Below are 57,671 nucleotides of genomic sequence, written 5' to 3'. Positions count from 1 at the left end.
TCTATTTATTTCTTCCGCTTTTGCGGAAACTAAAACTAATGTTGCGACCAGTAATATAGTGCCAATTAGATAAAAATAGTTGGACCTATATCGTCAGTATTTTTAATATTCCATTCGCTTTTTGTGTTTTCTATTTTTATTTTTGTACTGATGATAAGACCTTTCCCTCAATTAGATCTTTAAATAACGTAGACCTATTTGGTGCTTGAATTTCTTCCAACGTGAATTTTCCGAAGCATAGTGGTTCAGAAATAGCTTTATCATTTTCATCTGCTGTTAAATTTTCGACTTCTTTATTATCTTTGTCAAAAATTTGGAATACAGCAGTTTATCAGTTTTATATTCGAATTTGCAGCATCCACTTTTTTAATCTCAGTTTGTCCAAGTGATTGAATTTTTGGCTGTTAGTTCTTACGGTGATACAGTATCTCCTTGGACTTTCACTGTATTTTTAATCTTTTTTCCAGCTTGTCCCTCGCATGGAGTACCATTGTATGCCACTCTGTATGTGTCACATCCCAAAATTCTTCGTTTTCTTTTCCTACATTAAATTTACTTTTGTCTGTATCGAATGTATCTGTCACTGTTTAGCCTACTATTTGTAATGTACCTGGGGCATATTCTAGTTCGTCTGGCAATGTATCCGCAAAGGCTAGATTTTTCGCAGGATTAGCAAGAAGCTATTACTTACTAGAGTTGTATACTCCAATCATCCCTTGTTTCTGTATTTTGTAGGTTCTTCACTGTTTTCTCAAGTTCTATGATTAGATCTTGGAGAATTAAGAAACGACCCCCGCTCATTTCATTGTCGTTTAAAAACTTATAAGAAAAGAATCTATTTCTTTCACACTTTTCCTAACTTCTCCGATATGTAGATGCTAATTACAAATAAATAATATATGATTTTCATAAAAAAAATATAGTAATATTTTGTCGTGAATTGTACTATTTTGATATTTTATAGTAATATTTTGTCGTAAGTTATACCTGACGGAAAATAATTTATGAATTTATACAGTAACGATGTAAAAATTTATCATTTAATCTAATTAAGAGGAGAAGGTAATGAATAATTCTATCGATATACAACACTTGTGTGATCTCGCACATAAAGCCTTTAATGTACCTGTTCACATTTTATCCACAGACAAAAAAATCTTATATCAGTCTATTTCTGATGATATTTGTAGTCCTTTTTATTCTTCTAAAGAAGAACATCTTAGTGACATTTATCAAGAAAATGATCCCAATAACTTGCCACTTTTCAGATGTAACAGTTATCTTGAAAATTTCGTCCTAATTCATATAGCAAATCATGATTACATAAAAGGGACTATTATAATCGGTCCCACTATACATCCAAAGGGCTCAGATGATATAACCTTTAAACTTCGGAAAGAATTTAACTTAAATAATAATATTCAAGAAAGACTAGCCTATTATCAGTGCCTACCTGAGATTAAAAAAACTACTTTAATTGATATGGGAGTTTTATTACATTACATGATTTTCAATGAAAAGTTAGATGTAGATATTGTTTTAGAAAAAAATAAAGTGCTAGAGGAAGTTCCCTATAAAATTGTGAAACCTGATCTATATATTTTAAAACGCCAACAAAATAAACCTAAAACTCACAACATGGCATTAGTACATAATTATTTTTCAGCAATCAAAGAAGGAGATAAAAAGAAGTTATTGCAATATATGTATGCAGTTTCGCAGGAAGATACTGAATTAATTTTAACAGCGGATCCACTCAGAAACCAAAAAAACCATGGGATTATTGCGATTACTTTAGCTACTCGATATGCGATAGAAGGTAATCTCCCACCAGACATTGCTTTTGCTCTTAGTATTTTGTATATCCAAACCATGGAACAACTAGATAACGTGGACTCTGTAAGGCGATTGTCGGGAGATGCTTTACGTACTTTTGCAGATCGGGTGAAAGAATTCAATGCGCAAAAATTTTCAAATGCGGTTACTACATGTATGAACCATATTAGTAAAAATGTTTACGATGGAATATCTCTCAATGAACTCGCTAATCATTTGGATATTACGCCTACTTATTTATCTAAATTATTTAAAAAAGAAGTGGGAATTCCTTTAAGTGAATTTATTCAAAGGGAACGAGTGGAAGAAGCAAAAAAATTATTAACACTCACTACATATCCATTATCAGATATTTGTGCTTGGCTTAATTTTAACGACCAAAGTTATTTTACAAGGGTTTTCAAAAAATCAACTAACATGACCCCTAGACAGTATCGTGAAAAATATACCGTAATATAAGCTTAGTATCAGTTTCTTGTGCAAAAACTTTAATATATGCCCAAGTAACTCTAAAACTTGAGCATACTGTTTCTTTTACTCTAGAAAGGGTATGTGATTGATCTAGAAAAGGAATATGTATTCAAATAGATCTTGAAAAGTCCATGAAACATATAGCCAAGCTAAAGGACAATGGAAAGATTTATACCATGTTGTTAATTTTAAAGAGTACACTAACCATCATTTTTCTAAGGAAACAAAAAACAGAAGGCTGCAAAGGTTCTTTTCGAGAAAGCTTTGCGGCTTTTTTAAATTTTAAAACCTATAGTAATAACGATGGATAAGTTTATAGATTAATATCTTCATGTTAAGTATTTATTAATGGTGATATTAGGGGCTATTACATAAAATTTAACAAAATAACATATATCACTTGATATATCTATATTATATGCAATTATACATAACCAAATAAAGGAAAGAAAGTATAAAAAAACCTATTAAATTATTCTATAAGTATTTTTTTAAAAATAAAACTGCACGGTTAAGCTAAAATAGTTATTAATTAACCGTATACACTTTAATTTGTAATCATTACAATTACAGAGATAAAACTCCTAATTGATTATATTGGTATAATATTTTCAGCTCGATTTTTTACTTGACAGTTAAATTATCGGGCGCAATCGACAAAATTTTGCTATTTACGCATCGAAAATTTAATGTTTTAATGAACAACATAACTGGTATGACCAGACAGAAAGGAGAAGATTACGCTAATAGGAGTATAGTGAAGTTGCAAGTAACATCATGTTAAGTTTAATTTTCTTAATAATCAGTTAATTTATCGGAAGGTCTAGAGTCTCAAAAGGATCAAGTTTGTAATAAAAGTGTTTTAAGTTACTGCATAACAAAAGTGAATTTATTCCGCAATAAAAGTATAAGCAATGTACAGTATAATTTCATCTTTTGTAGTCTTGTAAGGCTATTGCTGACAAAACTAAAAACCATATTATGAAATTGATATTAAAAAAAGGTCATGACAGGATTAACTCTAGAAGCAATAGTTTATCTATCTTCACGGCTCTGTAAGTTAGCAGCTCTAGGGGAGAAATAATATTTTACTACTCATTGGGCAGCTAATTCAAATATAGCTGATGAATTTTTATCGTTTCCTATTTGAAAAATAGAGTATCTAAATGAGAGGGAAGTAAAATCTTTAGATCCTATTAGAAGTAAATAATAACGATAACACCCTATCCGAAAGACTTCCCCTTCCTCATGCGTGTGCAAGGAGAGAGCCTAGAGCTAGGGCGTACAAGTTATATGAATCGAGTTATAAAAAACAATGGTAAAGGAGTGTACGGAATGAAAAATAAAATAATGACAGGATTTTTAATAACATCCATTGTAACTGGAGCAACTATTCCTATCAATACTCTCGCAACACCAATCGTTCAAGCAGAAACTCAACAGGAAAGCATGGATATTTCTTCATCATTACGAAAATTAGGTGCGCAATCTAAATTAATCCAAACGTATATTGATCAATCTTTAATGAGTCCTAATGTACAGCTAGAGGAAGTCCCAGCTTTAAATACCAATCAATTCCTAATCAAACAAGATATGAAGGAATGGTCATCAGAACTCTATCCACAGTTAATTCTATTAAATTCAAAAAGTAAAGGATTTGTAACGAAATTTAATAGCTATTACCCGACATTAAAATCGTATGTAGACAATAAAGAAGATAGTGAAGGGTTTTCGGATAGACTTGAAGTTCTTCAAGAAATGGCTATGACGAATCAAGAAAATGCGCAACGACAAATTAATGAATTAACAGAACTTAAATTACAGCTTGATAAAAAATTGAAAGATTTCGATACTGATGTGGCAACAGCACAAGGCATACTAAGTACAGATGGAACAGGGAAAATAGATCAGTTAAAAAATGAATTATTAAATACCAAGAAAGCAATTCAAAATGATTTACAACAAATTGCATTAATACCAGGAGCTTTAAATGAGCAGGGATTTGCTATATTCAAAGAAGTTTATAGTCTTTCAAAAGAAATTATTGAACCGGCTGCTCAAGCAGGGATGGCAGCGTATAACAAAGGAAAAGAAATTAACAACTCTATTCTAGAAGCAGAGAAAAAAGCAGCGCAAGAAGCGAAAGAGCAAGGTAAAACTGCTCTAGAAATTGAATCAGCCAAAAAAGCAGCTCGTGAAGCAATTGAGCGAAGCAAACAAGGTGAAATAGCTGCAGCTGCAGCCACAAAAACGCAAGAATATGACCTGATGAAAGCCATTGATACTGAAAAGATTAAGAAAACACTTGGTGTCTTCGCTGAAGTAAATAAACTAACAGCAGAACAGCGAGCATATTTAGATGATTTAGAGAAACAAAATCAAAAAATATATGATTTAACAACGAAACTATCAATAGCAGATTTACAAAAATCAATGCTTCTTCTTTCACAAAATGATTTGCATACGTTTGCAAACCAAGTAGATGTAGAACTTGACCTACTAAAGCGCTATAAAGAAGATTTGGATCTAATAAAAAATAACATTACAAAATTATCTACTAATGTTGATGCAACTAACGAGCAGTCTCAAAAAGATACATTAAGACAATTAAAAAATGTAATAAGTTACCTTGAAGAACAGGTATATAAATTTTGATATTACGTTTTTGAAAAAACTATAAAGATTATAAGAATCTAGCGAAAGAAGGAGAATAGTTATGAAAAAATTCCCATTCAAAGTGCTAACTTTAGCCACTCTGGCAACGGTTATAACTGCTACTACTGGTAACACTATTCATGCATTTGCACAAGAAACGACCGCTCAAGAACAAAAAGTAGGCAATTATGCTTTAGGTCCCGAGGGACTGAAGAAAGCATTGGCTGAAACAGGGTCTCATATTCTTGTAATGGATTTGTACGCAAAAACAATGATTAAGCAACCGAATGTAAATTTATCTAATATCGATTTAGGATCAGAAGGAGGGGAGTTGCTCAAAAATATTCACCTTAATCAAGAACTGTCACGAATCAATGCGAATTATTGGTTAGATAAAGCGAAGCCACAGATTCAAAAAACAGCTCGTAATATTGTAAATTACGATGAACAATTTCAAAATTATTACGACACTTTAGTAGATACTGTACAAAAGAAAGATAAGGCAGGTCTAAAAGAGGGCATAAGTGATTTAATTACTACAATTAATACAAATTCAAAAGAGGTTACAGATGTAATTAAGATGCTACAAGACTTCAAAGGGAAACTATATCAAAATTCTACAGATTTTAAAAATAATGTTGGTGGTCCAGATGGGAAAGGTGGATTAACTGCAATATTAGCAGGTCAACAGGCAACGATTCCGCAACTTCAAGCTGAAATTGAGCAACTTCGTTCTACTCAGAAAAAACATTTTGATGATGTATTAGCATGGTCAATTGGTGGTGGATTGGGAGCAGCTATTTTAGTTATTGCAGCTATTGGAGGAGCAGTTGTAATTGTTGTAACTGGTGGTACAGCAACACCAGCTGTTGTTGGTGGACTTTCAGCTCTTGGAGCAGCTGGTATCGGTCTAGGAACTGCGGCGGGTGTCACGGCATCTAAGCATATGGACTCCTATAACGAAATTTCTAACAAAATCGGAGAATTAAGTATGAAAGCAGATCGTGCTAATCAAGCAGTTCTTTCGCTTACTAACGCGAAAGAAACATTGGCATATCTATATCAGACTGTAGATCAAGCGATATTATCTCTAACAAATATTCAAAAGCAATGGAATACAATGGGCGCAAATTATACAGATTTACTGGATAATATCGATTCTATGCAAGACCACAAATTCTCTTTAATACCGGATGATTTAAAAGCTGCTAAAGAAAGTTGGAATGATATTCATAAAGATGCAGAATTCATTTCAAAAGATATTGCTTTTAAACAGGAATAGAACTGAAAATTAAAACCTAAATTGGAGGAAAATGAAATGATAAAAAAAATCCCTTACAAATTACTCGCTGTATCGACGTTATTAACTATTACAACCGCTAATGTAGTTTCACCAGTAACAACTTTTGCAAGTGAAATTGAACAAACGAACAATGGAGATACGGCTCTTTCTGCAAATGAAGCGAGAATGAAAGAGACCTTGCAAAAAGCCGGGTTATTTGCAAAATCTATGAATGCCTATTCTTATATGTTAATTAAAAATCCAGATGTGAACTTTGAAGGAATTACTATTAATGGATATGTGGATTTACCTGGTAGAATTGTACAAGATCAAAAGAATGCAAGAGCACATGCTGTTACATGGGATACGAAAGTAAAGAAACAGCTTTTAGATACATTGACGGGCATTGTTGAATACGACACAACATTTGACAATTATTATGAAACAATGGTAGAGGCGATTAATACAGGGGATGGAGAAACTTTAAAAGAAGGGATTACAGATTTACGAGGTGAAATTCAACAAAATCAAAAGGTTGCACAACAACTAATAGAAGAATTAACTAAATTAAGAGACTCTATTGGACAAGATGTTAGAGCATTTGGAAGCAATAAAGATCTCTTGCAGTCGATTTTAAAAAACCAAGGTGCAGATGTTGAAGCCGATCAAAAGCGTCTAGAAGAAGTATTAGGATCAGTAAACTATTATAAACAATTAGAATCTGATGGGTTTAATGTAATGAAGGGTGCTATTTTGGGTCTACCGATAATTGGCGGTATTATAGTGGGAGTAGCAAGAGATAATTTAGGTAAGTTAGAGCCTTTATTAGCAGAATTACGTCAGACCGTGGATTATAAAGTAACATTAAATCGCGTAGTTGGAGTTGCTTATAGTAATATTAATGAAATGCACAAGGCACTTGATGATGCTATTAACGCTCTTACTTATATGTCCACGCAGTGGCATGATTTAGATTCTCAATATTCGGGCGTTCTAGGGCATATTGAGAATGCAGCTCAAAAAGCGGATCAAAATAAATTTAAATTCTTAAAACCTAATTTAAATGCAGCGAAAGACAGTTGGAAAACATTAAGAACAGATGCTGTTACATTAAAAGAAGGGATAAAGGAATTAAAAGTGGAAACTGTTACTCCACAAAAATAGGGAAATATTAATTCTGTTGCAAAGTGAACCATAACATAGAGAGTCTATGATTACACTGTTAAACAGTAAAGCGATAATTAATAAATCCTTATATATTAAAAAGGCGGAGTCTCATTAAAGACTTCGCCTTTCACTTATATATAAGTTTTATCCAAATAAAAAGATAGCCATGTAGTTTACTTGTTTTTAAAAATTTGTAACAGAATCGATTAATAGGGGACAGTTTATATAGATTCGCTTAATAATATCGAATCTATGCAACTACATCGTCTTTTAATAAGAATAGGACTTGAAATCATACTCTATACAGGAGGAATAAGAAAAGATGAAAAAAAAACCTTATAAAATACTGGCTGTATCAGCATTTTTAATTATGACAACTACCTATGCAGTCACACCAGTAGCAACCTTTGCAATTGAAACTGAACAAACGAACACTGGAGATATGTCTCTTTCAGCAAATGAAGAAAAGATGAAAAAAACTGTACAAGATGCTGGGTTATTTGCAAAAGCTATGAATGAATATTCTTATTTGCTAATTAATAATCCGGATGTGAGTTTTGAAGGAATTTCTATTAATGGGTATGCAGATTTACCTAGTAAAATTGTACAGGATCAAAAGAATGCAAGAGCACATGCTGTTACATGGAATACAAAAGTAAAAAAACAGCTTTTAGATACATTGACCGGCATTATTGAATACGATACAAAGTTTGAAAATTATTATGAAACATTAGTAGAGGCGATCAACAATGGAAATGGGGATACTTTAAAAAAGGGGATTACTGATTTAAGGGGGGGAATTCAACGAAACCAAAAGTCTGCAAAAGCATTAATAGAAGAATTAACTAAATTTAAAAACGCTATTGGAGAAGATGTTAGAGTATTTGGAAGCCATAAAGAGACCTTGCAATCGATTTTAAAAAACCAAGGAGCTGATGTGGAGACTGATCAAAAGCGTTTAGATGAAGTTTTAGGACAAGTAAACTATTATAAGAAATTAGAATCTGATGGATTAATAATGGTGAAAATACCTTTTATCCCCACGCTTATTTCTGGTGGCATAATGATAGGTACTGCTAGAGATAATTTAGGTCGATTAGAGCCTGCTTTAGCAGAATTACGTAAAAATGTAGATTATAAAATTACATTAAATCGTGTAGTCGGAGTTGCATTTCATAATATTAGTGATATGCATAGTACGATTGATAGTGCTATTACTGCTCTTACTTATATGTCCACACAATGGGATGATTTAGACTCTCAATATTCGGGCGTACTGGGGCATATTGATAAAGCTGATGAAAAAGCTGATCAAAATAGATATAAATTTTTAAAGCCTAACTTGAATTCAGCTAAAGATAGTTGGAAAACATTAAGAACAGATGTTGTCACATTACTAGAAGGCATAAAAATTGCAGAGAAGAAAGAACAGGATTTTATGAATCTACTTCGTCCATCAAACGTTTTTTACTTTTATAAAAAAATCCATAACGCATACACTTTTGAAATAAAGACTGGAACAAATGCACCAAATGCGTCTTATAAAGTTATGAATTTAACTAAAAACACTGTTCATCATATGTGGAGTGGAGGTGCTAATACAAGCATGTGGGCTGACTGGCTTTCATTCAATCCAAATGATGAATTTGCGGTGGTAGCAGTAGTGGATGGGAAAGAATATGTTGTGTATAAAGACAAAGTAGAAAATATAATGAACTGAACCCAAAAAAATGCATTAATTGGGGATGGTACACATCGCTATCAAGCTAAGAAAAACAAATACCCCCAGAACGAAATTTTGTGCTAACTTTTAACAGAAAAGCTCATTTTTTCGTTTTGGGGTGAATCTATTTTCTTAAGTTGATGAGCATGGGGATGGTACACTAAACTAGACACCAAGTTAAGTGAAAAATTGAACGGCATAAGGCTCCTTATTTCCTAGAACACCTAGCTAAAGCAAAAGAATTTGTACAGTAAAAAAGTGAATATTGAATCAAGGTGCTGGTTGCTTTATGTGTATGGCTTAACCAAAAGATTGCGAATACATTAAAAGAGCAACTTGTAATAAAGATATTGCAATATTTTTAAAGCGAAAAGCCGAAATTGAGGAATTTGAAGAATTGTAATAGTGAAGGAATTGATTAATTTATAAAAAACATAGGAATTAAATATTCCTACGTTTTTTTGTACATAACATTTAAATAAAAAGAGAGAATAAACACCTTATTTTTGGGGTGTTTGAAGGTTCAAATGGAAGATTCCCTGGTTTTCGATTTGAATCAATATGATACTATTTACATGTACTGTCATGTAGGGAATTATATTTTTTACACCTGAACTGTTTGTACTATTTGTAGGATTTTCTGTTTTTTTGTCGAATATATCTTTAATGCAAGGAGGGACATTACATGATTATTAAAGACTATTTCATCAATCTTTCTATTTTTTCTTTATTAGTTAGCGCAGCGATATTTATTCAAGTGTTTTTGATTCATTCCAGGCGATATTTCGAAAAATTCTATGGAGGGATTATTGCAGTTACTTTGATGCTCTTTTCTTTTCCATACATGGGATTTTCCTACGATCTTCGAGTTGTTCCTCTTATTTTATCTTTTATTTACTTTGGTCGCATTGCTGGTTGGATTACATTAATTAGCATTATTATCATGCGTATCTTTTACATTGGAGGTTACTGGGAACCTCCTGTGATTGCTTATTTAGGTTTGGGTATCCTATTTGTTACTTTTAAAACATATTTTAAAAACCTTCATCCTTTTAAAAGTGCATCTTTATATTTTTCTGTTTTTGTTGGAATAAAGTGGTTAGTTGGTGTATTCTTTAATACTAAGTTACTTTACACTGGAGGCTTATTATATATAGCTTTAGGGCTTTTAATTGGGCTATTTCTTATGGAAGCCTACCAGAGATTATATTATTTAACACAGGACTTATCTAAAATGAATCGGGAATTAAAAAAATCCAAGCAAGAACTCACAGATACCGTACATGAGCTTCAAGGAGGGATTTTTAAATTTAAAAAAGTGGGTAAGCACTTTATACACACTTTATGTGATGGACAGTTTTATTATCAAAAAGGATTTTATTCTGAACAGGTGGTAGGGAAAAGCTTACGGACTATTGATGCTTCTATTGTTCCACCACATTTAGTTCCACAATTGATGAAGTATTATCTTCAGGCATGGGAAGGGAAAGAAATTATATTCGAATTACCCTGGCCAGATGATAAAACGATTATTCTTATTGCACTTAGGCCGATTAAACGAAATGGACAAGTTATGGAAGTTGTTGGTTCTATAGTCGATATAACCGAAAGGAAAAAGGTAGAATCAGAATTAAGAGCTACCAAAGAATTACTAGAATCATTTATAAAGCATAATGTAGATGCTATTACCATTTCTGATCGAGAAGGGCATATTTTACAAGCAAATAAAGCTTATGAAAAGATATTTGGATGGTCATTACAAGAAATCATAGGTAAGAGATTACCCTGTGTACCAGATTTCTTAATGGAAGAATCACTTGAAAATATTCAGAAAATTCTAACTAGAGAATCCGTAGTTACTAGATTAGAAACTGTTAGACGACGTAACGATGGAAGTCTTCTTGATGTCAGTCTGACAGTTTCTCCTATACTAGACGTAAGAGGAAATGTGATAGCTTTATCTGCAATATGTAGAGACATCTCTGAAAGAAAACAAGCAGAAAGAGAACGACATCGATTACACCAACAATTAAAAGATAGTGAAATGAAGTACCGTGCACTAATCGAACAAGCAACTGATGCAGTATATGTAGTAGAGCTGAATGAAAATCATGTTCCAAGTCGATTCATTGAGGTAAACCCTGTTGGTTGTAAAAGATTTGGATATAGTAGAGAAGAACTGCTCTCGTTACCATTTCCAAATGTAGTACCACAAGATTCTAAAATGATTGTAAGGTTGTTAAAAAGAATTAGAGAGGGACAAACTTCCTTCACTTTGCAAGATGAATATGTTTTTCCAACAGGAAAAATAATAACAACTGAGTTTAGTGTCCGTGTTTTTAACTTAAATGGTAAAAAAGTTTTCCTAAGTATTTCTCGTGATATCACTGAACGGCTAAAAACAGAAGAATTACTACGGAAATCTGAAAAACTTGCTGTCGTAGGACAATTAGCGACTGCAATGGCTCATGAAATTAATAATCCATTAACCGCAATGAAAGGGTTTATGCAATTACTAAAATCAACGGAAACTGAGAATAATCGGGGTTATATAAATATAGTATCATCAGAGATTGAGCGTATAGAAAGTATTACTAATGAATTTATGGCGGTAGCCAAACCACAGGTGGTAAAGATACAACCTAATGATATTAGTGTGCTAATGGATCAAGTTTTAATGCTACTGCAACCTCAAGCAATGATGAATAATATAAAAATTAGAATTGATTTTACACCTGGTATTCCACTGATTCCATGTGAAGGAAATCAATTAAAACAAGTATTTGTTAATATTATAAAAAATGCAATTGAATCCATGCCAACAGGAGGAGAAATTTTGATTCAATTTGATAAACTTGATAATAATCAAATAAGGATTCGCTTTATCGATCAAGGATGTGGGATTCCAAAAGAACGTATACCATATTTAGGAGAACCTTTTTACAGTATTAAGGAAGAGGGAATCGGCTTAGGATTAATGGTCTGTTATAAAATTATTGAAACACACCAGGGGAAGGTATTTATTGAGAGTGAAGTGAATAAGGGGACTATAGTTGAAGTCACTCTCCCAATTTGCACACTTCAAAATTAATACATTCTTTTACTGAAATTTTATAAGTTAGTGAGCAGTTAGCTTTGGCTAGCTGCTTTTTTGTATATATTGTAATCGATTCTTCATATTACGGCTTTTTGATGTTTCATATATAGATTTTATGGCTTTTAAAAACTCTGTAAGTGTTTTGTAATATTTACGAGAGACTTTTTTAACAGTTATGAGAGAGAAAAGAAAGATTTGTTATATATGATGAAATTAATCTTACTAGTAGGTGTTCTAATGGACCTAGAAACCAAGGAGGAAAAATAACAATGAAACAATTGAAGCCAGCAATTAGTGTATTAGGTAGTGTATCGATGGCACTGACTTTAGCATCTCCTGCTTTAGCAGATGTAAAACAACCGAATCCAGGAGGTACAGTTGAAATATTCAAAGAGAATGCAAATGTAAAAAAAGAAGATAAGAATTTCACGCTCGGATCTGATGGGGAAATAGGTTCACTCATTACACAAAACATTGAAATGGCAAACAACGATTGGGATAAAGATGGTATTTCCAACGACTTAGAGATTAATGGATATAAAATTGAATTCAATTCACAAACTGGAAAAAATGAAGCGAAAGCATGGGATCCCGAGAAGGATAAAGGGAAACCAAAATTTATATCGAATCCTATGAATGCAAATACGGATGGTGATCCTTTTACTGATATGTATGAGGTTGAGAATTATAACAACGATTCTGATACTAATTTCAATCCGATAGTTGCCAACATGCCGAATTTGCAAATTGGTGTCAAACGAATTGAAGTAATTCCTATTGCAACCATTACGGATAATAATGGCGGATCAGTTAGTAGAGGATGGGAAAAAAGTGTATCTACACAACATTCATTTAATGTAGGTTTAAGTGGTTCAGGTGGTGTAGAAGGCTCAGCAGCCGGTCCTGTTCCTTCCGGAAGTGTTTCAGCAAATGTGGGATACGGATATTCAAAAACAACTACGGAAACGGAGAGTTATACAAATAATTTTGATTGGTCTACTGCAACAACTGTGGACACAGCGAACGCAGCAAAATTACGGGTACATTTGGAATATAAGAATGTAGGAACAGCATCCGCTGAAAATGTTTCGCCTCATTTTAATATTCGTTTAGGAAACAAAATTATTAATACTGTAAAGGCAACACAAGATCGTTATAAAGCAAACTATTTAAGTACAGAAAAAGGTGGACGGAATAAAACAGAAGTAGTAATTGACAGTTTAGAAGGACAAGCAGATGCGAATATTGTCTTATCTTTGGATGAATTGAAAGCTGTTGAACAAGGGGAACTTCTTTCGATTGAAGTTTTACCTACAAGTACAATGGATTTATCTATTGAAAAAGGTGAAGAAATTATGCATTTGGGGGATTCAGGGAGATATGAGTCTAGAGTAAATGCAGTTACTGAACAATTAGAAACAGATATAGGAAATATACCAAAGTTTAGGGTATATACTCCTAAAGACAAATCTCTTGCTGATAAGCCAGTTTTATCCTATAACGAAGTTTTTCAACAGGTAAATATAGATACGAAAAAAGTAAATCATATTGTAAACAAGGCTAAAAGTACTAATAACGTATCAGTGGTTTCAGCTAATAATGGAACTGATGCATTGAACGATTTAAAAGCGGGACAGGGAGATCGCGGTTATTTACATAAAGACTCTGTACACGGAGCTTTTGCAAAGCTACAGCAACCAACATTAGTAGAAGGTAGTTATGATTCTGTGACGCAAAAGATTAGGGCAACAATTTTACCTGGTTTATTTGGAGTGAGTAAAGATATTCCTACTACTTATAGTAAGAAATGGAATGCTCCGTCACAAACAGTAACACTGGTTAAACGTGAAAATGGATTTACATATGAGTCTAGAGAAAATATACACCCTATTAAATCTGAAATTGCTGCGCACAGAAAAGTTACATTTGAAATCAATGACGCACACAATCTAACGCCTACACAAAAGATTGATACTGAAATTAAAGCTAATAAAGAATTTGAAGATTATGTAGTAGATAATTCAGGTGAATTTGTTACAGAAGGAGTTCCTTATACCGTGGCTTCATATGGAAATACAGCTTATTTAGGAAGTCATCATGCAGGGAATAAATGGGAGTATCTTTGGGCTGAAAAATCTAGCGATGAAAAAGTGAATGTAATTATTGAAAGAGTAGGTCAACCTAAACCTGGAAAACCAATTAAAAAGGATGAAGAGGTATTAATTAAATTTCAAAATCCTATTTATTCAGATTATGCATATTTAAAACTTCAAGATAGTTATATCCATTTAGATCAAAAACAGAACGCAAGTACTTTTAAATTTAATCATGCATATCCAAAGAATTTCACTGGACACCATAAGCAATGGAACATACTATCTAATGGTAATAAGTTAAAGGTAGGATATTTAATCGATTATATGAAATATGGTAATGGAGAGAATGGGACTGATACTATAGCATGGAATCTATCAAGAGTTCAGTAATAGGTAACAGTTCTGTTGCTAAGTTTGGAAAGAGAACTGGAAATGAATTGAATCCGAAAAGTTAGATACAATAATTTAGGTTACTAATAAGGAATGAGTTCGATGGTGAATCGGACTCATTCCTTTTAATTTATATAATTTAGAAACTACTATTTTAAATACTTATCTAGTCATATAAGTAATCAAATGTTAAGATTACTATCTGTATTACATGATTTATTTTCCGAATTTTCATTCGTTTCGAGGGTGAAATGTGGAATTCTGATTTATTTATGTGATTAGTTTTTATATCTTTACCTATAAAGATATTTTTATTGGGTAATAGAAAAAATAAATTTTTTGTTATTGGTGAAAAAGAAGTGAGGATAGTATATGAAGAAAAGAATTTTAATCGTAGAAGATGAAGAAAATATTCGAGAAGTATGCAAACGGTATTTAGAAAGAGAAGAATATGAAGTTTATACCGCTGTAAATGGTAAAGAAGGTTGGGATTTATTTCTTACACATCAACCAGATTTAATTATATTAGATTTGATGATGCCAAAAAAAGATGGATGGGAATTATGCGAGGAAATTCGTCAACAATCAAATGTCCCTATTATTATGTTAACTGCTAAGGGAGAGGAAAGGGATCGAATTTTAGGCTTAACAATGGGGGCAGATGATTATTTAACAAAGCCATTTTCCCCTCGTGAATTAGTATTAAGGGTTCAAATTATACTAAGAAGAGGAAGCCATGTACAAATACAAGCGAAAGAATCCTTATTGGAAGTGATAGAGTTTCCAGATTTAAAAATATATCCAAAGACAAGATATGTACTTGTTTGTAATAAGGAAGTGGAGTTAACGGTGAAAGAGTTTGAGGTACTTTATCTCATGGCAAAGCATCCAAAACAAGTATTTTCTCGCTCGCAGCTTCTTGAATTAATTTGGGATTTTGGACATGAAGGAGCATCAAACACAGTTACCGTGTTAGTGAGTCGTTTACGTGAAAAACTCGAGAAGCATACGATAAAGAATCGTTGGATTCATACGGTTTGGGGTATAGGATATCGCTTTGAGCCAAATGGAGGAAATGAAACATGAGATTACGTATTCAATTGTTACTCATGAATCTATTAAGTACTAGTATTATGGTAATTGCTATATGGTATAGTGATACGAAAATGTTACTTGAACCGGAACAAACGCGGTTATTAACAGTAATTGCATTTGTGGCATTCATTATTTCAACGTTTATTTATTGGTTAATGACACGTCCTATCATGAGATCTATACAAAATTTAATAAAATTGACGAAACAATTTAGTGATAGACACTTTGAAACGATGTATATAATTGGGCAAGAACCACGTGAGTTTAAAGAATTGGCAACAGCCTTTCAACAGATGGCAAAAAAATTAGAAGAAGGGTTTACTAAGTTAGAGGAACAGGAAAACTCTCGTAAGGAGCTAATTACCAATATCTCACACGACTTACGAACACCTATGACTAGCATGCAAATGATGATAGAAGCATTACAAGATAACCTGATTGAAGATCCTGAAATGAAAAAGCAATACTTAGCAACGGTTTTAAAAGAAATAGAAAGATTAAATGGATTAATTAACGACTTATTTGATCTTTCAAAGTTAGAGTTTGAGCAAGTAGATTTTCACCCAAGTTTCACACATTTAGATAAAGTTCTATTAGATGTATTAGAGTCACATTCTGTCTTATTAGGAGACAAACAAATCCATGTGCAATTGGATGTCCCTGATACATTACCTCGACTTTTGATTATGCCTTGTAAAATAGAAAGGGTCATAGGTAATTTATTACATAATGCAATTCGATATTCTCCTATCTCTGGAACAATTGAATTGACTGTAGTGGAAAATAAACCAACTCAACAGGTCCAATTCACTTTGCGGGATGAAGGAATGGGAATTTCTCCAAATGATCAATTACGCGTATTTGAACGTTTTTTTAGAACAGATCGATCAAGAAGTTCACAATCTGGAGGTTCCGGACTTGGATTAGCTATTGCAAAATCATTGATTGAAATGCACAAAGGGGAAATTGGTGTAAGGAATCGCGCAGATGGTAAGCAGGGAAGTGAATTTTGGTTCACTCTTCCCATCACATCAGTAAAAAAATAAGACGGCTGAAAGACTTTTGTAACATTTACGTTAGAAAAATGAAAGACCTTCTTGTTAACATACTACTACACAGTATGTTACAGGAGGTTTTTTACTTTATGAAAAGAAAATATGTATGGCTTATAGGTGGTTTGATAATTGTATTGGGGATTTTATGGTCATTGTTCCGACCAGAGAAATTATTTATTGATAAGCACGTAAATGAATCATTGCCACAAGCAGAGATACAATCAACTGAAGTAAGGCAACAAAGTGATCGAGTAATAAGGGAAGGTCAGTTTCAAAACGGTGTCCATGAAACAACTGGAACGGCAAAAATTTACCAATTAGCGGATGGAAAACGTGTTTTACGAATTTCTGATTTTGCAACATCTAATGGGCCAGATGTACGAGTTGTATTAGTTCCTACAAATCGTTTGAAAAATAATGAAGACGTGAAAAACTATCAGTATATTGAATTAGGAAAATTAAAGGGAAATAAAGGAGACCAAAACTACGAAATTCCTGAAGGGATAGATGTAAGTGAATATGGTTCGGTTTCTGTTTGGTGTAAAAGATTTAATGAAAACTTTGGTGCGGTTTATTTTAATAATTAAATATGAACTTAAAATTTCCTCTTACAGGCAAAATTCATCGGGGGAATGATAATAGTTGCAGCGGACTTAGTTGCTAAGAAGGGCACTCATAAGAGTGTTTTTTTCATATTCTTCAATATTTGTATATTTTAGAGCTATTGGACGTTTACGGAGAGATTTTATTTAGTGTGGAAGCGTACTGTCTGTGAATAGAAGGATGAATAATATGTTACAGGAAAACATAACTCTTTTATAACTTAATTTTGAAGGAACATATACTTTTTTCATTTATCGGCTTGTAAAGAAGTATGGAAATTAAAGTTTATAATTTAAAAGTCAGCTTAAAGATGCAATAAGCAATTTGAATAGTAATCTTAAGTAAATAAAAAAGAGAGAGGAGCATCGATGAGCTCTTCTCTCTTTTTAAATCTAATTAGGGTTTCCATAACTGTAAAGGGGATGGTGTAAATTGTTGGATATTACCAAAATATTACTTTAAATTAAGATTATAAAAAAAGAAGTTCCTTTTTTCTGAAAAATGAATGTTAATGCAAAATCAATGATTAATATTCAAAAATGATTTTATAGTTCATTAATTTATTACTTGCTATCTATATTAATCATTTATTGCAACAGCTTTCATGTCCAAAATTAAATGTTTCAACAAAGGATAATATAAGTATCATTATAATGATTTTCCAATATAATCAATGTGTTAATGAAAGGAATTCTGTGTTATTTTTGCTTTTCTACTAACTAATACAGCTTCAAACAAAGGACACAATTGCTACATGCTAAGTGTAATCTATTACCCATTCAAGATTCTGTTTATTCAATCTTTCTAAAAATAAAAAAATATTGTACTCATAAATATACAAGCTATAATGAGGGCGTCGAGAAAGAATTTATTACCTCTAGAGAAAGTATCAAACCTAGTTTTTTTGCAAAAATCCTAATGACATTGTAAATAACCTTTTAAATTTGGACATACTGACATGATTACTCTAAGAAAGGTATGTGATCAAAAGGAAAAGTGTATTTGACACGAGAATGAAAGCGCCTTCAATAAGGTCTTGTTTTGAATCAGTCATTTTAGTAACTTAGATTCAACTGCAATTAAAAATAATAAATTATGGGGGTGCTTATATGAAAATGAATGTAGCATCTATTAAAGAAAAAAAGGTTGTTAAATACAAAAGTTGTTTTGATGTGATTGGGCCCATAATGATAGGTCCTTCAAGTTCACATACTGCAGGTGCTTTGGCTATTGGAACAGTAGCCAATAAATTATTTCAAGGTCTTCCAAAAAAAGTCGTGGTAAGGTATTATGAATCATTTGCTGAAACCCATAAAGGACATGGAACTGATTTTGCGATTATTGCTGGGATACTAGGATTTGCAGCCGATGACAGCGAAGTGCCAGATGCTATTAAAATAGCAGAATCTAAAGGAATCGACATTACCTTTATTGAAAAAGCGGGTGATAGTCCTGCTGATCATCCAAATACGGCAGATGTATATTTAGAGGATGAAAGTCGAAGTATTAGAACGATGGGTATTTCTGTCGGCGGTGGATTAATTGAAATCAAACATGTTGAAATTGACGGATTTAGTTTAGATCTGCAGGGGCCATTGCCAGTCATTATTGCAATTTCCGAAAGAGCTGACTTTGAATTTGTTTTACGCAGGATCTTTAAACAATATGATGTAGAAATTAATAACTTTCATAGTTTAGAAGGAAATAGGAAATATTTATATGCATTCGCATTGGATTCGCTATTGCCTGGTAATCTCCAGGAGGAATTAGGAAATTTAAGCAATATAGCTAAGCTCATTATTCTTTAGTTACATTAGGGAGTGAAAAAATATGTATATGGCCATAAAAGAAATTGTGGATGCAGCTAATAAAAGCCAAAAGACAATTTATGAATTAGCAATTGAACAGGAAATTGAACAAACTAAATCTACTTATGAAGAAGTTTGGAGTAAAATGGAACGAAATTTAGCGACTATGCAAAATGCTATAAATAAAAGTATCGAGGGCGACGGTGTATTTTCTCCAACTGGTTTAACCGGAGGTGATGCTGTTAAAATTAAAAACTATCGAGAAAATAGGAAAACCCTTTCTGGAGATTTGATGGTGTTAGGGATCCAAAGTGCTATCGGTGTTAATGAAGTAAATGCTGCATTAGGAGCTATTTGTGCAACTCCAACAGCAGGTGCGAGTGGGACGATTCCGGGAGTCCTATTTAGTATTAAAGATACGTTGCAGTTAAGTCATGAAGATATGATTCATTTTCTATTTACTTCAGCGTTATTTGGAACGATAGTCGCAAACAACGCTTGTATTTCAGGAGCGTACGGAGGATGTCAAGCTGAAGTAGGCAGTGCCTCAGCGATGGCGGCTGCAGCTGCGGTAGAAGCTGCAGGTGGAACGCCACAGCAATCTTCTGTAGCTTTTTCGATTGCATTACAAAATTTACTCGGTTTAGTTTGTGATCCGGTCGCTGGTTTGGTAGAAATTCCTTGTGTAAAGAGAAACGCCATTGGAACGGCAAATGCTTTAGCAGCAGCGGACATCGCATTAGCCGGCGTAAACAATATCATCAATGCTGACGAAGTTATTGAAGCGATGTATAGAGTTGGAAGACAGATGCCTCGCGAATTAAGAGAGACAGGTTTAGGTGGAATTGCAGCAACACCTACAGGGATTGCCATTAAAAATAAAATCTTTGGAGAGAAACAATCAAATCAATGAACAATCATCGGGTATATTGTGAAATAGTTAACAATCTATTCTCTATTGTTCGCCTAAGGATGTCTGTATATTGGGGGAATTACTAATAAAATATACTACTATACAATTGGAATATTTTGCAAGTTGTAACAACCCCGTCAGATTGATGCTTCGCTAATTTTTTGATTTTGATTAACTTAGAAGAAGGATATACGATGTGGCGCACTTTATAAGCAATTCATTTTTCAAGAACGGTCTATATTCCGATGCCTTAAATAGAGAAGTAAGAATAGGAAACTAGGAGGAATTATTATATGAATGGGAATACTGCAAAAAACATAGAATTTCAAGCTGATAATACTGCAGTAAAAAATGAGAAATATCCAGACCCTAAAAAGTGGCATAAACAGGATACTACCTGGGCATTGAGTCTTTTTGGAACAGCAATTGGAGCAGGAGTACTCTTCTTACCTATTAATGCAGGTTCAGGTGGTTTATTATCATTACTGTTAATTACCATACTTGCATATCCAGTTATGTATTACTCACATAGGGCGCTTGCTAAAATGATATACGCTTCTAATTCTGCTGATGAGGGGATTACGGGTACTATAAGAGAGTATTTCGGAAATAAGGCAAGTATCATTTTTAACATAGTATATTTCGTCTCAATTTATACGATCGTGCTGATGTATTCGGTTGCACTTACAAATACTGCAAGTAGTTTTATCGTGCATCAATTGCACATGCAGGAGCCTCCAAGGGCCATTTTATCGCTTGTATTAGTACTCGGTCTTATCGCTATACTAAATTTTGGTCAAGATATTACTGTAAAGATAATGAGCATGCTAGTATATCCTTTCATTGTTTCTCTACTTTTTATCGCAATATCTTTAATTCCACAGTGGAATACGTCAATGCTAAGTTTTTCAAGTGTTTCTACTGCTTCAACTGGAACGGGATATTTTGGAACAATATGGATGATACTACCAATCATCGTATTCTCGTTTAATCATTCTCCTATGATTTCGTCATTCGTTATGAAACAGAGAGCTACGTATGGAATAGATGCTACTGATGCCAAGTGTGCTCAAATACAAAAAGTTTGTTATATCATGACATTCGCTGTTGTTATGTTCTTTGTTTGGAGCAGTACTTTAAGTTTGACTCCAGATGATCTTAAGGTGGCAAAAGAACAGAACTTGTCAATCCTATCATATCTTGCTAATGAGCTTAATTCACCAGTAATCACTATTGCGGCGCCTATCATTGCATTTGTGGCTATTACAAAGTCTTTCCTTGGCCATTATATAGGGGCGTATGAGGTAATGCGTGACATGATTATCAAGTCCGGTAAAAAACGTGGGAAAGATATAGGAGAAAAAACAGTTAAGACAATGATTCTTACTTTTGTCGTATTAACATGCTGGTATGTTGCTTATACAAATCCAAGTATTCTTGGAATCATTGATGCCCTTAGCGGTCCGTTAGTTGCGGCTATCTTATGTCTATTACCAATGTATGCAATTCGTAAAGTGCCTGTACTAGCTAAATATAGAGGGAAGATGAGCAATGTATTTGTTATTGTTATAGGTATCCTTACTGTCCTAGCGAGTATTAAGTCGTTATTCTAATTTACTATTGTTAGTTCTGATGCAAAAATAGTGGGATATGAAAAAAGAATGAAAAATTCCTAGCGGAACTGAATTAAATATTATTAAACCAGAGCGATTATGGTATTGGACAAACTTTTCCCCTTGGGGAGTTTGTCCTTTTTTGATTATAAGCATAACTTCTATTCCAGCAATCACTTTCTTAGCTGTTTGTAATGAGTTTAATTCAATCATATTATGGTGCCAATTAATGTACATCAAGCTAGTATTTTGAAAGAATCCTTCTTATTTTTCGTTCTGGAGAATATCCGTTTCTTAAGTTAATGGTTTTGAAGTCACCCTTAAATGAAAATTTTCTGTCTCTACATTTAGTTATTTTGAGAAGTCAGCTCATTTTTTGTTTTGAGGCGTTTCTTTTTCTTAAACTGTTGGATATGAGTACCCTCTAGTATAAATTTTACTATTGAAACAAGTGATTTTAACAACGTTAGGAGTGTTCCAGACAGCACAATGTAATTTGTGTTACATAGCAAGAAAAATAATCAAAATTTAAAGCGTGAAAAAGAAGCACCAAAGCAAATAACATTGGTGTTTCTTTTTTTTGCGCTTTCAGGCACAGAGGTTCATACAGCACTATTATAAAAGCGATTTCGAATGTAAGGGATTTGTAAGGAATAGGTAAGGAAAAAGAGATTTTCATTGTATATGATAAAAATATAAAGTAGCACGAAGGGGGAAACAGGTACGACTTATATATGAAAAATAAACCAGTAAAAAGAGTGTTTTAAAGAAAAGAAGTAATTTCTAGAGTTAACATACATGTGGAAAAAGAGGGAGAAGGCATTTTATATTAAAGTTTGTTTATAATAGCTTTTTAACCCGTTAGAGGGGATTGTAAAATAGATTATTAATCGCCTGTAAAATTTCTATTTCCTTATAGTACTAGGCATGCTGTATTAAAAATTTTAATTGTGAAGGGAGAATTAATAAATATGAGCACGAAAAAAAGAATAGGGAGTAAGTTATTACTTGTCGGTGCAATGTGTGCAATAACCATTCCTTCGGTTTCATATGCGGAGGAAGTAATTTCACCTAAAAATTTCGAGGATTATTCAAACTTGTATGAGGGACGGAATAAGGACGTATTGAAAACAAGTTTATATCAAAATACATATAATAATCCGTTCAACCACCAAATTAAATCGAAATTAAAGGAAACAAACACAAATATAAAAAAAATAGACAATATTGACGATGAAAATCCTGTTATATCTACTGCTCTTTCATTTATCCGTTCTATGCATACTGAAGATTATAAATCTGCATTTGATTTAACTTCTCGATCATTACAGAAAATAATATCTGAAAAATGGCTGAAGAACTATTGGGAGGAACTTCCTACGAAATTACCAGCAGGTTCTTTTATGGGAATTGGAGAGGTGACACAAAAAGAGACGAATTCTGTTCATACAAATGTTGAGATTAAATTAGTTTTTGAACAATTTACAGTACCTTTATTAATTAAACTAGATCCATCTGGAAAAATAGATGATTTTCAACTCAGTATGTCGTTTAGTCCTGTTGCAGATCGGCCATCATATAGTAAACCTGAATCATTTATTGATAAAGAAGTAGTAGTTGGAAGTGGTGCATTTCCATTACCAGGAACATTATCTGTTCCAAAGGGAAAGGGCCCTTTTCCAGCGGTTATTCTTGTTCATGGAGCTGGAGCAGTCGATCAGGATTCAGCAACGTATGCTTTAAAACCATTTCGCGATCTAGCTGAAGGTCTTGCTTCGAAAGGAATTGCTGTCCTTCGCTATAATAAACGAACCTATGAACATGGATTGAAAACAGAACTTAGTCCTTTTTATACAGTTGATAAAGAGACAACAGATGATGCTCTTTTGGTGACTCATTTTCTTCAAAATGAACCTATGATAGATAAGAATCAAATTTATATTCTTGGTCATAGTCAAGGTGGAATGATGATTCCGAGGATAATTGAAAAAAATCAAAATCAAAATATTGCTGGGGCAATTGTGATGGGAGGGGCGGCCAAGGCATTCATAGACAATGTTTTAGATCAATTTGAGTATCGTCTTTCTATTGGAGAAATGAAACCAGAAGAATATAAATTTTACAAATCGCAATTTGAATTATTAAAGGATCCTAATTTCTCTAGTCAGAATCCTCCAAAGGATTTTTCTTTAGGACCACCAGTATATTGGGATTCAATCCGTAAAATTAAAGCAGCAGAAATGTCAAAAGAACAAAAAACACCGCTTCTTATTCTTCAAGGAGAAAGAGACTATCGAGTTCCTTCAAAAATTGAAATTCCCTTTTGGAAAGAACAATTAAAAGAGCGAGATAACGTTGATTATCGACTATATCCAAAGTTAAATCACTTCTTTACAGAAGAAGATGGAGAATTAAGTAAATCGGATGAATATTATAGTCCTGCTAATATCCCTGAGTATGTTATAAATGATATTGCTACTTGGGTGCAAGGAAGATTGAAATAAAATTAGCAACTATATTTTTAAATAGCTATTTTCAGTCCTTAAGATAGAAATATATATAATTATATTATGATGTAAATAACTATAACGAACGGAGTAAAGTTTCTTATTCAAATACTTTAGATTCTCATACCTGGGGGCATCATCCATGCTAGCGTCTTAATATTTGGAAGTATATACAAATACTCTAAACGAAAAAACGGTATTCTTTCTATCTAAGATGTAGAAGGATTATCGTTTATTTTTTTGAAATGTAAAAAAAATTAACATTAATAACAGAATTATATAAACTAATAATGTAAAAGTTTTTGGCAAAATTAGGGGTGATGTTCATAAAAATGGAGAACATACTTCGTATTTTACGTAAAGAGAAAAAGCTTTCACAAGAGATTTAGCTAAATCCCTTGGTGTAACAGTTGATTAAAGTTTCAGTTTATTACTTGTAAAGGGTTATTCAATGTATCGTACTATTGAAAAACCCGAATTTAATTAATTAAATGCGATAAAATCTTTTTAAAAATAATGAAATTTTAGGAAAAATAAGGTACACTAGTCAATGGTTTTAGTTTAAAATCGATTGACGTTAATGTATACGGGGGAAAGATTGATGAACAATAATCCAATAAATGAATCAGTTGAAGAAGTTGAGAGAAAACGAGTAAGATCAAGCAAACGTTTTACAAATTGGAAGCTTATTGCAGCGGGTGTTGGTGTAATTGTACTTCTCATTGGAGGAATGAGTTATTATCAGACAACTCACTTCAATTCAAATGTTACGATTAATGACACAAAAGTCGGTGGTCTGAACGCTGATCAGGCAATACAGAAATTAAAAACATCTGGACTAGAAAACAAAGTCTATGTTGATCAACAACAAATTTTAGATGAAAAAGATACAAAAACGGAACTTACGGAAAAAGATTTGCCTCAAGTTAAGAAACTATTAAAAAGCCAGTGGACATTTTTCCCTTCCTCAAAGGAAAAAAAATATTCAGTGCTACCGGAAAAGGCGGATCAGTATCGTAGTGAAACGATGAAAAAACTTGTAGAAGAAAAGCTCATCTCTATGAATGAAAAATTAAAAGCGCCTCAAGATGCTATGGCGAAGCTTGAACAAGGAAAAGTTGTTATTTCGAAGAGCGTTGATGGAAAACAGTATGACGTTACTAGTCTACTGAAAGATTACGACAAGCAGAAGTATAAAAGTGAAATTCATCTGAAGTCTACATACATACAGCCTATTAAAGAAGACGATCCGATTGTCAAAAAAGAGGAGAAAGCACTACAGAATCTTCTTGGGCAGTCTGTTGAGTATAAAGTGCAGAATGAAGTGTATCCTTTAAAAGCGAAAGATTTAATTCAGAATGCCTCTATGTCAAAGGATATGAAAGTTACAATCGATGCGAGCGACATTAAAAATAAGATTGCTGAAATTAATAATGCTAAATCAACATTAAATAAAAATTTCAGCTTTAAAACCCATTCCGGTTCGGTCATATCAGTAAAAGGACAAGGCTACGGCTGGGCACTAGATGTTGAAAAAGAAACAAAACAAGTTCAACAAGCTTTTGAAAAGGGTGAAAAATCGCTATCTGCTTCTAATATCCATGGAAATGGTTGGGAGAAGGAAGGTATCGGTTATGAAACAACATCGAATAATGGCATCGGAGACACGTATGCGGAAGTTTCAATTGCAGATCAACAAATTTGGATTTATAAAGATGGGAAATTAGTCGTCACAACAAATGTAGTAACTGGTAAACATAGCACGAGTGAAGATACATCACCAGGTGTGTGGTACGTCTTATATAAACGAACACCATACACGCTCAAAGGCAGCGCAGTAGGTAAAGCTGATTATGCAGTTAAGGTAGATTACTGGGTTCCATTCACAAATAGCGGCCAAGGATTCCATGATGCAGGCTGGCGAAAAGACTGGGCAAATAATGCTTATTTAACAGGGGGATCAGGCGGGTGTGTAAACCTTCTTCCTAATGTTGCAAAAACTGTATATGATAGTTTGAACACTAATGATCCAGTTATTGTGTACTAGAAAATAGCTACGTATCAAGAAATAAATAAAGCAGGAAATCTTATCTGATGGTACATGAAAAACACCTCTTGAATTCGCATATTTAGTGTGCAAATTCAATGGAGGTGTTTTTGTTTGAAAACAAGAGTTCATTGCCTATAAGAAACGAAGTAGAAAGAGATTGAGATGATAAATAGATATTCAAATAGTCAATAAAATTGACACTGAATATCATTTTCATTTATTATGAAATCGTCGCATGTAATTGGACATGATTTTTGTGAAAAAGTTTACTTTTTTATTAATATAATAGATTTCTATTAAGGTGTCCCATTTAAGAATTTAAGCGTAGGAAAGGGTAAAATAAAAATGAACTGGAAAAAAGGCGGATTATGGATTATTATTTTTTTCATTGTAAAAGGTACGATTTCTACACTTTTAATAGTTACAGGTGCCAAATATTTTGATTTATCATTTATGCAACTTTTCGTACTAATACTGATCTTATTACTGATTTCTCTCATAAGTCGAAAATTGCTGCATAGACACAAACAAAACAAAAAGCAAAAAGAGCTAAATATATAATGAAGCCCCAGAGACCTTTGGATTTCTGGGGTTTTACTTATTCAATAGTGAGTTTTAGGTCCGCGATACGAATGATACACTCCATCAGTTTTATTGGTTGTAAATTAAAAAAACATTAATTTTATTGAATAAATAGAAAACACTTTTCTTTTTCTTTTATTTAATTTAATATCAATAAGGGCACCAAAAAAATAGATAGGGGTGCTAGAATGTACGGTATTATTAATTACGAAGTGTTTTTACTAACAGGGATTTTATTAAATCTAATTCCTGGCGCAGACACCATGTATATTGTGGGAAGAAGTATTTCACAAGGTAGAAAAGCAGGTGTGTATTCTGTTTTTGGTATTATTACTGGTTCTTTAGTTCATACATTATTGGTTGCTTTTGGTTTATCTATTATACTTACAAAATCCATTGTGTTATTTAGCACCATTAAGGTTATAGGTGTTATCTATCTTGTATATTTAGGGATTAAAATGATACTTGATAAAACAAATGTAGCTTTCCAAGCCTCATCCAATAAATTGAACATTAGAAAGATATATTTACAAGGACTCTTAACAAGTCTCACGAATCCAAAAGTCTCTTTATTCTTTATTGCGTTTCTTCCGCAATTTATAGATACAAAGGCTTCAGGCCCTATGCCTTTTATCATTTTAGGAATTACTTTTACAGTCACTGGATTATTGTGGTGTTTATTTGTTGCTTATTTCTCTTCATATGTCACAAAAAAATTAAGAGGAAATCAAAAGGTAGGGATGATTCTAAATAAAGTAACTGGAATGATTTTTATTGGTATGGGGTTAAAGTTGCTTCAAACGAAGGCTCCTCAATAAACCTGAATAATATAAAAATGCCCCCTTTTCAAGAAATGTTATCTTTGATTTAAGCTAATTTCTATATACTAAAAAGCCCCTTCAAATTTGAAGGGGCTTTTTGCTTGTTATTTTGGTTTATCTAAAAATTTATTTCATAGTGCAGGATCTATTTTAATTAATTGTCATGAATATATGTGCCCTCCAATGACAAGGTTAAATCTTTTCCAGTATTACATTTAGAAAACTAGAATAGAGGAATCTAGTTATACCAACTAAATGCAGTCTAAGACATTTTTTAACTGAACATTTGGGAAAGAATGTGTTTCTTAACTTAATAGCGATGGAGTAGCACCCCATACCCATCAAGCTGAAAAGGAAAAACACCTTATAACAAAAAAATTCTGCACTATTTAAACTCTGGTAACAATTCATATGATCAAGAATAATTGAGCTAACAGATTTCGTTAAGTTATTATAATATAAAAAAATTAAATTCACCTTCTGCAATCCATTCAAATGGCTCAATTTCCGCATCTTTTGAATTCCCTGAAAGTGCTAAACCTAAGCAAAATAATTAACTATCTCATGCAAGAAAGTTAGGCTAGTTAATCGCATATGTTTTATTGAAGGGATGTGATTGAATTATGGAACGGCCGAATTGGGGAATTGGAGGATTAGTATTCGTTGGCTGCATGTTTCTTGGCGGAGGAGTGGGATCTATATTAGGTGATACTCATGCTGGATGGCTAATAGGGATGGGTGCTGGATTTATTGGGATGGCTTTAACGAGACTGATCAGAAAGTAATATAACGGGGATTATTCTTCCGGTAAATAAGGAAATATGTATGTAAGTAATTCATGGTATAAGAGCTCTATAAGTTATAGTTAGAAGTTTCTCTTTTCTAAATTTCTCCATACATAGATATGATTCTCAAGTCGGAGGATGGCACCTTAGGGTGTCTTTTTTATGCTCTCTAAAAATGTCTTAACATATATAGCCGAGTTAATTCAAATGATCAAGAATAATTGAGCTAACAGTTTTCGTTAGATTGCCATTATCTTTTTTGTAATAGAATAGATTCATTACCGTTTCAGACCTATGTATTCATTCATAACCTAACAGTAAAAGGGGGGATGATTGAAGGTATGGCGATTAATGAGGAATCAATTTGTCAACAGTTTGCAAGAATTATCGGCGGCCAAGAAGGATTCGCCGGTGGAAAATGCGTGGCAACAATAAATCGAGATGAAATACAAGCAACAATCTTGGGGAAACGTTTTAGAGTAACAACTTCCTTCTCATTCGAATCACGAGATAATAAAACTGGACGGGCATTATGTCTAGGGCGGGTAGCACTCTTACAAAAGGAAGTCACTGAATTTGTTGCTACAATTATTAAACAAGGAATAATTGTTTCGTCTATACACAATGAGTGGTTATGTGATGATCCAAATTTAATTTACGTTAATATCGAAGACGTTGATGATCCACTAATTTTTGCAAGGAAAGTCAGAAGAGCATTATGCAATTAACCAATTTTTTTAGTTAAATGAGTGATTGTGCTGATTAGAATATTTCAGATTGTTGAATGGTATACTTGGAAAATAGATTTAAGTAGATGGTTTTATAAAATCTCATATATAGCTAAAAAGAGTAACTCCATTTTGATCGCTTTTTTTCAAAATGGAGTTTTTGTATTTACTTTTAAATAAGGACTGAAGAGAGATTTTTAATCAATCTGTATTCTAAAGCTAAAACCGAGCATACATTATGCTCGGTTTTCAATTGGTAGTTTAAATGTAAAAGTACTGCCTTCTCCTAATTCACTTTCAACGGTAATTTCTCCTCCGTGTAGTTCTATAATCCATTTTACCATCGACAACCCTAAACCTGTGTTTCCATTGTTTGAAGATGTTCGTGCTGCGTCAACTCGATAGAAGCGGTCCCATATTTTCGCAATATGTTGCTCGCTGATGCCTATGCCATTATCGGAGACTTTACCTATTATGTTGGTTTCATCCCGGAACAGTTGCATATTCACAGTGCCGTTCGCTTTGCTATAAGCAATCGCATTCGTTAGTAAATTCATTAATAAACGCATCATCAATGTTTGATCTGCTTTAATAAACAGGTCTTCCTCTATATGTGTTGTTATATTAATCGAAGCTTCTTGAACCATTAATGAAAGCTCTTCTACAACGATTTCCGTTAATTCACTCATATTGATACATTCAAATTGAAAAGTATTATGCTTTTCTTGGTCAACTCGTGCTAATAATAAGAGTTGCGAGATTAACACGGACATTTTACGCGATTGCCTTAAAATTACTTCTAACGATTCTTCCATTTCTTTCGGATTATTCCTCTGCGATAAAGCGTATTCGCATTGCGAAATAATAACAGATGTTGGTGTTCTTAATTCATGAGATGCGTCAGATGTAAATTGTTTTTCACTTTCAAATGATGTCTCCAATCGCTCAAACATTTTGTCAAAGGTTTGTGCTAAATGATACATTTCGTCTTTCGATGACCCTTGTAAATTAATTCTCTTCGAAAGGTCTTTACCATCACCAATTTCACTGGCTGAATCACTCATTTGTTGCACAGGTCGAAACGCTCTTTGCGTAATAAAATATCCTCCCACTGCCGCAATGAGAATAAGTAATGGAAATGAGATGAGTGTTACCACAATAAGCGTATTCATGGTCGATGATAATTGATTCATGGTCATTATGCCACGAACCCAGACTTGCTCATCGCCGCCTACATTATGGAGAAAATCATATACTATCCATTCCTTATTACCGTCTTTAATGGTTTGTATTTCATCGGATTTAAGCGATACCTTTTTATTAAAGGTCGTTGGATTATGTCCTGCCAGCAGCTCACCTTGTTTACTATAAATGATGATATTTACTCCATCTTCTAAGGCTTCAAATTCATCGTCAATCTTTAACTGTCCATGCTTATATTCGATATCTTCAATGCTTTCTTTTACTGTGCTCTTCAATTGATTTTTCATATTAAAAAGCAAAACTTTATCTGAAGAAGTTAAAATAAAAGCTAACACGAGTGCCATAATAATTACAACTAGCCCCGTATACCATAGGGTCACTCTCATTTTTATTGATAGTCTTTTCATGATTCTACTCGCAATACGTAACCAGTTCCTCGTACTGTATGAATTAACTTCGTTTCAAACTGGCTATCAATTTTTTTGCGAAGATAGCGGACGTAAACATCAATAATATTCGAGCCACCTTCATAGTCGTAATTCCACACATGTTGCTCAATTTTATCTCGTGTCAACACAACTTCTTTATTACGAATCATATATTCTAAAATAGCAAATTCTTTACTGGAAAGATTGATAACTTGATCTCCTCTTGTTACTTTATGCATATTGCAATCCACCACTAGGTCAGCGATTTCAAACACATTAGATGTATTTCCTGTTTTTCTTCGCATCAACACTCGAATTCTTGCTAACAGCTCATCAAAAGCAAAGGGCTTTACTAAATAATCGTCCGCACCTAAGTCGAGTCCTGTTACGCGATCATCAATTGTATCTTTAGCTGTAAGAAGCAAGACAGGAGTTGTATTATTGTCCGCACGTAATCTTTGTAATACTTGTAAACCATCTATTCCGGGAATCATAATGTCAAGCACAATCAAATCGTAGGTAGCCATGCTTATATAATCCAAAGCATCTTCTCCATTCCCACATCCATCGACACTATAATATTCTGCATTTAATCGTTTTACCAATATATTTTGTAAGTCTTTTTCATCTTCGACAATAAGAACTCGCATTAACATTCTCCTTTTCTTCTTATTTATATGTATCACTATAATTCCGAAACATTAAAGAAAGATTAGAAACTATTTAATTATATCATTTTATCCCGCATTAACGGGCAGTAAGACTCCTACCTCAAAATTCGGCGAATGCGAGAGAGTTAGGTGGGAGCCCTGCTGCCCGTAAAAGCCCGATTGGTGAGGGCTGATAATCAGTGGGGGATGGACAAAACCCCCATTGATTAAAGTTTCACTTTATTTTTTGGCACATTAATCTTCCTTTAATGTTTGTTCAGTAATATAAGGACATGGATAAGGTGCACATGTAAAGGGAGGAGAACATAATGGGAAAATGGATGATGATTGGAGCAATGTCTTGTTTATTCTTAACAGCTTGTTCTACTCAAGCTGATAATGATACAGAAATACAACAACTGAAAGTAGAAAACGATACATCACAAAAAGAAGGTACGCAACTACAACACGAACCACACAAAACAGGGCCTGCTATGAATGATACTAAGCAAACACAAGATTTCAAAAACGAAGTCACATCTATTGTAGAAAAGGCAAATAATACGAAATCAGTTGGAGCAAAAGAAGATAACTTAAATACGTACTTAGCAGCAAAAAAAGAAATTGACCAATTAGATGACAAGATAGATCTATCTGATGATCAGCTAGAAGCAGATTTTCACGCTGGGACGATAACTGTTGAACAATATCAAATACAAGAAAGAGAACAAGATATACTTGAAGATCAATTAGAGCAAGCAGAAAATGTACTTGAAGCAAGATTTGGAATAAATGATTAATTATTAAGGAGTGGATGGAAATGTTAAAACATAAAAAGAAAATAATTATAAGTGTAATTGCTATTTTAATAATCGGTATCGCTATTGTTGGTGGATATTATGGTATGGGTTACAATTATGCGAAAAAGAATGAAAACTATACAGAGAAACAAGTTCGTGAAATTTCTTTAGCTCATACAAATGGAGAAATTATTAATGTGAAAAAAGAATTCGAATTAGAAGATGACAAATTAGCACAATCTAAATTTGAATATGAAGTGGAAATCAAGACACCTGAGAATCTATTAAATATTTTAAAGGTTAGTGCTAGAACAGGCACGATAGAAATCAATAATGAAGACTGAAGAAATATTGATAAATAAAATATCACGTATTTTAAAAAACTTCTAACAAAATTTGTTAGAAGTTTTTTCACGTTTATACTCTACTATTCTAAAAGGGGCCAGCTACATCGCTATCAAGTTAAGAAATACACTCATCTAAAAAACAAAAATATAGACTGTATTCATCATTTTCTACTCCTCACAAAATGATTGTTTTTTAATCTGGGTAAATTTTTAGGTTGAAGGTTACGGTTCTTCAAACCATTGCTGCACTTGCGAAAAAAGGGGCCAAAATTCCGGCTCCTTTTTTTCGCTATTTGTGGGCAGTAAAACTCCCACCTCAAAATTCAGCTGGAGCAAAGGAGTTAGGTGGGAGCCCTGCTGCCCGTAAACGCCCGATTGGCGAAGGCTAATAATCAGTGGGGATGGACAAAACCCCCCACTGATTAAAGTTTCACTTTATGAAGACCTAGTTAGTTTGGAAGTTTGAAAATGATGAGGTGATACAAGTGCAAACAGGAGTTATTTGTAAACAATGTAATAATGAATACAAACATCTAAAGCAATATGATAAAAGGTTGGTGGTCCTCCATGCCCATCAACCTTTTTATTATGAAGTAACACCTAAACGTATTATATTATTTTTTTTATTAACAGACATAAAAATAATTTGTTTTTATTGATAATTACCAAACGCCATTGTAAAGTGTTTGTATATATATAAACTAAATCGATTTTTGTTTGATTTTAAGAGGGGGGGTAGGAAGTGTTAATAATAATAAAATAATGGTTATATCACCTACAAAGAGCCGTAAAAAGAATGGAACCAGTACGGAAAAGATACTTTTGTGAAAACTTCAAAAAATAATAATTATTTACTCTTGAAGAAAATTTACAACCATATGGAGAATAAGGTTATGCAAAAAAAGTCTTAAAAGGGGGACGGAATTATGGAACAAAGAAAGTTTTCAGTAACATCTCAAGATCGAATGAATTATGTATTAGGTCTTTATTCTGCAGATCAACAAATTAATGCAGTTCTTTATTTTCCTGTAGGTATATCAAAGGAAATACTTGAACAATCAGTAAGGATAACGTTACAATTGCAGCCGGTTTTGAACAGCCGGTTTGTAGAAAATGATATCCCTTACTGGGAGGAACATTCATCTGCCACTAACTCACCTATTTGCCTTTTTGCAGAAGGAAATAATCAAGAACTTGAAATAATGGCAATAGATTTTATTAAGGAACCCGGTGATCGTATTCAGGGGCCTATGGTTCAAACAAAATTATTACGAGGCACTACAACAGATATGTTAGTTGTGAAATTATCTCATCTATGTTCAGATGGCGCAGGGGTCAAGGAATATATTAATTTGCTTGGAGCAATTTATACTCAACTTTCCTTGGGACAATCTAAGAATCAAATTATGAAGGAATTTGGTGAGGGAAATGAGAGTTTTCGAGATCAATCACATGTATTCAAATATGCTGGAATATCGGACATAAAAAGCGCGTATCGTCCTAGCCAAGAACAACAAGCATCGTTATGGTCTTTTCCATCTCAACCCAACAAAAATAAATCCCCTCAAATGTCTGTACGGCGGTTGAGCCATGAGCAATCTCTACGTCTAACCCAATGGACAAAAGCACAACAGGCTACCTTGAATGATGTAATCATGACTGCCTACTTCCGAGCTTTATCACATTTCACTGTGTATGCAGAACCTCGCACCGCAGAAAAAATGATCGGTTTAACAATTGATTTACGTCGATATCTGCCTAATTATACAACTGGTGCTATTTGCAACTTATCCGGCATGGAAATGCCAGTGATTAAAATGGAGGATAATGAATCATTTAATCAGACTCTCGTTCGAATTAAACAATCAATGGATAAAATAAAGTCTCAAAATCCAGGTCTGTCTTCAGCAGCAGGAATGGAGCTACTGGCAGGTATGAAGCTATCTGTGGTGAAGGAAATGTATAATCAGCAATACGAGCAGGCTTTACAGATGGGGATGGCGTTGCCGTTACTGACAAATTTCGGGGTGATCGCTGATGAACCTATTCAGTTTGGTGAAGTTCAAGCTGAGGACGGGTATATGACATCACCCATTATGTATGCGCCATTCTTTTCAATGGGTGCAAGCTTTTATAATGGGAGACTTACATTTACGATTGGTTATCATACACCGGATACATCAAAAGAAGAGGTAGACAAATTTTTGGAAAGTGTTGTTAATCAACTATCATAAATAAAAGGGAATATAGAGCGGAAATTTCTAGCGGAATTGTATTTTAGTGGCTCGTCCCCATGTTCATCAAGCTAATATTTTGAAGTATCCCTAAAACGAAAATTTTATATCACTACAACAGTTATTTATGAGAATTCAGGTCATTTTTTTCGTTTTGGGGTATTCGCTTTTCTTAGCTTGATGGTTATGGGCGGTACCCCAGTAAAGAAAGAAATAGGGAAAACACCCTATTTCTTTTTATTTCTATGAAAAAATATAATTATTAAGCCGAAAGTAACGATAATAATTAGAAGTAACAAGTGTATAAGTGCATCAGTTTTTCCATTTAATAAAGACTTTATAAAGAAATCCCATTCTGTTTCATAGGGGGCTCTGCCCAATTTCGTTGCAGTCCTACATACATTCCATTTAAGAAAAAGACGATACTTAATAGAATCCTTCCAATAAATACGGCAACTACTTTTATATTCCAATGCTTTATCATGATTACATACAGGATTGGGAATAGTATAAGTATCCAAAAAACAATAATATAGATTGTATTTATCATTCCTTACTCCTAACAAAATGATTGTTTTTTAATCTAGGTGAGTCTTCAGGTTGAAGGGGTTTTTAATACTGTCTACTTGACAGGGATAAGACCAAATTCCGGCTCTTTTTTATCCCACAAAAGCCCGATTGGTGTGGGATAAAAAAGGAGGAATGGACACCCACCTGATTAAAGTTTCACTTTATCTCTCCGTCTCAAAAAACTCAATCCACTCTCCGTCAGGGCCAGCGAAGAATATGTAACGTGTTCCATCTGGTAATGTTTCAATTTCTTCTCCTAGTAGAAAGGTTACTTTGTGTTTCTTTAGTCTTTCGATTTCATCCTCTAATGAATCCACTTTAAAGCAAATGTGGTGTACTTTTCCTTCTGCCGGAAGAGAAGAGTTGTAGCCTTCAATGAGTTCGAGTATCGTTTCCTTCGATTCTTCTACACCTAAAAAAGCGAGTTTTAAGTCTGGATTCGGGTGCCCCATACGTTTAATGAGCTGTAAGCCGACTACTTCTTCATAAAATGAAATAGATGTTTCTAAGTTTGCAACCATAAGTCCAACGTGTTCGATTCTTCTAACTGGCATGTAGATTCCTTCTTTCTGAAAATTATATACAATATATTATTGAAAATTAAGAAAATAAGCAAGATAAAAACCTTACAAATTTTAGCGTGTTATATGGTATAGTGAGAAAGTATGTTTGGGGAGAAGGAAGGAGATTATACGATGAATACAACTACTCAAACTCCTTCATTATCGGAAACAATGAAAGAGTGGCATTATGCGTTAGCATATGAAATTAAACATTGGAAAACGATAGGTGGTAGTAAAATCTCTATCATTAACGGTCGTTTTTTATATACAGATTATGAAAGTACAGTATACGTATTTCAGCTTATTTCGGAAGTAAGCTTACCTGAAGGTTCACCAATTCGAATTGAGTTCGATGGTGAGGAAGCGACAGGGGAAGTATTATCTGTACATGGATTAGAAATCGAATTGAAGTTAAATGATTATATACAAGGCGAAATACGAGAAGCCGTTTTATACAGTGAACCGTGGCAATTGTTAGAGCAACTACAAGAACGATTGAAAGAGGCACATAAAGATAAGCTAAAACGTAATCGTATAAAGCGTCTTGTTGATGGGACGAGCAGTCCGAAACATATTGAAAAGATGAAAAATACGAAAAATGAATTGGCGTATCGTTCTTTTTACAATCCAACAACGTACGTGTGGGGACCACCGGGAACAGGGAAGTCGTACAATTTATCACGTATTATTTCGGCTCATTATCAAAAAGGAAAATCGGTACTTGTGTTAGCTCATAGTAATGCGGCAGTAGACGTATTAATGAGTGAAGTAACGAAGCAAATTGAGAAGAAGAAGAAATGGACGCCTGGCGAAATTGTTCGTTACGGTTATAGTCAACATGAACATATACGAAATCATGAAACGTTACTTGCATCGAAGTTAGTTGAAACGACGAATGGATCTTGGGGAGAAGAAAGACTCTATTTAGAAGAGACACGACAAGATCTTCGTGAAAAGATTTTATCATATAAAGCGACTTCTGCTGATAAGAAGCGTATACAAGAGATTGAAAGTGATCTTCGAAAGCAAAAAGCGAAAATTAAAGAAGTAGAAAAAGAATACATTGAAAATGCGAAAGTAATCGGTGCGACTTTATCGAAATGTGCAATTGATTCACTTATTTATGAGCGTACATTTGATTTAGTTGTCGTAGATGAAGTAAGTATGGCTTATGTTCCGCAAATCGCATTAGCTGCTTCACTTGGGAAACGTATTGTCGTTTGTGGTGACTTTTTACAGTTACCTCCGATTGCGATGGCGAACCATGAACTCGTTCGAAAATGGCTCGGTGAAGATATGTTTTATCATGCAGGGATTGTTGATTCTGTAAATAAATCAGAAGCACATCCGAACCTTTTTATGCTGCAGGAGCAAAGACGTATGCATACGGATATATCGAAGTTTACGAATTCATTTATTTATAAAAATAGAGTGTACGATCATCCATCTGTTTCAGAGCGTAAAGAACTTGCGAAACTGCAACCGTTCGCAAATGAGGCGAGTGTTTTATTTGATACGAGCTTAATGGGAGCCTTTTCTTTAAAAGACGCAGCTTCCGGTTCTCGTTTTAATATTATGTCTGGTTTAGTAGCGATGCAAATGATGTTAATTGGATTGTTAGACGGTGTTCAATCTATCGGTGTAGTTACGCCTTACAGGGCACAGTCCCGCTTTTTATCAACGTGCATTAGAGAAATGTTGCAGAGAACGAAATATCAAAACATACCAGTTTTAGCGGCGACAGTTCATAAGTTTCAAGGGTCTGAAAGAGATATGATGATCTTTGATACGGTAGATAGTTATCCGCAAGAACGCCCTGGCGTGTTATTCTTTGATCATAAAAACCATCGCCTCGTCAATGTAGCAGTAACGAGAGCGAGAGGGAAGTTCATTCAATTATCAGATTGCCACTACATGCGTAAAAATCTTTCGAGAAAACAAGCGTTATCGCAATTAACAGCTCATATAGAACGTCACGGAGATGTGTATGATCGCACGACATCAAGACAATTGTGGGAGCGAAAAATCTCGAAACGTTTACGCTGGTTTATGGAAATGAATCTTGAAGAACCGAAAGGGTTATTGAAAGATATTTTAGCTGCAAAACGAAAAATTATCATTTCCCTTCCAAGTACAAGGCAAGTAGATAAACGAGTATGGCAAGCGTTAATGCGTACAAATGCGCAAATAACGGTGTATAGTGATGGACCAGTTCCATTAAAAAATGTAAAATTACAAAGGCAAAACAAAGCGTTCCCGTTTATAGTAATCGATGATGAAATCTTTTGGGCAGGAGCACCTCTTACATCTCAAATGATGTTTGAAGGTAGTATGGAATTTCCGTACATATGTGCAAGATTACAAGCACCTGAAACAATTGGCGTATTAAAAGGGTTTTTAGATATTCGGTAAATTCATATAGGAATTCCTTGACTTTTGCCTGGAATGAACTTAGAATGAAAATAATTTAATACAATTTTATGAAAATTCTTATCACGAGAGGTTGAGGGACTGGCCCTATGACACCTCGGCAGCGGATTCTTTATGAATACTGTGCCAATTCCAGCAAGGTAACTTGAAAGATAAGAAAGAAGCTCATTTTGACTGTATATACAGAAGCCTCTTTCTATCTTTTAGAAAGAGGCTTTTTTACGTGAAAATAAAAGGAGGAAGAAAAATGGGAGCGACAGGAGTAACGTCACAAAGAAAAACAATTGAAGAGAGTATAGAAAGAAATAAGGAAAAGTACATAGAAACAAGTCATAATATTCATGCGAATCCGGAGATTGGTAACCAAGAATTTTACGCATCAAGAACGTTAAGTTTGTTGTTAGGAAGCGCAGGATTTCAGTTGCAGCACAATATAGCTGGTCATGAAACAGGATTTATCGCGCGGAAAAGTTCCGGGAAACAAGGACCAGTTATCGCATTTTTAGCTGAGTATGACGCTTTACCAGGACTCGGTCATGCGTGTGGTCACAATTTAATCGGAACAATTAGCGTTGCAGCAGCGATCGCGTTATCAGAAACGCTTGAGGAAATCGGCGGAGAAGTTGTCGTGTTCGGAACACCAGCAGAAGAGGGCGGGCCAAATGGTAGCGCAAAATCGAGTTATGTGAAAGCTGGCTTATTTAAAAACATTGATGCGGCGCTTATGATTCATCCGAGCGGAAAAACAGCTCCAACGAGTCCATCACTAGCGGTCGATCCACTTGATTTTCATTTTTACGGAAAAACAGCTCATGCAGCGGCCTCACCAGAAGAAGGAATTAACGCATTAGATGCGATTATCCAGCTTTATAACGGTATTAATGCACTTCGCCAACAACTTCCGTCAGATGTGAGAATTCATGGTGTTATTACTGAGGGCGGAAAAGCACCTAATATTATTCCTGACTACGCCGCAGCAAGGTTCTTCATCCGCGCAGCAACGAGAAAAAGATGTGCGGAAGTAACAGAGAAAGTAAGAAACATCGCACAAGGGGCAGCGTTAGCAACAGGCACAAAAGTGAAAATTCATCAATTCCAAAATGAAATCGATGAACTACTCGTAACAAAAACATTTAATGACGTCGTAGCGGAAGAGTTAGAACTACTAGGTGAAGATGTAAACCGTAAAGAAAGAGTAGGAATTGGCTCAACAGATGCAGGAAACGTAAGCCAAGTCGTACCGACAATTCATCCGTACATTAAAATCGGTCCAGACGATTTAATTGCGCATACGAATGAATTTAGAGAAGCAGCACGTTCAGAACTTGGAGATAAAGCGCTAATCACATCGGCAAAAGCACTAGCAAATACAGCGTATCGATTAATTACAGAAGAAGGTTTGTTAGAGAAGGTGAAGGAGGAGTTTAGGGAGGCGCGGAAGAATCAAGGATAGGGAAGAAGGAGAATTATACTCGGGATTTTTTAGTAGGAAATTGAATGAAAAAAGAACCAGCCTATGGCTGGTTTTATTATATTATAAAAGAATTTTTCCACATACACTTCATATTTCTACCTTAGTACCCTCTTATCAGAACGACAATTTCTCCTCAAACTCACTCTTTAAAACAATTAAAGGAGATGATAATCCAAATTGCATTAAAGAGTCTAAAAATGTAGCGAGAGAATCCATCGAATCGCTCATGACTTTCATCATATAATTAAATTCCCCGCTAATTCGATATAAATCTGTTACTTCAGGAGCGGCATTACAATATTGGATGAAATCAGAGCATTGACTCGTTTTGAACATAATAAATGCTTGGATGTTTTTATTAATTTTGGAAGGCTCAAATTTCGTTCGGTAAGCAGCTATAACCCCTTGATCTTCAAGCTTGTTAATGCGTTCTTTTACAGCAGGCTGCGTCATGGATATAATACGTCCTATTTCTGAAACAGAAATTCTCGCATTTTCATACAACAAGTTCATAATTTTATGGTCAATTTCATCTAGTTTTACTGCGTTTTGCATTGGATAGCCCCCCTTTTTATTTTCTAAAGTAAATCGTAAATTATAACTATAATATCATAAGTGAAGGAACTAAATTACCTATAAATCTATATTTAAAATTATTAGTATTTGCTTAAAAATATAAGTATAGGATTTATTAAACGGAAATTTAGGAAGGGTGGAAAAAATGAAGAATCTTGATGGGAAAGTAGCGTTAGTAACAGGGGCGAGTCGCGGTATTGGTCGTGCGATTGCGATGAGATTGGCAAACGACGGTGCATTAGTTGCAATTCACTATGGCCGAAATAAAGCAGCTGCAGATGAAACAATTAGTGAGATTGAATCAAATGGAGGAAAGGCATTCTTAATTGAAGCGGATTTCAATTCAATTGATGGTGTCAAAAAGATAGTAGAACAATTGAAGAATGAATTACAAATAAGAGTTGGTACATCAGAGATTGATATTTTAGTAAACAATGCAGGGATAGGTACACAAGGAACAATTGAAAATACGACAGAAGAAGTTTTTGATGAAATTATGTCTGTAAATATTAAAGCACCGTTCTTCTTAATTCAGCAAACATTACCGTTATTACGAGCGGAGGGGCGAGTTATTAACATTTCATCAGCTGAAGTAAGACTTGGTTTTGCAGGGTCCATTGCATACGGTTTAAGTAAAGGTGCACTAAATACGATGACACTTCCTCTAGCTAAACATCTTGGAGAAAGAGGTATAACAGTGAATACAATTATGCCTGGATATACGAAGACAGATATAAATGCGAAATTGCTAGATAATCCGGAAATACGAAATTTTGCTACGAATTCATCTGTGTTCGGACGAATAGGGCAAGTTGAAGATATTGCAGATGTAGTAGCATTCCTTGCTTCTTCTGATAGCCGCTGGGTAACAGGGCAAATTTTAGATGTTTCTGGAGGATTTTGTTTATAGGGGCACTACTTCATACCCATCAAGCTAATATTTTCATCTCCCCCTAAATTAAAATTTTCTTTCTCTACAGATAGCTATTTTGAGAAGCCGCTCATTTTTTCGTTTTGAGGGCATTTCTTTTTCTTAAGTTGATGGGTATGTATGGTGACCCCTATTAGACGATAGTGAATTAACAATTTCGGGGTTCAGTTCCACTTTATTCAAAATAAGATTTTTTTGCAGTAAAATCAATGTTAGTGGAACTTTTTTAATCAAACTTTTTTCCAAATTAACATAAATCCTTGCAACATTTAAATTAGTACTATATAGTTCTAGTTATGAAAAAGGTAAAATTAATGAATCAAAAACGTGTGATTGAAGTAGCTGCAACATTATTTTTAGAAAAAGGGTTTGCTTATACAAGTATGGATGAATTAGTACGTGTAAGCAAAGTTTCAAAGTCTAATGTGTATTATCACTTTTCTAATAAGGAAGTATTATTAGAAGGGGTCGTTGATTATTGGATTGAAATGTATCAATCTGCAATTGATGACGTACTTTCTCAGAACCAATTTTTAGTTGAAGATCGTATCCAACTGTTTTTAAAGCAATTATCACAAGGAGTTCAGTCGAGAGAGTATAAGGGGAGCTGTCCATTTATTACTCTTTATATTCAAAGTCCTACACAGGCCACGCAAATAAAAGAAAAAATAGGTCTTTTTTTTACAGAATTACAAAAGAAAGTTTCTCTATTACTTAAACAAGGGGTAGAGAATGGAGAATTCAGAAATACGATTAATATTGATGAGGTTGCATCACTTTTTATTACAAATCTTGAAGGAGCGTTATTTATTTCAGAAACATTGAAGGATGCAACTGTAATCACGAAAACAGCAGATTATTTATTTAACTTGCTTCGATAAAAGAAGCTTTTTTTTTACATCAAATTAGTACTGGATAGTACTAAAAAGGAGGTTTTATATGAGAACAGTATTTTTAATTGGTGGAACAGGCTTTATTGGAAAGCAATTAGTGAAAGAATTAGCCAAAGAGGATGTTAAAATTCTTCTTTTAGTGAGGTCGAAAAGTAAAGCAACACGCATTTTTCAAGAAAGAGGCATCTTAAAAAAGGCAGTTATGCACTTTATTGAAGGTGATTTGACAAAAATAGATTTAGGTCTAAGTGCTGAAGATAAGGAGAGGATATTGAAAACGGATGTGATTATTCACGCAGGAGGCCCCATGGATATTCAAGTGACAAGTAAAGAGGCAGCTTCCGTATTTTTAAATGGCGCCAAACATATTAGTGAATTAGCTAAAAGTATTCATCAATTGAAGGGCTTGCAACAATTTATTCATGTTGTAGGTTATATGAGTCCCTTTGATGATAAAAATAGCAAGATTGCAATTGATGTGTTTAAAGAAGGAAACAATTATTTGAAAATGAAAAATCCATATGAGAGAACAAAATTTTTAGCAGATCTTTATATCCGTCACCAGGCATCAGCAGTAGGTTATCCGCTTTCTGTAATTAATCCGCCAACTGTAGTCGGTAGTAGTAAAACAGGGAGTACAGAGCAGATAGCAGGATTAGGTTTGCTTGTGATGAGTATGCGAAGAGGGCTCATGCCAGTGATTCCTGGAGGTAAGGGATATAGGTTACCACTTATTGCAAACGATGAGCTTGCGAAGTTTATTGTGCAGGTTTTCAGATTGGAGCAACCGACTATTCAAACATATACACTTGTTGAAGACAAACAGCACGATCAGAACATTGCTGAATTATTAAGTATTATGTCGGAAAGTATGAATATGAGGGCACCAAAAATCTCTGTCCCAATGCCACTTATGAAAGCAATTATGAATAGTGGAGTAAGTAAAATAACAAAAATCCCTTCGGATGGACTGAATTTTATTACAAAACGAAAATTTTCAAATGTTTCAGCGAAAAAAATTATGGGAGGAGATTGGTTTAAGAAGACGAGTGTAATGAAATTTTTCCCTGCCGTAGTAGCTGATTTGGATTATCGAATGATGCATCAAAATGGCCAGCATAATCATTTATTTAAACGAACATTATGCGATAACACTACCCTTTACCAATTACAAGGAGAGGGTAAACCGTTTATTTTATTACATGGTTTATTGAGTGATGGAGAGGATTTATTTCCTTTAGCACAAGAGCTTCATGAAAAAACTGGTCAACCTGTATGGATCTTGGATCTTCCAGGTTTGGGACGTTCTCCTTTTAAACAAGAGAAAAATCTTCTAGATATCTATTTGAATGTAGTGAAAAAGTTATTGGAGAAAGCTACTAATGGTGCACATCTAATTGGCCATTCATTCGGTGCGTTTATTCTTCTGGAAGCATTGGTACAAGAGTACATAGATAAGAAGTATTCAATCACTTTACTTCAGCCACCTGTTGCTAAAAAAAATGCTAAATCGCTAAATGTTCCCCAATTTATGAACAAATGGGCATTAAAATTGGCAACTACTAATTTGATAGAGCGTTATTTATTAAGTAATGGTTTGTTTGAAAGTATGGAGAGCATCCCTGAACATTATATCGAAAAAATAAGTAACAGTTTTACTTCTCCTAGAATTTTAAATACTACGGTTCAGCTTAACAGTTTACTACTGAAAAACGATCAAGGTGATTTCAATGAAGTAACAAAGTATAATCTTCACATTATTTGGGGGGATTATGACAGAGGCTATTCTGCTCCATCGCATCTTGGTAAGGTTGATTTTGTTCCATATGGCCATCATTTTCCTCTTAGCCATCCGAGTGAAACGGCAACATTAGTAATAAAAAATAGTAATACTAGCAGATGAGTGTGTGGGATAAACAGTGTGTAGTAAGATCGTTGTGTCTTTGAAATAAAATCGTACTGTTAGGGGTCCCACCCCATACCTATCAAGCTATACTTCTGAAATATCCCCAAAACGAAAATTTCATCCTTTCATAGTTGTCCATAGGATCTTAGGTCGATTTTCATTTTTGAGAAGAATACATTTCTCAAGTTGATGGCAATATGGGGGGGAATAATGTTACGATGTTTATAAAAAAGTAGTTAGACTAGTGTGTTTTACTCCGATTCATTTCAAAATATAATTGAAAATCCATCTTTAAATTAAAAAAGAAGGTGTTACCTTTATATATTAATAACTTCGAAATATTGTATAATAGGTAATTTTTATGCATTATTGATTAGCATTGCTTATTGTGCTAACGAATCAGGATAGTGTGGCGACCGACAAACTAAATAGTTGCTTATCCTCAATTATTAGAAGGAAAGTTCTATCATTTCGAGAATTTATTAGACATAGACGAGTGCTATAATTTTCTATATCTACATATAAGAGGTGACTACGCATGAATCAAAGACCGTCAGAAGAAGAATACGCCGGGGACTCCGGCGAATATATCCGTTTGGTGCCGGACGGTAATATCATCGACATTCTGCTCGCCCAGGAAAAGCAAATGATCGAGCTCCTGGCATCGTTGACCGAAAGTCAGTACGCGTATCGGTATGCGGAAGGAAAATGGACGCTGAAAGAAGTCGTGGGCCACATTGCAGACGCGGAACGCGTCATGACCTACCGCCTGCTTCGGTTCGCAAGAGGGGACCAGACGTCTCTGACTGGTTTCGATCAGGAATTGTTCATGCCTCCTTTCGGAAGCTGGACAACCGAGCAATTGGCCGAAGACTACCGGGCCGTACGGCAATCAACGATCACATTGCTGCGCGGGCTACCGGCGGAGGCGTGGACCCGAAAGGGCACAGCCAACAACCTAAGCATTACGGCGCGCGCCCTCGCGTACGGCATCGCAGGACACGAACTTCATCACATGGGGGTCATCCGAAATCGGTACTTGAGTTAATCGTCGGCTGAGGCCCTTGGAATGGAACTAACACCTCTCATACAACCTTAGATACCGTTCTTATTGGGGTCCCGCTCCACAACCATCAACTTAAGGATTTAGACTATTTTTGAAATTAAAAGCACATTACTATTCTCTTATGTTAATGAGAAAGGGTGACGTGCTTTTTATGAATATGCACGAAAAACAAGAGTTATCTTTATTTGCCGAAGAGTTATATCGATTTTTTTCATTTGGGGGTATTTGTTTTTCTTAGCTTGATGGTGATGGGACACTACTCTATAATGGTCAAATTAAAATTTAAAACAGTTATAGAGACTCCATTCCTCGGAAATATTGTAACTATTAAGTTGTAAAAAGAACCATAGTTTTTTATTTTTGAAAAGGCTATGGTCCTTTTTAGTTGTAGCAAAGATATGATGTGAGGAAGTTTTTATAAATCAAAAAAATTTGATTAATTAGTTGCGTAATAAATTAATCAGCGTATATACTATAAATATCAAAAAAAGTTGATGAAGGGAAGTGAACTACGGTGGCACAAGATTTTCAGCTCTATGAAAAAAAGTTTAAAGCGTTGGCGGATCAAAAGCGTTTAGAGATTATGTATGAGCTTTGTCAGCGAGGCCAGACGTGTGTATGTGATTTAACAGAGATTTTTGAAATGACGCAATCTAAGTTGTCATATCATTTAAAGATTTTATTAGATGCAGGTTTAATTGTAAAAGAAACAAAAGGCACGTGGAGTTATTATGATTTAAATGATGCGGAAGTAAATAATTTATTATCAGAAGAATTGTGCTGTATTTTTAGAAAAACAGGTAAAGGTAGCTGTTGTTAAAATTTTAAACTATTAATCAAAAAAAATTGATTAATAACATATAAAGAGGAGGAATAAGCTATGAGATATGTTCATGTTGGTATAAATGTTACGCATTTAGAGAAGTCTATCGAATTCTACGAAAAGGTATTTGGTGTGTCACCAGTTAAGGTGAAAGTAGATTATGCAAAATTTTTATTAGAGACGCCAGGACTTAATTTCACGCTGAACGTACGAGATGAAGTGAAGGGAAATCAGGTAAATCATTTCGGTTTCCAAGTGGATACAGCTGAAGAGATTACGTTACATAAAGAAAGATTAGAAAAAGAAGGGTTCTTTGCGCGTGATGAGATGGATACAACTTGTTGCTATGCAGTTCAAGATAAGTTTTGGGTAACGGATCCTGATGGTAACGAGTGGGAATTCTTTTATACAAAAGCAGAAAGTGATGTTCATAAAATTGAAGATCCATCTTGTTGCACGACTTCTAACGTAGTAGATAAAAATTCTTGTTGTTAATAGGAGATGGAAAATAAAATGAAACGTTTATCTTTTCTAGATCGATATTTAACATTATGGATTTTTCTAGCTATGGCTGTTGGGATTGGTTTAGGGTTTGTGTTTCCTAGTGTAGTAGACGGACTAAATACATTACAAGTTGGAACGACGTCCATCCCGCTCGCTGTCGGTTTAATTGTCATGATGTATCCACCGTTGGCGAAAGTTCGTTACGAGGAAATGGGCCGGGTATTTAAAGATGTAAAAGTATTGGTTTTATCTTTAGTGCAAAACTGGATTATTGGCCCTGTACTTATGTTTGTTTTAGCAATTATTTTTCTTCCAGATAAGCCAGAATACATGGTCGGGCTCATTATGATTGGTTTAGCACGTTGTATTGCAATGGTAATTGTTTGGAACGATCTTGCAGATGGGGATAAAGAGTATGCGGCAGGTTTAGTGGCTTTTAACTCGGTATTCCAAATGTTATTCTTCTCCGTTTATGCATACGTGTTTGTAACAGTCATTCCAGAATGGTTAGGAATTGAAGGGGCTATTGTCGATATTACAATGGTAGAAGTAGCGAAATCAGTATTTATCTATTTGGGAATTCCTTTTATAGCAGGTATGTTGACACGCTTTGTACTCGTTAAGTTAAAAGGAAGACAATGGTATGAAAAGGTGTTTATACCTAAGATTAGTCCACTTACATTACTTGCATTATTATTTACAATCGTCGTTATGTTCTCTTTAAAAGGGGAAATGATTGTTAGCGTACCACTAGATGTAGTAAGAATAGCAATTCCGTTATTAATCTATTTTATTGTGATGTTTTTTGTTTCTTTCTTTATGGGAAGAAAAATTGGTGCAAACTATCCGGTGACTACAACGTTAGCATTTACAGCAGGTAGTAATAATTTTGAGTTAGCAATTGCTGTAGCAGTTGGTGTGTTTGGTATTCATTCAGGCGCAGCATTTGCAGCTGTTATCGGGCCGTTAGTTGAAGTACCTGTAATGATTGCACTTGTAAACGTTGCTTTTTGGTTTAAGCGTAAATATTTTAATGATCAACCAGTATAATTTAAAAATAAAGGCGGAAAACAACATGAAAAACAAAAAGACAATCTATTTCTTATGCACAGGAAATTCATGCCGAAGCCAAATGGCAGAAGCATGGGGCAAACAATATTTAGGCGATAAGTGGAATGTATATTCTGCAGGAATCGAAGCACACGGAGTAAATCCAAATGCTATTAAAGCGATGAAAGAAGTAAATATCGATATAACGAATCAAACATCGGATATAATTGATGTAAATATTTTAAATAACGCTGATTTAGTTGTTACCCTTTGTAGCCATGCGGATTCTGTTTGTCCTTCGACACCTCCTCACGTTAATCGTGTTCACTGGGGATTTGATGATCCAGCAGGAAAAGAATGGTCTGAATTTCAACGTGTTCGCGATGAAATTGGAGAACGTATAAAGCGATTTTCTGAAACAGGGGAGTAAATAAAGGAAAGAGCCAATCTTCTATCGTATAGGAGATTGGCTCTTTCCTTTATTAGTCATGACTGCATTGGTTCGCATAAATTACCGAAAAATAGAGGATATTCTATTGAATTGATAAAGTTAGAAATGTATTTAATCATGTAGGTGTTCACAAATAATAAAGTCATTTAAAAGATAATAAAGTTGTTTAGAATTAGAGATGGTATGATGAAAAATCACACTATCTTTTTCTTTTTATGTATAATTAAATAAAAGGATTTTCGGATATTAAAATAAAGGGTAGTATATTAGCGCAAGGGGGAGAATGATGGATAAGTTGTTACAAGAAATCATAAATTGGTTAAGGATGAGCGATGAACAAATTGTTATTGGTATTTCAGGACATGGTGCAGCTGGAAAAACAACGTTTGCTAATAGACTCGTAAACCTACTAAATCAAAATGAAGTAAATTATATTAATACAGATCCTTACATTGTTAGTTCGGATATCCGTAAGCATGCAGTGATTCATTATACATATCAAAATGAAAATCATCGTTATAAAATGACAGCTTGTCATCCAGCAGCGCACCATTTGGCAGCTTTAGAAAGAGATATTCAGATGGTTAGAGCTGGGCTAGATTTTTATACGATAGATACGCATTATATGAAAAGTAAGTTGATTTCTTCGAAAAATAAAGTAACGATTGTGGAGGGAATGAGCGCCGCATTTATTAATCCTGATTTATTTGATTTGAAAATTTATTTTTATACAGATGGCGAAACGGAACTAATGAGAAGATCAAGCCGTGATATAGCTGAAAGGGGAGCTGATATAAATTATTTAAGGCAGTCTCATAAAGAACGCCGGATTCAATATGAAGTATTTATGCATTCGTATAGTCAGCGTTTTGATATCATTATCAAAACTTCCGATGAAACAACATGTTTAGAAAAAAATATATTTGAGTTTTATGAAGTTTAAATGAAAATACTCAATTTGTTAATTTCATTATGACGGTTAATTTTTCTTATTTAGTACTTGTATTAAACAAATTTATTATTTAATCAAAAATACATTCACTATGAAATAACTAGATTTTTAAAAAGATTTAGCAGTCTTCTTTCATCTACATAGATAGAAGGCTACTGTGATTTTGGCGGCAAAATTACATAACTTTATTATTACTCCACAGTAGGATATGATTCTTTATTTGAATAAATTAAGTGTATCTTAATAATCCTTACTTTAAAAGGTTTTTATTCGGAAGTATAAAAATGAATTTTTGCATGAAAGGGGAATAGGGTGAAACACATAATAAGAAATGTAGTAATGAATTATTTTAAAGAAATTCATTCACTAATAGTGGAAGAAGAATTACATAAGAACAGTTGGCATACAGATTTGCATTATAAAATCATCGTAAATGGAAATCGGTATTCCGCACGGTTGATGAATAGCAAGCGAACAATCAATCCGGCCTTTGGGACTTTATCAAATGAACAATTGAAAGAGCAAGTACGGTTTACGTATTATTTAAGAGAGTATGGAATTCCATTTATGCAGATTAAGGAGAATAGGGCGGGAGAGTCATTTACATTAGTCACTTGGAATGATGAACAGTACCGGTTTGTATTGTCTACTTGGATTGATGGGGAACATATTACTCATTGTACAGAAACGATGGCAGAAGTCTTTGGAAGGGAAGCAAGAAAGATACATGACCTTTCTAGTACATTTCAAAGCCCGATTTTTCAAAAGAAATCACATTTAGATGGATATAATGAGTTTATAAAGCTATTAGAAAATAAGAGCGGTATATGTAAGGAATTAAGAGGGTATATAGATCTCGTTAAGTATCATATAAAATGCGCACATACGAGTGATTTAGAGTTTATTGTACAGACAGATTTAAATCCTTTAAATGTTATATGGAACTCAAATCAATATGTAAAAGGAATTATAGATTTTGAATCGATTGGATATGTAGATCGCATTGAAGGATTAGCCTTTTTAATAAAATGGTACTCTCGAACGAAAGGAATACAGTCGCATAAAGTATGTCCGGAAGTTGCTAGAGCATTTTTAGAAGGGTATAAAGCTAATAACATTTTAACTTCAAATGATTATAAAAGACTTTCTTCGTTATTATGGCTATCGGGTAGTTTGAATTGGAATTTTGTTAAAAAGACGATGAGTCTATTAAGTGATGAGAGAGAATTAGAAGAACATTTGAAAGTTTATAAGATAAGAGGAGAAAGATTGTCTTTATTGATAAGTAGAGAAAGAGCTAACTCACACGAGTAGGCTCTTTCTTTTTATGTACTACGAATCTTCCTAATAGAACGATGTTACGGCATTTCTTCTATAGAATATAGGTCTAAAAAAGCCCATGTAATCATAAAAAAATGATTTCATTCACGTTTAACAGGTTATCTGATGTATAGGCGTATTTTTGTGAAAAAAATGTTTTAAAAAAGTGTTGAAATATTTCGAAAATTAAATTATTATTATCCATGTAAACTACTAAGTAATCGTTTACATGGATGAATTAAGGGTTTAAGCGAAACTGAAGTAAACGATTTCTTGAAAACTTAGAAAGAGTGATGAAATGGCTAAGTCTACAATTAAAGATGTTGCAATGGAAGCGAATGTGTCTACAGCTACAGTATCTCGGGTGTTAAACGCAAGTGGATTTGTAAGTGACGACATAAAAGATCGTGTTTATTTAGCTGTGAAAAAACTTAATTATCAACCAAATGCGATTGCTAGAAGTCTAAAGCAAGATAAAACATACACGATTGGTGTTGTGATTCCAGATATCACAAACCAGTATTACATGACAATTTCAAAGGCGATTGAAGATATTGTGCAGCAAAAGGGATATAACCTTATTTTTTGTAGCAGTCATGAAAATCCTAAAAAAGAGGATAAATTGTTGCAACTACTAGTGGAGCAACGGGTAGATGCGATTGTGTTGGCGACTGCTGGAGGTTGTGAAGAAAGAGTAAGAAGTATTCATCAAGCCGGTGTACCGATTGTTTTAGTTGATCGGACTGTTGAGATTGGAGATTCAAAATTAGATTCGGTTATAGAAAGTAATTTTGAAAGTGCTTATACATTAACGAGCTATCTTTTAAAACAGGGTCATAGATCGATTGGTCTTGTGAATGGATTGTTGAACGTAAGTACAGGTAAAGAGCGCTATGAAGGATTTCAAAAAGCTTTGGAAGAGTTTGGGATTCAGGAAGATGAAAACTATACGTTTAATAGCACTTTCACTAGAGAGGGTGGAATGAAAGCAGTTGATTATTTTCTTAATTTTACTGAGAAACCGTCAGCTATTCTATCTTTGAACAATGAAATGGCATTCGGTGTTCTTCTTGAATTAACGAGGAGAGGATACTCAATACCAGAGGACGTTGTGATCGCTTCTTTTGGTGATGTGGAAGCAGCGCAATTATTACGAGCACCTGGGATTATATCAGTAGCTCACAAACCATATGAAATGGGAGAAAGAGTAGGTGATATTTTACTAAAGCGTTTAAACAATGAAGAAGGTCCTTTTAATGAAATATTTACACCGAAATTACTAATAGATGCACAGAGTGTACGTAGTTAAAACGATTAGAAATAATGATTTTCGTTCAGATAAAAATCGGAAGGGAGATAGAAATGCTAAAAGGAATACCGAAAATAATTAGTCCAGATTTAATGAAAATTCTTTTAGAAATGGGGCATGGGGATGAGATTGTGTTAGCGGATGGAAATTTCCCCGCTGCCTCTTGCGGGGCGAAGCTCATTCGATGTGAAGGGCATGGAGTTCTTGAAGTATTACAGGCAATTTTGCAATTCTTTCCACTCGATACGTATAGCAATCATTCTGTTTCATTAATGAAGGTTGTAAAAGGGGATCCTACCACGCCCTCCATTTGGGAAACGTATGATGCGGTGATTAAAAAATATGATACTCATTTTGATAGTTTTGAGATGATTGACCGCTTTGCATTTTATGAGAGAGCAAGGAAGGCTTATGCAATTGTTGCAACGAGTGAGAGTGCTCTCTATGCCAATATGATTTTAAAAAAGGGCGTGGTTACCGATTAGCACAGTATTAAACTCATATATTGTTTCATTTAAAAAATCATAGGGTAGTAGGTGATGGGATGAATGAATTGCTACTGAAAATGGATGGAATTAGTAAAGCGTTCCCTGGTGTGCAAGCGCTTTCTAATGTGAAGTTTGAATTGGAAAAAGGCGAAGTTCACGCACTTTTGGGTGAGAATGGAGCTGGCAAATCCACATTAATGAAGATTTTAACAGGGATTTATCAAAGAGATACTGGAACGATTGCGTACGAAGGAAGAGAAATAGAGGTTCCAGATACAAAAGCAGCACAAAGACTTGGAATCAGCATTATTCACCAGGAACTTAACTTAGCTCCGCATTTAACAGTTGCCCAAAATATTTTTATTGGAAGAGAACCTAAAGGTTTATTTAATCTTTTTTTGGATGAAAAAGAATTGAATAACAGGGCAAAAAAATTATTTGAAAGGTTAAACATTAAACTAGATCCTAGGGAATTAGTAGGTGATTTGACAGTTGCGAAACAACAAATGGTGGAAATCGCTAAAGCTCTTTCCTTTGATTCAAAAGTATTGATTATGGATGAGCCAACCGCAGCCTTAACGGATACTGAAATCGATTCATTGTTTGTTATGATTCGGAAATTACGGGGGGACGGTGTAGGAATTGTTTATATCTCTCACCGTATGGAAGAGCTAAAGAAAATTACGGACCGTGTATCGATTATGCGAGACGGTACATACGTAGGGACGATGAACACGAAAGATGCAACGATTGAACAAATTATTTCTATGATGGTTGGAAGAAAAATTGATAACAATCAAAAACCAGAAATGAAAGAGAAAACGCGAGAAAAAGTGTTTGAAGTAAAAAGTTTAAAGAGAGGGAACACGATAAAGGATGTAAGTTTTGAGCTGTATAAAGGAGAAATCGTTGGCTTCGCTGGATTGATGGGAGCTGGAAGAACGGAAGTAGCTCGTGCCATATTTGGGGCAGATCCATTAGACTCAGGGGAGATTTTCATAAATGGAAAAAGGATGAGTATAAAAAGTCCGACTGATGCAGTACAACATGGAATTGGCTATTTGTCCGAAGATCGAAAACAGTTTGGGCTTCTAATTGGGATGGATGTCAAAACAAATATTGCAATGGCATCCATGAAAGATTATGTAAAACCTCTTGGCTTGATGCATGGTTCTAAAATTGATCAACAGTCTGAGGAATTAATTAAAAGGTTAAAAATTAAAACACCGTCAGGTAATCAATTAGTGAAAAATCTTTCAGGAGGGAATCAACAAAAAGTAGTTATTGGCAAGTGGTTGACTAGAGATTCAGATATCTTAATCTTCGATGAGCCTACACGTGGAATTGATATCGGGGCAAAAGATGAAATTTATAAGTTACTAAATGAATTAGCTGAGCAAGGAAAATCTATCATTATGATCTCCTCAGAACTTCCTGAAATATTAAGGATAAGTCACCGTGTAATTGTCATGTGTGAAGGAAAGATAACTGGAGAATTGAAAAATGATGAAAAAGCATCGCAAGAAGCGATTATGACTCTTGCCACAAAACGAATTATGTAATGAATATTAACGGATGATAAAGGAGTGAACAGGAATGGAAATACAAAAGGCAGTCGAGTTTCCAGTTGAAGGGAAGATGAGGAAAGGGATTAATTCAAATGCTCTTCAGCAGCTTCTAGCATTTGCAAGCTTAATAGTACTTGTTTTCATTTTTTCAATTGCTTCAGCTAATTTTCTGCAATTTGATAACATTATAGGAATCTTTCTATCGACAGCTGTTACAGGCATCCTTGCTTTAGGGGCAACGATGATTATCGTTACAAGTGGAATTGATTTATCATGTGGAACCGTACTGACTTTGTCTTCGGTTATGACAGGCGTTTTTGCTGTCAACTTAGGTTTACCGGTTTGGGTAGCTGTTATCGGAGGTATTTTAATTGGTGCCGTAGTAGGTTTGATTTCTGGAGCTGCGATTGCAAAATTGAAGATTCCACCATTTATTGCAACGTTAGCGATGATGATGATCGCGAAAGGATTGGCACTTGTTATTTCGAAAGCGACTCCAATCTATTTCACTTCTATACCGAGTTTTAACAAAATTGCGATGGGTTCTATTATTCCTGGTTTTGCTATTCCGAATGCTGTTTTCATCTTTTTTGGAATGGCCATTTTCGCAAGCTTAATTTTAAATAAAACGATAATCGGAAGGTATACATTTGCACTAGGAAGCAATGAAGAAGCAACTCGTCTTTCTGGAGTGAATGTAGATAAGTGGAAAATAATTATCTACATGCTTGCAGGTGTTTTTACTGGTGTTGCAGGGATTATAATGGCATCTCGTTTAAATTCTGCTCAGCCTGCTTTAGGAGCAGGATATGAATTGGAAGCAATCGCAGCAGTAGTTATCGGAGGAACTTCTTTAAGTGGTGGTAAAGGAACAATTCTTGGTACTGTGATTGGTGCATTGATTATGAGTGTGTTAACAAATGGTCTGCAAATCCTTTCAGTGCCTCAAGAATGGCAAACAGTAGTTGTAGGGGCTGTTATCTTATTAGCAGTTTACGCAGATGTGTTGCGAAACAAAAAAGCAAAGAATTAACGGTGATACTGTTTTTAAATAAAACAATATATAGGGGGAATTTTAGATGAAAAAAGCAAAAAAAGGCATCGTTTTATCGTCAATTCTCGCAATCTCAATGTTTATGGGGGCGTGTTCTTCAAACAATGCAAGCACAGGAAGTAAGGATAGTAGTGCTCCTGCAAAAGATGACGGTAAGCGCTATGTTGCGATCATTTCAAAAGGGTTCCAGCATCAGTTTTGGCAGGCGGTTAAAAAAGGGGCTGAGCAAGCAGCAGATGAATATAAGGTCAATATTACATTTGTAGGTCCTGAGACGGAAGCACAGGTTGATAAACAAGTTGAAATGCTACGTAGCACACTTGATAAAAAACCTGATGCGATTGGTTTCGCAGCATTAGACTCTAAAGCTGCTCTTCCTTTATTAGAACAAGCAAAAAACAAAAAAATTCCGGTTGTTGCATTTGACTCAGGTGTTGAAGGAGATATACCTGTAGCAACAGCTGCAACAGATAATAAAGCGGCAGCAGCTCTTGCAGCTGAGAAAATGGCTGGTTTAATTGGTGAAAAAGGGGAAGTAGCAGTAGTTGCTCACGACCAGACAAGTAAAACAGGTGTTGAACGCCGAGATGGTTTTGTAAATACAATCAAATCAAAATATCCGAACATCAAAATTGTCGATATTCAATATGGTAGCGGTGATCAATTAAAATCGACTGACGCTGCTAAAGCAATTATGCAAGCACACCCAAATGTAAAAGGTATTTTCGGTACAAATGAAGGTTCTGCAATTGGGGTAGTAAATGCTGTTAAAGAATTGAACAAAAAGAGTGTCGTAGTAGTTGGCTTTGACTCTGGTAAACTACAAATTGATGCAATTAAGAGCGGAGTAATGGCAGGTGCGATTACACAAAACCCAATTGGAATTGGTTATGAAACTGTGAAAGCTGCTGTTGAAAACTTAGATGGGAAACAAGTATCAAAAACAATCGACACTGGTTTCTATTGGTACGATAAAAAGAACATCGATGATCCAAAAATTAAGGAAGTTCTATATCAATAAAATATAAAACGAAACTAGCAATACAAATAAGATAGAAACTGAGGTGTATAACATTGTCCAATGTAATAAATGATTTAAAATTATATGCACATAAAATTGTTCAAACTGGTCTTGTTGTAGGAGCAGGTGGAAATTTGAGTATGAGAGATGGAAATATTATGTATATTTCCCCTAGCGGTTTTGATTTGCAAGAGATAGAAGACGACGAGTGGGTACGTGTCGATATTGAAACCGGTGAGATATTGGATGATTTAAAACCATCCTCTGAAATTTTAATGCATTTGGAATGTTTTCGTAAACGTCCTGATATAACAGCTGTTTTACATGCGCATCCAAGCTATTCGGTAGGTGTATCATGTACTGGCCATACGATTCCGAGTCTATTCCCAGATTTTCCGGCAATGATTCAAAGCGTCGCTTACCTTGACTATATGATTCCGACTACAGAAGTATTGGCTAATGCAGTATCTGGCGTAATTGAGGAAAATGATGTAGTGGTAATGAGAAATCACGGCGTACTGACGGTTGGTAAAACGATGAAAGAAGCATATTTTCTTCTGCAAATTCTAGAGGAAGCGGCAAAGGTATATACGATTGCATCGACAGTAGGAGTACCAAGAGTCCTTACAGAGGAAGAATGTCACGAGTTAAGAAATCTTTCTTCCGAGAAATATAGATTAAAACTACTAAAAGATGCGGAGTAGTTGAAATGTTTCCGAAGGGTGTGAATGAATGGAAAAAGTTTGGGCTTTTGATTTAGGGGCATCCAATGGGCGTTTAATGGTAAGTGGATTTGATGGGAAACGCCTTTATCTTGAAGAGGTTCATCGGTTCTCCAATCGTCCTGTTTACGTAACAGGTCATTATTATTGGGATATTTTAAGGATATTCCAGGAGATGAAGAATGGAATTGGTAAAAGTATTAGAAACGGACATAAGTCGATTGAAAGTTTGTCTATCGATACGTGGGGAGTTGATTTCGGACTTCTCTCTGAAACAGGTGAATTGCTTAGTAATCCGTATTCTTATAGAGATCCGCATACAAATGATAGCCTAAAGGAAATCACGGAAGTCATTCCACGGGATGTTTTGTTCTCTCGTTCGGGAGTTACACCGGCAGCAATTAATACGATTTGCCAGCTGTATACGATAAAAAAGAATAACCCAGATTTAATGGAAAAGGCAAAAACTCTTTTATTAACACCAAACTTATTGAGTTATTTATTTTCCGGTGTAAAGGCGAATGAATATACGATCAGTACAACGACATCGTTATTTCATATTCATGAGCGTAATTGGGATACTGCCCTTATGACCGAGCTAAGCCTTCCTACAGAAATCATGGCAAATATTGTGATGCCAGGAACGACTCTTGGTCCGACTCTTTCTTCGATTCATAACGAATTTGGCATACAGCCTGTTAAGGTTATTGCTGGAACGGGACATGATACTGCCTGTGCTCTTGCAGCATTGCCTATAAAATCAGAAAATTCAGTATTTATGAGCTGCGGTACGTGGATCTTAATGGGCGTTCAAGTAAAGGAACCAGTAATAAATGAACGGGCTTTGGAATGGGGATTTACAAATGAAGGAACAGCAGATGGCGAGTTTCGGCTGCTCAAAAATATTATGGGATTATGGCTCATTCAAGAATGTAGAGCGGTTTGGGCAAGAGAAGGTAAGCTTTTTACTTACGAAGAAGAGGCAGAGTTGATTCGAAATACAAAACCATCTACACATTTCATAGACCCAGATGATCCTTCTTTCTTCAATCCGGAAAACA

At 34.4% G+C, this 57,671-nt stretch carries 47 protein-coding genes, 2 pseudogenes and 1 riboswitch (1 of these 50 cut by a window edge); of the genes and pseudogenes, 41 read left to right on the top strand and 8 right to left on the bottom strand.

Annotation, left to right across the window (positions count from 1 at the left end; all coding sequences use genetic code 11):
- Nucleotides 1-136: 136 nt before the first annotated feature.
- Together MKX37_RS27470 and MKX37_RS15390 are read right to left on the bottom strand one after the other, a co-directional pair.
- Nucleotides 137-313 (bottom strand): SpaA isopeptide-forming pilin-related protein, encoded by a 177-nt coding sequence (locus tag MKX37_RS27470; RefSeq protein WP_157835323.1) that lies wholly within the window; start codon nt 311-313, stop codon nt 137-139.
- 127 nt (nt 314-440) lie between these two features.
- Nucleotides 441-584 (bottom strand): hypothetical protein, encoded by a 144-nt coding sequence (locus MKX37_RS15390; RefSeq protein WP_000132592.1) that lies wholly within the window; start codon nt 582-584, stop codon nt 441-443.
- A gap of 481 nt (nt 585-1,065) precedes the next feature.
- Here MKX37_RS15390 and MKX37_RS15385 point away from each other — a divergent pair, with 481 nt between their 5' ends.
- From MKX37_RS15385 to MKX37_RS15325, 13 genes are all read left to right on the top strand, one after another.
- Nucleotides 1,066-2,295: a helix-turn-helix domain-containing protein gene (locus MKX37_RS15385; protein ID WP_050000572.1), complete on the top strand. Its 1,230-nt coding sequence runs from the start codon at nt 1,066-1,068 to the stop codon at nt 2,293-2,295.
- 1,347 nt (nt 2,296-3,642) lie between these two features.
- Nucleotides 3,643-4,962, top strand: a complete 1,320-nt coding sequence (hblC, locus tag MKX37_RS15380) for a hemolysin BL lytic component L2 (RefSeq protein WP_078422150.1) — start codon at nt 3,643-3,645, stop codon at nt 4,960-4,962.
- A 61-nt stretch (nt 4,963-5,023) separates the two neighbouring features.
- Nucleotides 5,024-6,244: a hemolytic enterotoxin HBL lytic component L1 gene (hblD, locus tag MKX37_RS15375; protein WP_002128070.1), complete on the top strand. Its 1,221-nt coding sequence runs from the start codon at nt 5,024-5,026 to the stop codon at nt 6,242-6,244.
- Between the two features lie 36 nt (nt 6,245-6,280).
- The gene (hblA, locus tag MKX37_RS15370) at nt 6,281-7,408 is read left to right on the top strand and encodes a hemolysin BL binding component B (RefSeq protein ID WP_000591974.1); all 1,128 of its coding nucleotides are present in this window, start codon (nt 6,281-6,283) and stop codon (nt 7,406-7,408) included.
- Between the two features lie 325 nt (nt 7,409-7,733).
- Complete coding sequence (gene hblB / locus MKX37_RS15365; protein ID WP_078422109.1) at nt 7,734-9,131, top strand: hemolysin BL regulatory component HblB; 1,398 nt, start codon at nt 7,734-7,736, stop codon at nt 9,129-9,131.
- A gap of 688 nt (nt 9,132-9,819) precedes the next feature.
- On the top strand, nt 9,820-12,225 hold the full coding sequence (locus MKX37_RS15360; protein WP_078206914.1) for a PAS domain S-box protein: 2,406 nt from the start codon (nt 9,820-9,822) through the stop codon (nt 12,223-12,225).
- A 275-nt stretch (nt 12,226-12,500) separates the two neighbouring features.
- Entirely contained in the window at nt 12,501-14,717 is a 2,217-nt protein-coding gene (locus MKX37_RS15355) for a binary toxin-like calcium binding domain-containing protein (protein ID WP_002185464.1), read from the top strand.
- 372 nt (nt 14,718-15,089) lie between these two features.
- Complete coding sequence (locus tag MKX37_RS15350; RefSeq protein ID WP_002017159.1) at nt 15,090-15,803, top strand: response regulator transcription factor; 714 nt, start codon at nt 15,090-15,092, stop codon at nt 15,801-15,803.
- The gene (locus MKX37_RS15345) at nt 15,800-16,858 is read left to right on the top strand and encodes a sensor histidine kinase (RefSeq protein WP_002128066.1); all 1,059 of its coding nucleotides are present in this window, start codon (nt 15,800-15,802) and stop codon (nt 16,856-16,858) included. The genes MKX37_RS15350 and MKX37_RS15345 overlap by 4 nt, the downstream gene beginning before the upstream one ends.
- A 98-nt stretch (nt 16,859-16,956) precedes the next feature.
- Nucleotides 16,957-17,454 (top strand): DM13 domain-containing protein, encoded by a 498-nt coding sequence (locus MKX37_RS15340; RefSeq protein WP_078422110.1) that lies wholly within the window; start codon nt 16,957-16,959, stop codon nt 17,452-17,454.
- Between the two features lie 1,125 nt (nt 17,455-18,579).
- Entirely contained in the window at nt 18,580-19,278 is a 699-nt protein-coding gene (gene sdaAB / locus MKX37_RS15335; protein WP_078422111.1) for an L-serine ammonia-lyase, iron-sulfur-dependent subunit beta, read from the top strand.
- A 22-nt stretch (nt 19,279-19,300) separates the two neighbouring features.
- Complete coding sequence (gene sdaAA / locus MKX37_RS15330; RefSeq protein WP_002128063.1) at nt 19,301-20,191, top strand: L-serine ammonia-lyase, iron-sulfur-dependent, subunit alpha; 891 nt, start codon at nt 19,301-19,303, stop codon at nt 20,189-20,191.
- A gap of 293 nt (nt 20,192-20,484) precedes the next feature.
- Nucleotides 20,485-21,804, top strand: coding sequence for an aromatic amino acid transport family protein (locus tag MKX37_RS15325; RefSeq protein ID WP_002128061.1), 1,320 nt, complete (start codon nt 20,485-20,487; stop codon nt 21,802-21,804).
- A gap of 105 nt (nt 21,805-21,909) precedes the next feature.
- Here the strand turns inward: MKX37_RS15325 and MKX37_RS15320 are convergent.
- Nucleotides 21,910-22,020, bottom strand: a pseudogene (locus tag MKX37_RS15320) (IS6 family transposase); the annotation flags it as partial.
- A 755-nt stretch (nt 22,021-22,775) separates the two neighbouring features.
- On the opposite strand from MKX37_RS15320, the gene MKX37_RS15315 reads away from it, so the two are divergent.
- From MKX37_RS15315 to MKX37_RS15290, 6 genes are all read left to right on the top strand, one after another.
- Nucleotides 22,776-24,308, top strand: coding sequence for an alpha/beta hydrolase (locus MKX37_RS15315; protein ID WP_050000575.1), 1,533 nt, complete (start codon nt 22,776-22,778; stop codon nt 24,306-24,308).
- A gap of 604 nt (nt 24,309-24,912) precedes the next feature.
- Nucleotides 24,913-26,358 carry a L,D-transpeptidase family protein gene (locus MKX37_RS15310; protein ID WP_002128059.1) on the top strand — a complete coding sequence of 482 codons (1,446 nt, stop codon included), beginning with the start codon at nt 24,913-24,915 and terminating at the stop codon, nt 26,356-26,358.
- Nucleotides 26,359-26,706: 348 nt separating this feature from the next.
- Complete coding sequence (locus tag MKX37_RS15305; RefSeq protein WP_002017170.1) at nt 26,707-26,922, top strand: hypothetical protein; 216 nt, start codon at nt 26,707-26,709, stop codon at nt 26,920-26,922.
- 209 nt (nt 26,923-27,131) lie between these two features.
- Complete coding sequence (locus MKX37_RS15300) at nt 27,132-27,761, top strand: LysE family translocator (protein ID WP_078422112.1); 630 nt, start codon at nt 27,132-27,134, stop codon at nt 27,759-27,761.
- Between the two features lie 626 nt (nt 27,762-28,387).
- Entirely contained in the window at nt 28,388-28,549 is a 162-nt protein-coding gene (locus tag MKX37_RS15295; protein WP_000441003.1) for a hypothetical protein, read from the top strand.
- Nucleotides 28,550-28,878: 329 nt separating this feature from the next.
- The gene (locus tag MKX37_RS15290) at nt 28,879-29,277 is read left to right on the top strand and encodes a DUF1259 domain-containing protein (protein WP_003190280.1); all 399 of its coding nucleotides are present in this window, start codon (nt 28,879-28,881) and stop codon (nt 29,275-29,277) included.
- Nucleotides 29,278-29,513: 236 nt separating this feature from the next.
- On the opposite strand, the gene MKX37_RS15285 is transcribed toward MKX37_RS15290, so the two are convergent.
- Nucleotides 29,514-30,887 (bottom strand): sensor histidine kinase, encoded by a 1,374-nt coding sequence (locus MKX37_RS15285; RefSeq protein ID WP_002128056.1) that lies wholly within the window; start codon nt 30,885-30,887, stop codon nt 29,514-29,516.
- On the bottom strand, nt 30,884-31,558 hold the full coding sequence (locus tag MKX37_RS15280) for a response regulator transcription factor (protein ID WP_002128055.1): 675 nt from the start codon (nt 31,556-31,558) through the stop codon (nt 30,884-30,886). Before MKX37_RS15280 ends, MKX37_RS15285 begins: the two co-directional genes overlap by 4 nt.
- Before the next feature lie 329 nt (nt 31,559-31,887).
- Between MKX37_RS15280 and MKX37_RS15275 the strand changes: the two genes are divergently transcribed.
- From MKX37_RS15275 to MKX37_RS15265, 3 genes are all read left to right on the top strand, one after another.
- A complete protein-coding gene (locus MKX37_RS15275; protein WP_078422113.1) occupies nt 31,888-32,358 on the top strand; it encodes a hypothetical protein in 471 nt (156 codons plus the stop codon).
- 20 nt (nt 32,359-32,378) lie between these two features.
- Nucleotides 32,379-32,702, top strand: a complete 324-nt coding sequence (locus tag MKX37_RS15270; protein ID WP_078422114.1) for a PepSY domain-containing protein — start codon at nt 32,379-32,381, stop codon at nt 32,700-32,702.
- 929 nt (nt 32,703-33,631) lie between these two features.
- Nucleotides 33,632-34,939: a condensation domain-containing protein gene (locus MKX37_RS15265; protein ID WP_033730775.1), complete on the top strand. Its 1,308-nt coding sequence runs from the start codon at nt 33,632-33,634 to the stop codon at nt 34,937-34,939.
- Between the two features lie 227 nt (nt 34,940-35,166).
- On the opposite strand, the pseudogene MKX37_RS15260 reads toward MKX37_RS15265, so the two are convergent.
- Nucleotides 35,167-35,489 (bottom strand): annotated as a pseudogene (locus tag MKX37_RS15260) (hypothetical protein).
- A gap of 181 nt (nt 35,490-35,670) precedes the next feature.
- The gene (locus MKX37_RS15255; RefSeq protein ID WP_002185477.1) at nt 35,671-36,063 is read right to left on the bottom strand and encodes a VOC family protein; all 393 of its coding nucleotides are present in this window, start codon (nt 36,061-36,063) and stop codon (nt 35,671-35,673) included.
- 111 nt (nt 36,064-36,174) lie between these two features.
- Between MKX37_RS15255 and MKX37_RS15250 the strand changes: the two genes are divergently transcribed.
- Both MKX37_RS15250 and MKX37_RS15245 read left to right on the top strand, forming a co-directional pair.
- Nucleotides 36,175-38,484, top strand: a complete 2,310-nt coding sequence (locus MKX37_RS15250) for an AAA domain-containing protein (protein ID WP_078422115.1) — start codon at nt 36,175-36,177, stop codon at nt 38,482-38,484.
- Nucleotides 38,485-38,559: 75 nt separating this feature from the next.
- Nucleotides 38,560-38,661, top strand: a riboswitch (SAM riboswitch).
- A gap of 88 nt (nt 38,662-38,749) precedes the next feature.
- Nucleotides 38,750-39,955 carry a M20 family metallopeptidase gene (locus MKX37_RS15245; RefSeq protein ID WP_002168060.1) on the top strand — a complete coding sequence of 402 codons (1,206 nt, stop codon included), beginning with the start codon at nt 38,750-38,752 and terminating at the stop codon, nt 39,953-39,955.
- A gap of 135 nt (nt 39,956-40,090) precedes the next feature.
- Here the strand turns inward: MKX37_RS15245 and MKX37_RS15240 are convergent, their stop codons facing one another.
- On the bottom strand, nt 40,091-40,531 hold the full coding sequence (locus tag MKX37_RS15240; protein ID WP_001178571.1) for an Lrp/AsnC family transcriptional regulator: 441 nt from the start codon (nt 40,529-40,531) through the stop codon (nt 40,091-40,093).
- A gap of 166 nt (nt 40,532-40,697) precedes the next feature.
- On the opposite strand from MKX37_RS15240, the gene MKX37_RS15235 reads away from it, so the two are divergent.
- From MKX37_RS15235 to MKX37_RS15155, 17 genes are all read left to right on the top strand, one after another.
- Nucleotides 40,698-41,462, top strand: coding sequence for an SDR family oxidoreductase (locus tag MKX37_RS15235; RefSeq protein WP_002168061.1), 765 nt, complete (start codon nt 40,698-40,700; stop codon nt 41,460-41,462).
- 335 nt (nt 41,463-41,797) lie between these two features.
- A complete protein-coding gene (locus MKX37_RS15230; protein WP_078422116.1) occupies nt 41,798-42,364 on the top strand; it encodes a TetR/AcrR family transcriptional regulator in 567 nt (188 codons plus the stop codon).
- Nucleotides 42,365-42,422: 58 nt separating this feature from the next.
- The gene (locus MKX37_RS15225) at nt 42,423-44,279 is read left to right on the top strand and encodes an alpha/beta fold hydrolase (RefSeq protein WP_078422117.1); all 1,857 of its coding nucleotides are present in this window, start codon (nt 42,423-42,425) and stop codon (nt 44,277-44,279) included.
- A gap of 541 nt (nt 44,280-44,820) precedes the next feature.
- On the top strand, nt 44,821-45,330 hold the full coding sequence (locus tag MKX37_RS15220) for a DinB family protein (protein WP_078422118.1): 510 nt from the start codon (nt 44,821-44,823) through the stop codon (nt 45,328-45,330).
- 532 nt (nt 45,331-45,862) lie between these two features.
- A complete protein-coding gene (arsR, locus tag MKX37_RS15215; protein WP_000046014.1) occupies nt 45,863-46,168 on the top strand; it encodes an arsenical resistance operon transcriptional regulator ArsR in 306 nt (101 codons plus the stop codon).
- Between the two features lie 60 nt (nt 46,169-46,228).
- Nucleotides 46,229-46,666 (top strand): ArsI/CadI family heavy metal resistance metalloenzyme, encoded by a 438-nt coding sequence (locus MKX37_RS15210; protein ID WP_033730770.1) that lies wholly within the window; start codon nt 46,229-46,231, stop codon nt 46,664-46,666.
- Nucleotides 46,667-46,684: 18 nt separating this feature from the next.
- A complete protein-coding gene (gene arsB, locus MKX37_RS15205) occupies nt 46,685-47,725 on the top strand; it encodes an ACR3 family arsenite efflux transporter (protein ID WP_016120475.1) in 1,041 nt (346 codons plus the stop codon).
- A gap of 25 nt (nt 47,726-47,750) precedes the next feature.
- Nucleotides 47,751-48,155, top strand: a complete 405-nt coding sequence (arsC, locus tag MKX37_RS15200; RefSeq protein WP_002128037.1) for an arsenate reductase (thioredoxin) — start codon at nt 47,751-47,753, stop codon at nt 48,153-48,155.
- A 307-nt stretch (nt 48,156-48,462) separates the two neighbouring features.
- Nucleotides 48,463-49,119: a uridine kinase family protein gene (locus MKX37_RS15195; RefSeq protein ID WP_078422119.1), complete on the top strand. Its 657-nt coding sequence runs from the start codon at nt 48,463-48,465 to the stop codon at nt 49,117-49,119.
- Nucleotides 49,120-49,440: 321 nt separating this feature from the next.
- Nucleotides 49,441-50,442 (top strand): phosphotransferase enzyme family protein, encoded by a 1,002-nt coding sequence (locus tag MKX37_RS15190; protein ID WP_078422120.1) that lies wholly within the window; start codon nt 49,441-49,443, stop codon nt 50,440-50,442.
- A 304-nt stretch (nt 50,443-50,746) separates the two neighbouring features.
- On the top strand, nt 50,747-51,757 hold the full coding sequence (locus MKX37_RS15185; protein WP_078422121.1) for a LacI family DNA-binding transcriptional regulator: 1,011 nt from the start codon (nt 50,747-50,749) through the stop codon (nt 51,755-51,757).
- Nucleotides 51,758-51,810: 53 nt separating this feature from the next.
- Entirely contained in the window at nt 51,811-52,242 is a 432-nt protein-coding gene (locus tag MKX37_RS15180) for an RbsD/FucU family protein (RefSeq protein ID WP_078422122.1), read from the top strand.
- A gap of 59 nt (nt 52,243-52,301) precedes the next feature.
- Complete coding sequence (locus MKX37_RS15175; protein WP_078422123.1) at nt 52,302-53,807, top strand: sugar ABC transporter ATP-binding protein; 1,506 nt, start codon at nt 52,302-52,304, stop codon at nt 53,805-53,807.
- A gap of 34 nt (nt 53,808-53,841) precedes the next feature.
- The gene (locus MKX37_RS15170; RefSeq protein WP_176126843.1) at nt 53,842-54,846 is read left to right on the top strand and encodes an ABC transporter permease; all 1,005 of its coding nucleotides are present in this window, start codon (nt 53,842-53,844) and stop codon (nt 54,844-54,846) included.
- Nucleotides 54,847-54,892: 46 nt separating this feature from the next.
- Nucleotides 54,893-55,888 carry an ABC transporter substrate-binding protein gene (locus MKX37_RS15165; protein ID WP_078422124.1) on the top strand — a complete coding sequence of 332 codons (996 nt, stop codon included), beginning with the start codon at nt 54,893-54,895 and terminating at the stop codon, nt 55,886-55,888.
- A gap of 53 nt (nt 55,889-55,941) precedes the next feature.
- The gene (locus MKX37_RS15160; RefSeq protein WP_078422125.1) at nt 55,942-56,592 is read left to right on the top strand and encodes a class II aldolase/adducin family protein; all 651 of its coding nucleotides are present in this window, start codon (nt 55,942-55,944) and stop codon (nt 56,590-56,592) included.
- A gap of 28 nt (nt 56,593-56,620) precedes the next feature.
- On the top strand, nt 56,621-57,671 hold the 5' portion of the coding sequence (locus tag MKX37_RS15155; protein ID WP_078422126.1) for a rhamnulokinase. It continues 443 nt past the right edge of the window; 1,051 of the gene's 1,494 nt are visible here — the first part of the coding sequence; the start codon lies at nt 56,621-56,623; the stop codon falls past the right edge of the window.

This window comes from Bacillus sp. FSL R5-0709 (assembly GCF_038004785.1).
Lineage (GTDB): Bacteria > Bacillota > Bacilli > Bacillales > Bacillaceae_G > Bacillus_A > Bacillus_A mycoides.
Note: the sequence above shows the minus strand (reverse complement) of the source record. Positions and strands in the feature narration are given on the sequence as shown.

Bases quoted from the DNA above. Each gene is read 5' to 3' on its own strand.
- MKX37_RS15295 (WP_000441003.1), top strand. From the start codon at position 28,388: ATGGAACGGCCGAATTGGGGAATTGGAGGATTAGTATTCGTTGGCTGC.
- MKX37_RS15270 (WP_078422114.1), top strand. From the start codon at position 32,379: ATGTTAAAACATAAAAAGAAAATAATTATAAGTGTAATTGCTATTTTA.
- MKX37_RS15240 (WP_001178571.1), bottom strand. From the start codon at position 40,531: ATGCAAAACGCAGTAAAACTAGATGAAATTGACCATAAAATTATGAAC.
- MKX37_RS15225 (WP_078422117.1), top strand. From the start codon at position 42,423: ATGAGAACAGTATTTTTAATTGGTGGAACAGGCTTTATTGGAAAGCAA.
- MKX37_RS15310 (WP_002128059.1), top strand. From the start codon at position 24,913: ATGAACAATAATCCAATAAATGAATCAGTTGAAGAAGTTGAGAGAAAA.
- arsC (WP_002128037.1), top strand. From the start codon at position 47,751: ATGAAAAACAAAAAGACAATCTATTTCTTATGCACAGGAAATTCATGC.
- MKX37_RS15350 (WP_002017159.1), top strand. From the start codon at position 15,090: ATGAAGAAAAGAATTTTAATCGTAGAAGATGAAGAAAATATTCGAGAA.
- MKX37_RS15340 (WP_078422110.1), top strand. From the start codon at position 16,957: ATGAAAAGAAAATATGTATGGCTTATAGGTGGTTTGATAATTGTATTG.
- MKX37_RS15175 (WP_078422123.1), top strand. From the start codon at position 52,302: ATGAATGAATTGCTACTGAAAATGGATGGAATTAGTAAAGCGTTCCCT.
- MKX37_RS15195 (WP_078422119.1), top strand. From the start codon at position 48,463: ATGGATAAGTTGTTACAAGAAATCATAAATTGGTTAAGGATGAGCGAT.
- hblD (WP_002128070.1), top strand. From the start codon at position 5,024: ATGAAAAAATTCCCATTCAAAGTGCTAACTTTAGCCACTCTGGCAACG.
- MKX37_RS15355 (WP_002185464.1), top strand. From the start codon at position 12,501: ATGAAACAATTGAAGCCAGCAATTAGTGTATTAGGTAGTGTATCGATG.
- MKX37_RS15325 (WP_002128061.1), top strand. From the start codon at position 20,485: ATGAATGGGAATACTGCAAAAAACATAGAATTTCAAGCTGATAATACT.
- MKX37_RS15255 (WP_002185477.1), bottom strand. From the start codon at position 36,063: ATGCCAGTTAGAAGAATCGAACACGTTGGACTTATGGTTGCAAACTTA.
- hblA (WP_000591974.1), top strand. From the start codon at position 6,281: ATGATAAAAAAAATCCCTTACAAATTACTCGCTGTATCGACGTTATTA.
- MKX37_RS15300 (WP_078422112.1), top strand. From the start codon at position 27,132: ATGTACGGTATTATTAATTACGAAGTGTTTTTACTAACAGGGATTTTA.
- MKX37_RS15245 (WP_002168060.1), top strand. From the start codon at position 38,750: ATGGGAGCGACAGGAGTAACGTCACAAAGAAAAACAATTGAAGAGAGT.
- MKX37_RS15170 (WP_176126843.1), top strand. From the start codon at position 53,842: ATGGAAATACAAAAGGCAGTCGAGTTTCCAGTTGAAGGGAAGATGAGG.
- sdaAA (WP_002128063.1), top strand. From the start codon at position 19,301: ATGTATATGGCCATAAAAGAAATTGTGGATGCAGCTAATAAAAGCCAA.
- MKX37_RS15180 (WP_078422122.1), top strand. From the start codon at position 51,811: ATGCTAAAAGGAATACCGAAAATAATTAGTCCAGATTTAATGAAAATT.
- MKX37_RS15265 (WP_033730775.1), top strand. From the start codon at position 33,632: ATGGAACAAAGAAAGTTTTCAGTAACATCTCAAGATCGAATGAATTAT.
- MKX37_RS15385 (WP_050000572.1), top strand. From the start codon at position 1,066: ATGAATAATTCTATCGATATACAACACTTGTGTGATCTCGCACATAAA.
- MKX37_RS15230 (WP_078422116.1), top strand. From the start codon at position 41,798: ATGAATCAAAAACGTGTGATTGAAGTAGCTGCAACATTATTTTTAGAA.
- MKX37_RS15290 (WP_003190280.1), top strand. From the start codon at position 28,879: ATGATTGAAGGTATGGCGATTAATGAGGAATCAATTTGTCAACAGTTT.
- MKX37_RS15285 (WP_002128056.1), bottom strand. From the start codon at position 30,887: ATGAAAAGACTATCAATAAAAATGAGAGTGACCCTATGGTATACGGGG.
- MKX37_RS15235 (WP_002168061.1), top strand. From the start codon at position 40,698: ATGAAGAATCTTGATGGGAAAGTAGCGTTAGTAACAGGGGCGAGTCGC.
- MKX37_RS15250 (WP_078422115.1), top strand. From the start codon at position 36,175: ATGTTTGGGGAGAAGGAAGGAGATTATACGATGAATACAACTACTCAA.
- MKX37_RS15275 (WP_078422113.1), top strand. From the start codon at position 31,888: ATGGGAAAATGGATGATGATTGGAGCAATGTCTTGTTTATTCTTAACA.
- MKX37_RS15360 (WP_078206914.1), top strand. From the start codon at position 9,820: ATGATTATTAAAGACTATTTCATCAATCTTTCTATTTTTTCTTTATTA.
- MKX37_RS15280 (WP_002128055.1), bottom strand. From the start codon at position 31,558: ATGCGAGTTCTTATTGTCGAAGATGAAAAAGACTTACAAAATATATTG.
- MKX37_RS15315 (WP_050000575.1), top strand. From the start codon at position 22,776: ATGAGCACGAAAAAAAGAATAGGGAGTAAGTTATTACTTGTCGGTGCA.
- MKX37_RS15345 (WP_002128066.1), top strand. From the start codon at position 15,800: ATGAGATTACGTATTCAATTGTTACTCATGAATCTATTAAGTACTAGT.
- sdaAB (WP_078422111.1), top strand. From the start codon at position 18,580: ATGAAAATGAATGTAGCATCTATTAAAGAAAAAAAGGTTGTTAAATAC.
- MKX37_RS15185 (WP_078422121.1), top strand. From the start codon at position 50,747: ATGGCTAAGTCTACAATTAAAGATGTTGCAATGGAAGCGAATGTGTCT.
- hblC (WP_078422150.1), top strand. From the start codon at position 3,643: ATGAAAAATAAAATAATGACAGGATTTTTAATAACATCCATTGTAACT.
- arsB (WP_016120475.1), top strand. From the start codon at position 46,685: ATGAAACGTTTATCTTTTCTAGATCGATATTTAACATTATGGATTTTT.
- MKX37_RS15220 (WP_078422118.1), top strand. From the start codon at position 44,821: ATGAATCAAAGACCGTCAGAAGAAGAATACGCCGGGGACTCCGGCGAA.
- hblB (WP_078422109.1), top strand. From the start codon at position 7,734: ATGAAAAAAAAACCTTATAAAATACTGGCTGTATCAGCATTTTTAATT.
- MKX37_RS15305 (WP_002017170.1), top strand. From the start codon at position 26,707: ATGAACTGGAAAAAAGGCGGATTATGGATTATTATTTTTTTCATTGTA.
- MKX37_RS15165 (WP_078422124.1), top strand. From the start codon at position 54,893: ATGAAAAAAGCAAAAAAAGGCATCGTTTTATCGTCAATTCTCGCAATC.
- MKX37_RS15210 (WP_033730770.1), top strand. From the start codon at position 46,229: ATGAGATATGTTCATGTTGGTATAAATGTTACGCATTTAGAGAAGTCT.